The organism is Oligoflexus sp. (genome assembly GCF_035712445.1).
Taxonomy (GTDB): Bacteria; Bdellovibrionota_B; Oligoflexia; order Oligoflexales; family Oligoflexaceae; genus Oligoflexus.
On record NZ_DASTAT010000049.1, the window covers coordinates 1 to 43,499 of the forward strand.

Annotated in this window: 38 protein-coding genes and 2 pseudogenes; 18 read left to right on the top strand and 22 right to left on the bottom strand. The window is 54.8% G+C overall.

Annotation, left to right across the window (positions count from 1 at the left end; all coding sequences use genetic code 11):
- A pseudogene (locus tag VFO10_RS09745) lies at positions 1-1,017 on the top strand (hypothetical protein); the annotation flags it as partial.
- Here VFO10_RS09745 and VFO10_RS09750 read toward each other — a convergent pair.
- The 4 genes from VFO10_RS09750 to VFO10_RS09765 all read right to left on the bottom strand — a co-directional run bounded on the left by VFO10_RS09750 (position 1,004) and on the right by VFO10_RS09765 (position 5,304).
- On the bottom strand, positions 1,004-1,699 hold the full coding sequence (locus VFO10_RS09750) for a hypothetical protein (protein ID WP_325139486.1): 696 nt from the start codon (positions 1,697-1,699) through the stop codon (positions 1,004-1,006). The pseudogene VFO10_RS09745 and the gene VFO10_RS09750 sit on opposite strands and share 14 nt — an antisense overlap.
- Positions 1,700-1,884: 185 nt before the next feature.
- Complete coding sequence (locus tag VFO10_RS09755) at positions 1,885-3,495, bottom strand: DEAD/DEAH box helicase (RefSeq protein ID WP_325139488.1); 1,611 nt, start codon at positions 3,493-3,495, stop codon at positions 1,885-1,887.
- A 246-nt stretch (positions 3,496-3,741) separates the two neighbouring features.
- Positions 3,742-4,248 carry a DUF1993 domain-containing protein gene (locus VFO10_RS09760; RefSeq protein WP_325139491.1) on the bottom strand — a complete coding sequence of 169 codons (507 nt, stop codon included), beginning with the start codon at positions 4,246-4,248 and terminating at the stop codon, positions 3,742-3,744.
- 42 nt (positions 4,249-4,290) lie between these two features.
- Positions 4,291-5,304: an SGNH/GDSL hydrolase family protein gene (locus VFO10_RS09765; RefSeq protein ID WP_325139493.1), complete on the bottom strand. Its 1,014-nt coding sequence runs from the start codon at positions 5,302-5,304 to the stop codon at positions 4,291-4,293.
- Between the two features lie 116 nt (positions 5,305-5,420).
- On the opposite strand from VFO10_RS09765, the gene VFO10_RS09770 reads away from it, so the two are divergent.
- On the top strand, positions 5,421-6,281 hold the full coding sequence (locus VFO10_RS09770; RefSeq protein WP_325139495.1) for an endonuclease I family protein: 861 nt from the start codon (positions 5,421-5,423) through the stop codon (positions 6,279-6,281).
- On the opposite strand, the gene VFO10_RS09775 is transcribed toward VFO10_RS09770, so the two are convergent.
- The 3 genes from VFO10_RS09775 to VFO10_RS09785 all read right to left on the bottom strand — a co-directional run bounded on the left by VFO10_RS09775 (position 6,273) and on the right by VFO10_RS09785 (position 11,009).
- Positions 6,273-6,863 (bottom strand): hypothetical protein, encoded by a 591-nt coding sequence (locus VFO10_RS09775; protein WP_325139497.1) that lies wholly within the window; start codon positions 6,861-6,863, stop codon positions 6,273-6,275. The genes VFO10_RS09770 and VFO10_RS09775 overlap by 9 nt on opposite strands.
- A 9-nt stretch (positions 6,864-6,872) precedes the next feature.
- Positions 6,873-8,888, bottom strand: a complete 2,016-nt coding sequence (locus VFO10_RS09780; RefSeq protein WP_325139499.1) for a leucine-rich repeat domain-containing protein — start codon at positions 8,886-8,888, stop codon at positions 6,873-6,875.
- Positions 8,889-9,011: 123 nt separating this feature from the next.
- Positions 9,012-11,009 (bottom strand): sensor histidine kinase, encoded by a 1,998-nt coding sequence (locus VFO10_RS09785; protein ID WP_325139503.1) that lies wholly within the window; start codon positions 11,007-11,009, stop codon positions 9,012-9,014.
- Positions 11,010-11,094: 85 nt separating this feature from the next.
- On the opposite strand from VFO10_RS09785, the gene VFO10_RS09790 reads away from it, so the two are divergent.
- Complete coding sequence (locus tag VFO10_RS09790; protein ID WP_325139505.1) at positions 11,095-12,687, top strand: hypothetical protein; 1,593 nt, start codon at positions 11,095-11,097, stop codon at positions 12,685-12,687.
- Positions 12,688-12,717: 30 nt separating this feature from the next.
- Here VFO10_RS09790 and VFO10_RS09795 read toward each other — a convergent pair whose 3' ends face one another.
- From VFO10_RS09795 to VFO10_RS09810, 4 genes are all read right to left on the bottom strand, one after another.
- Positions 12,718-13,053, bottom strand: coding sequence for a hypothetical protein (locus VFO10_RS09795; protein ID WP_325139509.1), 336 nt, complete (start codon positions 13,051-13,053; stop codon positions 12,718-12,720).
- A 79-nt stretch (positions 13,054-13,132) separates the two neighbouring features.
- Entirely contained in the window at positions 13,133-14,590 is a 1,458-nt protein-coding gene (locus VFO10_RS09800) for a hypothetical protein (RefSeq protein WP_325139511.1), read from the bottom strand.
- 12 nt (positions 14,591-14,602) lie between these two features.
- Positions 14,603-15,154 carry a hypothetical protein gene (locus tag VFO10_RS09805; RefSeq protein WP_325139512.1) on the bottom strand — a complete coding sequence of 184 codons (552 nt, stop codon included), beginning with the start codon at positions 15,152-15,154 and terminating at the stop codon, positions 14,603-14,605.
- Entirely contained in the window at positions 15,144-16,520 is a 1,377-nt protein-coding gene (locus tag VFO10_RS09810; protein ID WP_325139514.1) for a hypothetical protein, read from the bottom strand. The genes VFO10_RS09805 and VFO10_RS09810 overlap by 11 nt, the downstream gene beginning before the upstream one ends.
- Positions 16,521-16,737: 217 nt before the next feature.
- Here VFO10_RS09810 and VFO10_RS09815 point away from each other — a divergent pair, with 217 nt between their 5' ends.
- Positions 16,738-18,204 (top strand): chemotaxis protein CheX, encoded by a 1,467-nt coding sequence (locus VFO10_RS09815; protein ID WP_325139517.1) that lies wholly within the window; start codon positions 16,738-16,740, stop codon positions 18,202-18,204.
- 3 nt (positions 18,205-18,207) lie between these two features.
- On the opposite strand, the gene VFO10_RS09820 is transcribed toward VFO10_RS09815, so the two are convergent.
- Entirely contained in the window at positions 18,208-19,350 is a 1,143-nt protein-coding gene (locus VFO10_RS09820; protein ID WP_325139519.1) for a tetratricopeptide repeat protein, read from the bottom strand.
- A gap of 235 nt (positions 19,351-19,585) precedes the next feature.
- On the opposite strand from VFO10_RS09820, the gene VFO10_RS09825 reads away from it, so the two are divergent.
- From VFO10_RS09825 to VFO10_RS09835, 3 genes are read left to right on the top strand one after another with little or no spacing between them, the layout of a single operon-like run.
- The gene (locus VFO10_RS09825) at positions 19,586-21,526 is read left to right on the top strand and encodes a methyl-accepting chemotaxis protein (RefSeq protein ID WP_325139521.1); all 1,941 of its coding nucleotides are present in this window, start codon (positions 19,586-19,588) and stop codon (positions 21,524-21,526) included.
- A 2-nt stretch (positions 21,527-21,528) separates the two neighbouring features.
- Positions 21,529-22,458 carry a flagellin gene (locus tag VFO10_RS09830; protein ID WP_325139523.1) on the top strand — a complete coding sequence of 310 codons (930 nt, stop codon included), beginning with the start codon at positions 21,529-21,531 and terminating at the stop codon, positions 22,456-22,458.
- Between the two features lie 39 nt (positions 22,459-22,497).
- Positions 22,498-23,595 (top strand): phosphatase domain-containing protein, encoded by a 1,098-nt coding sequence (locus VFO10_RS09835; protein ID WP_325139525.1) that lies wholly within the window; start codon positions 22,498-22,500, stop codon positions 23,593-23,595.
- Positions 23,596-23,633: 38 nt separating this feature from the next.
- On the opposite strand, the gene VFO10_RS09840 is transcribed toward VFO10_RS09835, so the two are convergent.
- Positions 23,634-23,951: an FKBP-type peptidyl-prolyl cis-trans isomerase gene (locus tag VFO10_RS09840; protein ID WP_349259356.1), complete on the bottom strand. Its 318-nt coding sequence runs from the start codon at positions 23,949-23,951 to the stop codon at positions 23,634-23,636.
- 240 nt (positions 23,952-24,191) lie between these two features.
- Complete coding sequence (gene nadB / locus VFO10_RS09845) at positions 24,192-25,793, bottom strand: L-aspartate oxidase (protein ID WP_325139529.1); 1,602 nt, start codon at positions 25,791-25,793, stop codon at positions 24,192-24,194.
- Between the two features lie 166 nt (positions 25,794-25,959).
- Here nadB and pgsA point away from each other — a divergent pair, with 166 nt between their 5' ends.
- The 4 genes from pgsA (at position 25,960) to VFO10_RS09865 (ending at position 29,216) form a co-directional block, all read left to right on the top strand.
- Positions 25,960-26,529, top strand: a complete 570-nt coding sequence (pgsA, locus tag VFO10_RS09850) for a CDP-diacylglycerol--glycerol-3-phosphate 3-phosphatidyltransferase (RefSeq protein ID WP_325139531.1) — start codon at positions 25,960-25,962, stop codon at positions 26,527-26,529.
- Between the two features lie 125 nt (positions 26,530-26,654).
- Entirely contained in the window at positions 26,655-27,527 is an 873-nt protein-coding gene (locus VFO10_RS09855) for a hypothetical protein (protein ID WP_325139533.1), read from the top strand.
- A 95-nt stretch (positions 27,528-27,622) separates the two neighbouring features.
- A complete protein-coding gene (locus VFO10_RS09860) occupies positions 27,623-28,174 on the top strand; it encodes a hypothetical protein (RefSeq protein ID WP_325139535.1) in 552 nt (183 codons plus the stop codon).
- A 67-nt stretch (positions 28,175-28,241) separates the two neighbouring features.
- Entirely contained in the window at positions 28,242-29,216 is a 975-nt protein-coding gene (locus tag VFO10_RS09865) for an adenosine kinase (protein WP_325139537.1), read from the top strand.
- Positions 29,217-29,222: 6 nt separating this feature from the next.
- Here the strand turns inward: VFO10_RS09865 and VFO10_RS09870 are convergent, their stop codons facing one another.
- A complete protein-coding gene (locus VFO10_RS09870; protein ID WP_325139539.1) occupies positions 29,223-29,510 on the bottom strand; it encodes a hypothetical protein in 288 nt (95 codons plus the stop codon).
- A gap of 193 nt (positions 29,511-29,703) precedes the next feature.
- On the opposite strand from VFO10_RS09870, the gene lepB reads away from it, so the two are divergent.
- Together lepB and VFO10_RS09880 are read left to right on the top strand one after the other, a co-directional pair.
- Positions 29,704-30,450 (top strand): signal peptidase I, encoded by a 747-nt coding sequence (lepB, locus tag VFO10_RS09875; RefSeq protein ID WP_325139540.1) that lies wholly within the window; start codon positions 29,704-29,706, stop codon positions 30,448-30,450.
- Between the two features lie 113 nt (positions 30,451-30,563).
- A complete protein-coding gene (locus VFO10_RS09880; protein WP_325139542.1) occupies positions 30,564-30,872 on the top strand; it encodes a hypothetical protein in 309 nt (102 codons plus the stop codon).
- 98 nt (positions 30,873-30,970) lie between these two features.
- On the opposite strand, the gene VFO10_RS09885 is transcribed toward VFO10_RS09880, so the two are convergent.
- On the bottom strand, positions 30,971-31,195 hold the full coding sequence (locus tag VFO10_RS09885) for a hypothetical protein (protein ID WP_325139544.1): 225 nt from the start codon (positions 31,193-31,195) through the stop codon (positions 30,971-30,973).
- 110 nt (positions 31,196-31,305) lie between these two features.
- Between VFO10_RS09885 and VFO10_RS09890 the strand changes: the two genes are divergently transcribed.
- Positions 31,306-31,980, top strand: a complete 675-nt coding sequence (locus VFO10_RS09890; protein WP_325139546.1) for a hypothetical protein — start codon at positions 31,306-31,308, stop codon at positions 31,978-31,980.
- A 46-nt stretch (positions 31,981-32,026) separates the two neighbouring features.
- Here VFO10_RS09890 and VFO10_RS09895 read toward each other — a convergent pair whose 3' ends face one another.
- The gene (locus tag VFO10_RS09895) at positions 32,027-33,145 is read right to left on the bottom strand and encodes a hypothetical protein (protein ID WP_325139548.1); all 1,119 of its coding nucleotides are present in this window, start codon (positions 33,143-33,145) and stop codon (positions 32,027-32,029) included.
- A gap of 184 nt (positions 33,146-33,329) precedes the next feature.
- Here VFO10_RS09895 and VFO10_RS09900 point away from each other — a divergent pair, with 184 nt between their 5' ends.
- Positions 33,330-35,192, top strand: a complete 1,863-nt coding sequence (locus VFO10_RS09900) for an LTA synthase family protein (RefSeq protein ID WP_325139550.1) — start codon at positions 33,330-33,332, stop codon at positions 35,190-35,192.
- Positions 35,193-35,224: 32 nt separating this feature from the next.
- Entirely contained in the window at positions 35,225-36,295 is a 1,071-nt protein-coding gene (locus VFO10_RS09905; protein WP_325139551.1) for an alpha/beta hydrolase, read from the top strand.
- On the opposite strand, the gene VFO10_RS09910 is transcribed toward VFO10_RS09905, so the two are convergent.
- On the bottom strand, positions 36,255-36,779 hold the full coding sequence (locus VFO10_RS09910; protein ID WP_325139553.1) for a TlpA disulfide reductase family protein: 525 nt from the start codon (positions 36,777-36,779) through the stop codon (positions 36,255-36,257). The two genes, VFO10_RS09905 and VFO10_RS09910, sit on opposite strands and share 41 nt — an antisense overlap.
- Before the next feature lie 6 nt (positions 36,780-36,785).
- A complete protein-coding gene (locus VFO10_RS09915; RefSeq protein ID WP_325139556.1) occupies positions 36,786-37,760 on the bottom strand; it encodes a serine/threonine-protein kinase in 975 nt (324 codons plus the stop codon).
- 213 nt (positions 37,761-37,973) lie between these two features.
- On the opposite strand from VFO10_RS09915, the gene VFO10_RS09920 reads away from it, so the two are divergent.
- Positions 37,974-38,552, top strand: coding sequence for a hypothetical protein (locus tag VFO10_RS09920; protein WP_325139558.1), 579 nt, complete (start codon positions 37,974-37,976; stop codon positions 38,550-38,552).
- Here the strand turns inward: VFO10_RS09920 and VFO10_RS09925 are convergent.
- From VFO10_RS09925 to VFO10_RS09935, 3 genes are read right to left on the bottom strand one after another with little or no spacing between them, the layout of a single operon-like run.
- A complete protein-coding gene (locus VFO10_RS09925) occupies positions 38,549-39,832 on the bottom strand; it encodes a glycosyltransferase family 4 protein (protein WP_325139560.1) in 1,284 nt (427 codons plus the stop codon). The genes VFO10_RS09920 and VFO10_RS09925 overlap by 4 nt on opposite strands.
- A 2-nt stretch (positions 39,833-39,834) precedes the next feature.
- A complete protein-coding gene (locus VFO10_RS09930) occupies positions 39,835-41,022 on the bottom strand; it encodes a glycosyltransferase (RefSeq protein WP_325139562.1) in 1,188 nt (395 codons plus the stop codon).
- Between the two features lie 17 nt (positions 41,023-41,039).
- On the bottom strand, positions 41,040-41,537 hold the full coding sequence (locus VFO10_RS09935; RefSeq protein ID WP_325139564.1) for a hypothetical protein: 498 nt from the start codon (positions 41,535-41,537) through the stop codon (positions 41,040-41,042).
- A 315-nt stretch (positions 41,538-41,852) separates the two neighbouring features.
- On the opposite strand from VFO10_RS09935, the pseudogene VFO10_RS09940 reads away from it, so the two are divergent.
- Positions 41,853-43,499 (top strand): annotated as a pseudogene (locus tag VFO10_RS09940) (hypothetical protein); the annotation flags it as partial.

The following is a 43,499-nucleotide window of genomic DNA, read 5'->3' on the forward strand; positions in this document are numbered from 1 at the left end:
TTCAATCGCCTGCGCATCCTGTGGTCCCATAGTCAAAGGCTGGGGCTCAGCATTATTTCGACCTCGCTGGGCAACGGCGCGCATTTTAAAGGTGCGGACGGTTTCTTTGATCGCGTTCTTGTGGATGTTCCCTGCAGCTGCGAAGGCACGGTGCGGAAAAACCCGCGGATCATGTACCATCAGCAGGAGGCGGGGACTCTACTTTATAACGGCCTGCAGCTCGCCATTCTGCAAAAAGCCGTGAACGCCTGCCGCCCGGGTGGACGCATCGTCTATAGCACCTGCACCTTCCGCCCGGAAGAAAATGAGGCCATCATTGACCTTATTTTAAAGGCCAATCCCGATCTTGATGTAACGCCGGCCGTCGTTCCCGGCCTCGTGTCATCTCCTGGACTCACGACCTTCGAAGACCAAAGCGTCGATCCCCGCGTTGCCGGAGCCCTTCGCATCTGGCCGCATCAGAACGATAGCGGCGGCTTTTTCATCTGCGTTCTGCAAAAAGCCGGCGATGAGCGACACACTCCGGCTTTGACGACAAGAGATGAACCCGTCACGGAAGCGAAACTCCCTTACCTGCAGGAACGCTTTGATTTTCCCAAGTCTGTGTGGGATGAGCACGTGATCTTTCACCGCACACCGAAGAAGCTCAGCTATCATCCACGCCGCTATGAAATTCCTTCCAGCCTGCGCCTGGAAGAACTCGGACAGAACTTTATGAAGATCAACTTCAAGTTCCCTAAACTCGCCACCGCCGCCGCCCGCGTCTGGGGTCCCCATGCCCGGAAAAATATCGTGCGGCTGCCGCGGGAACGCTTTCGCGCCTATATGCAGGGCACTGATATTTTTCTTACGCAGGATGAAGCCCAGGACGTCGCGAGCGATGGTTATGTCATGGTTTTCTATGCGGGCGCTGTGATGGGACTGGGACTGGCGCAGAAACTGGAAGGCGTGGTTCGCCTTCGCAGTCTTTTCCCCCAGGATTGGGGTCAGGAAGCCGAAACGATCAAGGACGAATGACATCCAAGGTGCGATCGAAGCCGCGCTGCCCGGGCTGAAGACTCAGGCGATAATCGGTCGGCTTGTTCTCCCAAACGCGCGTGGCCTGTGCAGCGCCAGGGCCGGCAAACTGCGCGTAAGCCTTGAAATTGTAGGTCTCGGCCGCGACGTCAGGCTTCTGGCAAAGTCCCACATCCAAAAAGCTGTGCACGATCGCAGGTTCATTGTTACTCAGAAAAAACGCATCCTTTTGGACGAGCAGCTGCGTTTTTTCAATGTAACTCAAAGAACCGTCAGCAAAGAATCCCAGGCCTTCGAAGTTTTTGTTTTCCCACACCGCACGCCGAATGATGCTGCGCAGTTCGATGAGTGAGCAGCTTGTTGTTTCAGGGAACGAACGATCTTCGGTCGCTTCCAAAACCAAAGGCTTCAAAAGCACAACCGTCTCGTAACCTGCCGAACGGCTGAGTTCGCGGCGCAAAGCTTCGGTGCAATCGAAGTGCTGATCATCCATGACTGCGCATTCCTGCGGCTGAATGCGGAGTTCACCAAGGGCGAGGGCTTCCCGACTGTTGAAACGCAGACGCGGTCCGACGGAGGCATAGAGGGTCTGGACGTCGCGACCTTCCTTGTCGACCACCTGCACTTCCTGAGCGAACGAAACGGCTGGCAGAAGAAGGGCAAGAAGACTGAGCAGAAACATAGTACATCTCCCAAGAGTTTACAGTCGTCAGCGACGATAGCAGGCTTCTCGGGGCAGTCAAGTCAGGGGAATCATGACAGAGGGCGCGTGAAGGCCACGCTCGGGTAGATTAAACCAAAGCGTAGGATTCAGCGCTCATTTGTAACTGGAAAATACTAGAGGGGACGTGGGATCCACGTCCTTCCTTACGGGTTGGCCCAGGCAGTTTTTTTACCAGGCTTTTTCGCTTTACCGGCGAACTTGCTGCCAGCAGCCGCTGCGGGGAATTTTTTGAAAGGCTTGCCTTTGCGACCTTTGTCATCGCCCGGCTCGTCATGACGCGAAGCACGCGCGCTGACTTTGTCCCAGGCGCGTGAGCCTTCGGAACGGGACACGGGTGCTACCACAGGACGCACACGGCTGTCGCCGCGAGCTGGTCTGGGCGCAGCATGGGAGCGTTCGCCCGTCGATGGGAAACCCGAGGCCGGGAAACCATTGCCGCTGCTGCGCTCAGGATCACGTTCGGCAAAGATCTCGGGGAAGGTCAGAGCCAGGAAACGGCCTGCAACTTCTTCCGGAGTCATGGTCGCGAGCAGTTCCTTCCAGCCATCACCCAGAGCTTCCACCGCGCGTGCATAGCCCGCGGGCTCCTGGAATTTCTGCAGATAATAGGCCACTTTCTTCACGCCCAATTCCTTACGGGTTGGGATGGTGCCTTCCTGGAGTTTACTTTTCGTCAAACGCTCGATCTGAGCAATCAGAAGACGCTGACGCGGAGAAATCAAACTGAGTGCAAAACCGGACTTGCCGCAGCGCGCGGTCCGACCGATACGGTGCACATAACTATCCAGTTCCTTCGGAATCGAATAGTTGATCACATGAGTCACATCCTTCACGTCGAGGCCGCGGGCAGCGACATCGGTACAGATCAGGAGTTTCACTTTGCGATCGCGGAAGGCCTTCATGGTGGTTTCACGAGCAGCCTGGCTCTTGTCACCGTGCAAGGAGTCCACGCGGTAACCACGATCCAAAAGGTACATGGTCAGATCACTGACCAGAGCTTTGGTCTGGCAGAAGACGAGGCCGTAGAAATCATCGACCGAGTCGATCAGCTTGCGCAGAACTTCAGGCTTGTTCGCTTCATGCGTCACATAGTAACGCTGCTCAATCGCGGTCGGAACCATTTCGGTCCGGTTGACCTGAACCTGCTGGGGGTTCTTCAGATAGGTATCGGCCACGCGACGAACATCAGGACTCATCGTCGCCGAGAACAGCCAGGTGTTGGCCTGACCTTCGGGCAGACAGTCCAGGATTGCGGTCAGATCATCTTTGAAGCCCATCGAAATCATTTCGTCGGCTTCATCCAGGATCATGACCTGCAGGCTTTCAAGGTTCAAAGTACCGCGACGGATGTGATCGCAGATCCGGCCGGGAGTTCCCACAACCACCGGCAGACCCTGATGCAGGCCGCGGTGCTGTTCGGTGTAGCTCGCGCCGCCGTAAATCGGCAGAGCGTTGACACCCAAATATTTGCCAAGAATGTTGACCTGCTCGGTCACCTGCATGGCGAGTTCACGTGTTGGGCAAAGGATCAAGGCCTGAACTTCGCGCATCACAGGGTCGATGCGTTCAAGCATAGGAATGGCAAAAGCCGCTGTCTTGCCGGTACCGGTAGCGGCCAAACCCAAAAAGTCAGTGGTTTGTTCCAGAAGAATCGGCAGAGCCTGAGCCTGAATGGGGCTGGGCTTCTCATAGCCGAGTTCCTGAATAGCGCGCAAGACTTCGGAACTTAAGTTCAAATCAGAGAATAATGACAAGTGGATCTCGTTTCTTTAGGGCGACCCCAAGGAACGGTGTCGCACGTAAATGAGTGGATTGGGCCAAGCCCAAGTTACACAGTGGGGCCTCTGTTATCACAATTTTTCAGGGTAGGATAGGTCATTTCTTACAAAATGTCCGCAAGCGTAGGCCCAGCCTGCGTTTACCGTGTGATACCCGTCCGTTAACAATATGGCATGCTGTCATCGCATACCTTCATCGTTAACCAGGCGTGCGACGGCGAGTCATAGGTCTACCACAGGTAATTCACCAAGGAAATCTTTTTTACCCAAATCCACTCCGCCTTGCCGCAAAAGCGCATAAGCCGTGGCCACATGAAAATAGAAATTGGGAATCGCCCGCTGAACAAGGAATTCCGCGGCACGCATGCCCTTGCCCGGGGTATTGGGCAGCTTGATTTTACGACTTTCCGCCCCCGCAAAATCCGGGGCCTTGAAGCCTTCCAGATAAGCGCGCGTCGTGCGTATGCGCTCGCTCAGCTGGCTCAGGGACGTTTCATTGTCTTCATATTTCGGGGCTTCCTTGCCCGCCAGACCCGCAGCCGCGGCCTTCGCCGTATCGGTCGCAATCTGAATCTGCCGTATCAGCGGAAACATATCCGGAGTCAGCCGCATGCCCAGAAAGTTGTTCGCATCAAAGCTCCGGCGTTCGGCGTGATGGTTGGCCTTCTGAAGGATGGCTTCGAGGTTGCCAAGCACTTTATGAAACTGCTGGATCATCTCAAAATACATGGAGCGACTCCTCGTCCGAATTTTTTCAATAGTAGAAGATTCTTAGAGCTGCTGGCAATGGTCGACCGCCTGGCCCATATTATAGCCGCCCACATGATCAGCATGAGCCGTATCGGCTAAAAATTGTGCCGCGTGGAAGCAGTGGAGTTTACTCCCCGGATGCTGCGCGTCCCAATAAGGGCTACTGCCCGGCTGCCGGCAGAAACGTCGTTCCCCCTGGGTCTGCCCCAAGGCATTGCCGTTGAAACAGGCTTCCTTTTTCTGCGCGATGCCTGCCGACTCGGCTTTTTCCTGGGCGACCTTCGGCACGTCATGGGCGTTGAAAAGATAGGCCCTGAGATCCAAACGGTCTTTTTTCAGATCCTCGATCAGCTGATTCAAAGCGCTATTATGCGTAAGGGAAATCTGAGACGGCAAGGGTTTGGGCAGAAGGGAAAGGTCAGGCAGCGTGCCCACCGCGATATGATGAAACCCAAAGCTATCAAGCGTGATCAGGCCTTCGCGAAGCTCTTTGATAAGATCCTCGATGGCATCGGCATCATGATCTTTCTGATAGGCATCAGGGCCAAGCCAGATACTGATGAGTATACCTTCGCGGCTTAACTTCTTGCTGTCCCGCGCCCACTCCTGAATCTGTTTTTTCAGAGAGGTCCCCGGAATCTCCAGCAAGGCCTCGCCGTCGGCGGCATCGGCAAAGGCATAGTTGCGAACTGTCCAGCCCGTTGCCCCCTGCACGTAGTCCACCCAGATCGGGCCGTTGCTGAAGCGTGAACGCCAATAGACCTGGGGCGGGGCCAGGGTTTGTGTCTTCTGAAACAGATTGCCCGTATCGGAATAGCTGTCGCCGAAGACCACGAGCGTATGAATACCGGTCTGATCAGGATCCAGAACCAGCCCCTTCAGCCATTGATTTTGATGGGGCCGCACTCCCTCATCCACGCGCGGCCCCTTGCCGGACAGTGGCGGTGCCGTGAGCAAAGCTTTCGCAGGCAGACCTGGGCTCTGACAGGCCATGATTCCAAGAGTTGCAGTCAGGAGAGTGAGAATTCGCAGCATCGGATGTCCTCATGTTCCCAAGGTGGACCATTAAATGTCATTATGACACAAAAAGCAGCGCTGGCTTTCCCGAAACTTTATCCTTAAAAAGAAGCTCTTGCTGTGAAAGGATTTCCATGTTCAAAAAGTTGCTGCGTATTCTGGCTCTTGGCATCGTCTTCATCGGCATCTTTCAATATCTTAAAAAACCTGGACAGGAGCGCGAGACCGAGCGCCCACCTGTGCGGGACAAGGCCGAGACGCGGCCCACAGCGAAACCGCTGCCTCCCGAGAAAACAGCTCAAACTCCTGGATTCAGTTCCCGGCACCCGCGGGATTTTGATGAGGCCAAATCCATCCTGAAAAAAGTCTATGCCCGCGGAAAAGAGATTTACTGCGACTGCCCCTATGATTTGGGGCAGAAAGACCGCATTGATGAGGCTGCTTGCGGGTATAAGGGCCATGGCAATCGCAGCAAACGCATCGAATGGGAGCATGTGGTGCCGGCCAGCGTTTTTGGTCAACGCTTCCGAGAGTGGAAAGAAGGCCATCCCGATTGTGAAAGGCGTGGACGCAAGGAAAAAGGCCGGGAATGTGCGCGCGCCACGTCCGAGGTCTTTGCCCGCATGGAGGCCGATCTCTATAACCTGCTCCCCTCGCTCGGCGAGCTGAATGCCGCGCGTTCCAATTATCCTTTTGGAGAGGTCGGCGGGGAACCGCGGGAATTCGGACGCTGTGATTTTGAAGTCGAACACAAGGTGGCCGAACCCCGTCGCGAGATTCGCGGCGACCTGGCCCGTATTTACTTTTATATGGATGCCCGCTATCCCGGCTTTGATATTGTGAACAAGAAGAACGAGGGGCTTTTGAGCGCCTGGGATCGCGAGGATCCCATGGACGAGGCCGAACGTAAGAGAGTGCATCAGATTAAAGAGATTCAGGGCAACAGCTTTTTCATCGGCCGGCTGAGCCGGCTTGCGACCGCCGCCTCAGAGTGAACCGGGACGATCGGTTTGAATCGTCTGCTCCCTCACGATTGGGGCTTCGAAGTCTTCCAGCTCGACCGCCGGCTTCAGGACGTTGATGACCTTGTCCTGCTTGACCGCCACGGTCTCCCCCGAATCGAGGCGCCAGCTGGCTATGACATCCAGGTTCTTGACCTTCGCCTGCAGCGCTTCGAGATTCGCAGCGCTGACGTTATAAAGAACGTGATAGATGGATGAGGCTGCCTGATCGATAACCTTCACGCCCTCGGTGATGTTGCTCGACCAAACGAGGCGCTGCCCGCTCGCGGCCAGATCCAATTTCTTTTTGGTAAGCTGATCGGTCAGCTGGCATCCGTACTGGGCATCCAGATCATCCGCCTTCGCTTCCTTACGCAAAGCACAGGTCAAATAAGATCCGGCGATATTCGCGGGAATATCGACCTTTTCTTCATTCGCATCCTGGGTCTTATCACCCTCGCTTTTCTTCGGATCCTTGGTATTGTTCAGGGACTGACCTGGTTTGCACGAAATGGTCAAGCCACTGCCAAGAAGCAGTGTGATGAAGGTCAGCCGTGCAAAGAAAAGATTCAGCATCCCAAGCCCCTATTGCAGACAGAAGGTGCGGACAGCCACGTTTACATTCGGACCCGCGGGACAGTTGGTATCGGCCTTGACCACCGTCGTCCCCAGGGGATTGGTCAGAAGACGGAAGTTTCGGAGCTTCGGCAGATTGGCAAGGGCCGTGATGTCCGAAATCTGGTTATTCGTCAGATTCAGAAGCTCGAGTTTGGTCAGACCCTTCAAAAGGCTGATATCCGTGATCACGTTGGCTGCCGCGGTCAGACTGTAAAGATTGTTCATGTCCTTCAAAGGCAGAAGGTCGGCGACGCGGTTGGCCTGGAAATTCAGCACCAGGAGATTCTTAAGATCCTTCACGCAGGCGATGCTGGTCAGCGCGTTGCGTGCAAGGCTGAGTTCCGAAAGCCCGCTGAGGCCGGAAACAAAGCCGCAATCCGTCAGGGCCAGATCCGTTACATCCAGATAATTCAATTGCTTCAGATTGGCGATTCCTGCGGTGTCCATTCCGGGATTGGCACCGATGATCAGCCTCTGCAGTTTCACAAGGCCGGCCAGGGGCGCTGTGCTGCGAACCTGATTGCGGCCGATATCGAGAACGGTCAGATTGTTCAGACCCATCAAGGGTGCAAGATCCACAATCTGATTCGAGGCGATATCGAGTTCACGCATTTTGCTCATGCCTCGGAGCGCTGTGATATCCAACACGGCGTTGGCGAAGAGGATCAGCTCTTCCATCTGAACCAGGGCCGTAAGCGGCGTCAGGTCCACGATGCCCGTGGTATTCAAATCGAGGGATCTGATTTTGGTCAGACCACCAAGGGCCGTGAAATCGGTGATGGCGTTGCCGCCGAGTTCCACGATTTCAAGGCTCTTCAAATTTGTCAAAAAAGCGGTCGTGGTCAGATTGCAGCTGGCGCAGGAAAACTGCACGAGATTGGTCAGCTGCGAGACCGGGGTCATATCCACGGGCGTATTAAAATTCAAATTCAGGGCTTTGAGTTGCGTCATACCCGTAAGAAAGGAAAGATCCGTAATTCCCTGGCGAATAAGGACCAGCTTTTCCAGGGTTTTGATGCCGCTGAAAACGCGTGGATCCGCGATCGCCCGCGGCGCGGCACCCGCGACCCCAGCCCCGGCATCTATATCAACGCTCAAGAGTCCGGGCAGGCTCATGAGGGGTGCCAGGTTCTGGACCATGCTGGAATTAATTTTGATGCCTTTCAGTTCCTTCAGTCCGCTCACGAAGGTGATATCGGTAACCGCTGTTCCCTGAAGATCGAGCGATTGAAGGCGACTCATCTTGCCGAGCAGGCTGAGATCCTTGATGGCAGGATTATTCTGCAAATCCAGAAACGTGAGCTTGGTCATGTTAGCCAAAGGACTGATGTCGCTGATGGAGTTGGTATGGATGCTGAGCACTCCGATATCGACAAGGTCCTTGATCGGCGTGATGTCGACGATCAGGTTGCGCGAGATCTGCAGTACCTTGAGGCTCTTCAGCCCTGATAAAGGACTGATATCGACGAGCTGGTTTTCAGACAGTCCGAGTTCGATCAGATTGTTAAGATTTTTGAGCCCGCTGATATCCTCCAAGCCATTGCGGGCAAGTTCGAGATACTTCAGCTCCAGGTTGTCCTTGATCGGGGTCAGATCCGTCACGCGGTTATCGTTCAAATTCAAACGCTGCAGCTGACCCAGATACTGAAAGGGTTTGATATCTGTCAGAGCAGCCCCTGAAAAATCCAGCTCGGTGGCCTTGGCGAAATAAGCCACCGACTGGTCACAGTTGGCAAATTGATAATGAGACATCATCTGCAGATAGGCGCGGTGACCTGGATTCGTGGATTCGGAAGCCGTGGGCGCACAGTATTCCGTGAGTTTGCTGATATTGGGCAAGGCGGAGGCTGCCGCATTCTTCGCGGCATCACCGCTGGAATCATAGGATCCCGCGCGGTCGGACTGCTTCTTATACCGCAGATCCTTGGCTATTGGACTGCAGGAACAGAGCAGCATGATGGAAATCATGGCTACGATGCGCATGGCAAACCCGCCAGGTGTAGTAAGACGCTGGAACCACAACATCGTCCTTATCGGCTATTGGCTTGAGAAAGTTGAGAGAACTGGATATTTATACAGTGATATTGGGTATTTATCTTAATTCTTTCAGGCTGCAATGACCGCCGGAACCCCCTTCCGCAGGGTCAGGGTAAAGCGGGTTCCATGCTGATCCGGGCTTTCCTCGATGGGCGTGCTCACGATTTGCAAGGAGCCTTGGTAACGTTCCACGTAGCTTTTGACTATCGGCAAACCGAAGCCGGTACCCTTCTCCCCCTTGAGTCCGGGGCGGGTCGTGGGGCTGGAAATATCGAAGATCTTCGACTGCAATTCCGCATCCATTCCTATCCCTTGATCGACGATATCGAGCAGAACCTCGTCTCCGCGTTCTTCCAAAATCAGTTCGATCGTTTCACCATCGGGACTGAATTTGATCGCATTGCTCAGAAGATTGGCCAGAACATTATAGACAAGGCTCCGCTGCTCGGCGATCACATGCAAAGAAGGGGTGAGGCCGCTGATGATAAGGCGGATACTCTTCTCCTCCAGGCGCTTTTGCATAAGGTCCTGGACCTGGACGAGCGCATCAGCGACTCGAACGGGAACGAGCTTCATCTGAATCTTGCCGGAATTGATCGCCTCGAATTCGCGGACGTGTTCGATGATTTCCTGCTGGTGGACGGCCGCGCTATGCATCTTCCTCAGATAGCGCTGAGCCTCTTCCCAGGGCATCTCGCCTTGTTCATAGATGCTGGAATAATTCAGCATGATGTTCAGCGGATTGGCCAGATCATGACAGATCACGCGCACGAGATTGCGATTCGCGGCGGCCTCACGCTCATGTATGATTTTTTCGCGACGCCGCGCCTCGGCCATCAGCTCGGCCTCCCGAGCGGCCAGTTCTTCATTCCGTATCCGCCGCAGATAGGTGATCTCCTGCTTTTTGATCTGATTGAACTTGTCGCCCAGGCAAACCGACAGAAATACGGCTTCCCAGATGGAACCAAAAGCCAGTTCCACACCCTGAGGCCAGGAGCTGACGACATAGCCAAGCCGCACAAGCGAGAAAAGAGCTGCGCTCAGGATCAAAGGAACCCAGGCCATCAGAAAGAGGGTCGCCGAACGATCCTTTTTTACGGCTCCGACGAGGGCCACGATGAGGATCAGCAGCGGCGCCAGAATCAAAACATAATAAAGGGAGCGCATCACAAAAAGATAGCCCCCGCCAAAGGCCCCAAAGAATCCGATCAGAATTTGAATGACGGCCAGGATCTGCATGCTCCACCAGAGCAGTTGATTTTTGCTGCGGACTCCTAAAAATGAAGCCGTGAAAATCAGAGCCAAGGATGGCGCGAGGCTGGGCAGCAGGATGGACATCACGCTGTTAAGATAAGGCGACTCCGGCCACAGAAGGCCATAGGCCGAGCCAAAGCTGACGGAAATGGCTCCCGCGGTGACGCCTTGAAAGAGGCAGTAGCTTAAGTAGATGCGTTCGCGGCTGCTGACAAAGAGCAGAAAGTTAAAGAGTATGATCGAAGCCATGGCCCCGAAATAAAGCGTTCCCGCATGACCAGCCTTGGCCGCTTCCGCCTCCAGGGTCCACTTGGGATAGATCTGCAGATCAATTTCCACGGGGGCCGTCGATTGAAAGCGCAGATAGATCTGCCGGCTTTCACCAGGAGCGAGCGTCACAGGAAAGGCGAAACCACGATAGAAAAATCCGCGGGATGCAAAGGGCGTATGATCGCCGGTATGCCGCTCAACGTCGACGCGATCACCATCGAGTCCATAAAAGTCGATCACATCCGTACGCGGATCTTCACTGACCAGATAGATCGTCCGGCTATGGAGCGCCGAGTTGATGAGCGTGGCGCGGACCCAGAAGGCCTTCTCTGTGATTCCGAACTTGAAGGTCTTGAGCCCGGATGCAACGCCTCGCCAGCCTGTCAGCTGCGGGACGGCCTCGATGCGCATTCCGGCCCGCGGTTCCTCGATCACCTCGAATTGCTTGGAGACGGCGATTTTTTTTTCAAACTGACCAATGTCGATCGCTCCGGCCAGAGCATCCACCGTGAAAGTCAGTAAAATGAACAGAAACCACCGCATAAAAGGGAGAAACCTCCAGCTCCATTATCGGAAGAGCCGCACTCAGCTATAATGATAGGAAACGCTGCCGCGAGGAGGTCCTTTTATGATACGCACAAAACTCCGGCCTTTTATCTTTGGTTTAAGCAGTTTTCTGCTGCTTCCTTCCTGTGGCCAGGAACCCAAAAAGAAGGCCCCCAATGCTCCTCCCCTCGGGGAAGTGGCCCAGGTTTTTCATGATGTCGCGAGCCGCTATCGGCTTCCGAAAGACATTCTGATGGCCGTGGCCTACAAGGAATCCGGCTTTGCCGCCGAACCCAGCCGCGGCATCTATGACCAGGATGGATCCATTCGCGGGATGCAGAATGGGGAAACGGCTGTAGGTCTGCCGCGCAGCATTCTGAAGCTGGAGGATACTCCCGAGAATCATTCCTTCCGCGCGCAGATGGAAGCCTATGGCGCCTTCGTTCGGGCAAACCTGGATGCCCAGCATCTGGATCTTTCCCCGGCTTTGAACACCGCCGACGCGGTTTATGATTGGGCCTGGCAGCTGGCGCAGATGCATTCCCGTGACAAGGAAGCCCGCAAGAACGTGCAGATTGTTTTTGCGATGGAAACCATCGAAACCCTGAACCGCGGTTTTCTGTGGCAGGACGATGACACACTGGAAAAAATCGAACTGCCCCCGCGCAATCCACCGTTGACCATCGAAAGCTTCTCGGCTCCGATTCAAGCCAATCTGCAGCTCGATACCAGCATCTCGGAAATCTTCACCGTCGATTACCTGCAGCTGACCTATGGTGAAACGGGCAAGATCGACAATCAACCGAAGCGCGTGATCGTCGTTCACTGTCCCTTGACGCTCTCCAGCTGCCTTGCGTCCCAGGTGCAGCCTGCGTCCCCTGATCATGTGGTCCTGGGGGCCCATTACATTATCCCGGCCGACGACAAACTTCTGAAAAAGCCGGTCAAGATCCTGCCGCATCGCGCACCTGTTCGCCTGACCGATACCAATGGCCAGCAGCAGCTGATCACCGATGCGATTGTGATCATGATCGTAGGACAATCGGGTCATTATCAGGATGGTCAGCGTCTGCAGGTCGATCCCTCGTGGTACAGCAGAAAGCAGCTGCAGCAGATGGGTAAAGTCATCGAAGGCGTTTGCACTTTGATCAATCGTGATGATCCTTCCGTGGATATGCAGCGCTGCCGAACACCCCAGGATGGTCTGGAGTTCCGCGTTCCGAGCGGCAAGGCCTTCCGCATCGGTGATATCCCGGACTTTGAGCCCACGATCTTCTGGTCGTTCGCCCGCAGCCCTGATGATCTGAGCGGCGACATTGACCTTCAGCTGCCCGTGAATCAAAAACTCTTCCCTGCCGGTTCATCGATCAACCTGAACCTCGCCTTCATCCGCAGCACGGCGAAGATTGATGTTCAGATTCTGGAACGCTGCCCCTCGGGCAAGACGGTCTGGTCCACCATCAATAGCATGGCGGTTCGGAATATTGATCGCAAAACCATCCAGGTGGAACGCTTCGACCAGGGCCCGAACCTGAATGGTCAGCAGTTCATCCGGGCTTTGGCCTATGATGCGAATGGTCGTCTGATGGGCTGGGGCATGCAGGATTTCTTTTTGAGTAACTTTGATCGCACCGGCACACCAGGACCGAATGAAGGCCTTTGCGCGGTGCCCTGATTCCAAGCTGATCTTCTGTGGTCATGGCATCTAGGGCCACAGAAGATACCTGTTATTGATCGGCATATCGAGGACATCCACCCCATTCCGCGCCCCCTTCATCGTTTCCAGCTTCACATCGTAGTAATCGACAAAGGTGGACAGTCCATCCTCATTCACAAGGTGCAGGACATTGGGCTGACGGGGGCTGATGCCTTTTACGGTCAGGGTTTCTCCGGCCTTGAAATCATCGTTCTTGCCGCGGGTCAGGCGCACCTCGTCCTCGACTTCCATTTCATGAAGCTTCGGGGGAGGCTGACGCCGAATACTATGCTTCACCCCATCTTTCATGTAGGTGACGGTGTAAGGAGTTCTGGGAAAACGCACGCCCAAAAAAAAGATCCTCGCACTCCGGAAGGGAGCCGAGGACCTATCGGACCGCGTGATGTCCGGGATATCTTACTTTTCAGGCAGGTCGAATGATTCCGCTGGCATTGGGTCCACCAGTCGCCGGCACTCCCAAAGCCTGCAGCATCACATGATGGACATCCCCCTCGCTCAGCTGCCGACCGGGTTCGGGTTCGCCCGTCGCCAGATCACAGCCGAAGGTGTAGCCTGTTTTCTGATCCACACCACCGTAGACCCTGTTGCCTTTGACCAGCGGCGACACCATCACAGCGGCATTATTCAGATCATGACCGCTGCCGCCAGAACGCGAACGATCGCGACCGAATTCCGTCGCGACATACATGAGGCTGCGGGACCACATCTTCCCGTTTTCCGGCACACCCAGATGATCTTCATTCTTCAACAGCGTGATCAGACGGTCCATGACCGAAAGAAGGCGGCGCCACATCGAGTTCTGCGCGCCTTGATGCGAATTGTGCGACCAATCAAAGCCAAGCGGCAGATTGCTCATGATGCGTCCCGATCCCAGTTCTTCAAAACGAACCAGAGTGTCAAGACCAATGGTCACGCTGCAGCTGACGCCGTAACGTAGAAGCAAGAAGGCCATGGCGCCCTGCGCTTCCAGAGGATCGGTCAGGAACTTCGGAAAGACTTCGCGCACCTTGATCAGGAGTGCATTTTGCTCAGCTCGCAGTTTACCGACATCATTGAAGCGGGCCAGATCCAAAAGGCTCAAGGCTTCCAAAAGCTGGGCGGCCTCGATCGCGGGGATATTCTGCCGGAAGGTGAGAAACTCGCGCAGGGGGCTGAGGTTCTGCATGGTCTTCGCATGCGGCTGCAGCTGCTCCAATTCCCCGCGGACGACCCGGGCCGCTTCCAACAGTTCATGATTGGTGCGATCGGCGATCACCTGCTCGCGATGAAGAGCCAGGGGAAAAAGCAGAGCATCGGCAATCTGCTCGGCTTTCGCATATGTGGGCAGCGCGGCATCCGTTCCATCGAGCGCATAACCGCTGAAGGACATGTTGATGTTCGGCAGCAGGCGATCGGCTCCATACTGAGCTGCAGCGGCTTCCATAAGGGTCCGCCCGCGGTTGACACCGTTGCCATTCATCGAACGCTGCGCTGCGATCAGATGATTCACGCTGCTGCCGGTAAAGGGGAGCACAGCCAGATCAGAACCATGGCGTTTGATGAAGTCCAACATTTCATAGTCATTGCCGACCGGCACACCCAGTGAGTAATTGACCTTCTTCACGGCGCGAAAAGCGGAGCCTTCCACACTCTCGATCTGCTCCGGCTTATAGGATCTGATTCCTGCGTTGTCACTGCTGGCGATCACCGGCAGGAAGGAATCCACGATACTCGCTCCGCCCGAGGCCGCGACCACGATCAGAAGCTTCGCGTTGTCAGCAGCCCGCTTCTGCGTGCGAGGACGGGCCAGCAATGAAGGACAGGATAAAGCGGCTGCGCCGGTGGCTGCACCCTGAATGAATTGACGTCGATTCCCTTGCATGTCCCTTCTCCTTTAGAAGAACAGATTGGCCCATTGAGAACCCACTGCCAGACAGAGTGCCTGGCTCCACTGATCCATGGGAACAGCCCCAAAGCGCGTGCGATCCGCCAGCTTCAAAGCGGTGCTGACCTCCGCGCTGCTCGCGGCCCTTTGGAAAAATCTTCGATAGAGATCCTGAACCTGCTGCGTGATCAGCTCATCATTGGTTTCATTCAGAGTCTTGTCCAAAGGATAGAAGCGGAACACCGTAGGTTCGCTCCCATCTTTCTTAATCCTTTGAATGCAGCTGTGGAGGACCGTGCGCTCAAACGCGGTGGCGGTCAGCTGCGATGGTTTTTCCATCGATGTATACTGGGCGCGGGCAAAGGGATCGCGCCCCCCGAGAGCGAAGTTATGAACAAGGTCCGTACAGGAATAGGTCCCGAGTTCGAAGCAGAGCTTGTCCGGGGGCAAGGACAGGGCCTGAGCCAGATCATTGCGCAGGACCGTGGCCCTTTTCCACATGACATCGGCCTGCAGCGGCGCTGCTAAAAAAAACATGACGGCCAGAATTTTATTCCGCATCGCTGACCCTCCCGGCGAAGCTCAAGGTTTCGACTAGGCGCTGAATGAGACGATCGGCCGAATATCCATCATCGTCCAGATTCTGCCAGACCTTCGCAAAATCGGCCCGCTGCTGGCTGGTCCGGGGCGCATGCCCGATGGAGAATTGATAGAACATCATCGTCAGGCTTTGTTTGAAGGCATCCGAAGCGGCCGCTTTCTGGGCCCAGTCGCCAAGGTTGGCCACGGGTTCACCGAAGAGGTAGCCAAGGCCTTCATACTGCGTGCGCTCGGGGACATAGGTTCCCACCTGATGGCCGCGAACCGAAAGTCCGGCATAAGGTGTGAAAGCATAGGAGAGGGGATCCAGAGTGCTGTGGCAGAAGGCGCAGGCCGGCTGCTGCACACCTTTATTATCATAGTCCTTGGGTTCGTGATCAATGGGGAAGAGGCCCTCACTCTTCGCGATATCATATCCGAGATAGGACCGATAGGCCTGGGCCGCTGTGTTGCGCGGGATATCCGCAAACATGGTGTTCAGGGCGATGAACCACTGCGTGGTCAGCATTCCATAACGGCGATCGATCTGCAGGGGCTGACCGTTTCCAATAACGGACTTGCCTGGGATGGGATAGCTGGCGATCGGACCTTCGACCTTCTGGCCCTTATCATTAATATGATACTGGGCAAGGAGCAGGTCCCGCGCATCGTGCCCTTCGCTCAACGCAAAGGCAAAGAGCCTGTAATCATATTTATAGTCGCCGATGACGAAGGGATCCCCTTCGGCACCGATGGCAAGGTTGGGCCTGATCTTGTCATCGGCCAGCCTCTGCAGGGCCTCGTTTTTCCAGTAATCGCTGCGCAGACACTGGGCGAGATAATCCTGCCGCCATTGTCTTTTCAGTATGGGATCGACATTGTCCCGCTGCTTTTGCAGTTCGTCCGGCGCCGGGCTGCTGCCGCAGAAGAGGAGACTGATGCGCCTGAGGGCCAACTCGGGATCAAAAACCAAAAGCGCATCCTGCCCAGGTTTTTGATTGGGATCGCCGGGCGCTGTCCCCGCATCGATTTCAAGGCCGTTGGCAACCCCATCGGCATCGCTGTCGCGACCTTCGACCGTGACCATCACCGGCTTCAGATACTTCTGAAACGCGGCCGGTTTGCGATCGTAATCGGGAAAGCGACTCAGCTCCGTTTTGAGATCAAGACCGTAAGGATTGAGGTTCGGCGCCTGGCTGTGGCAGGTGGTGCAGACCGTGGCCTGGTTCACGCACAGGGGCGAACCGGGATAGCCCTCACAAAAAAGCCGCGTGTTCTGGGGGATGGCCAAAGCAGTCAGAGGCCCCAGCTGCAGAAAGCCGGCGATCGCAAAAACAAGACGCTTCATGGAAAGCTCCTTGTGCTCAGTAGACGAACTAAGATCTGAGAACATGCTAGTTTTTTTTGCCAGATTCGCCAATAGGAATTTATGTCAAAAAAAATTGAATCCGAACTTCGCTTGAATGGGCTTTGGTGTTTTCTTAAACATCTGTATCCCTGGCGGCGGGGCAGAGACTTCGTGAATATATGCTATCCTCTTCCATACAGACATCGAGGACTCCAGCATGCATTACTTGCTTTTGCTTCGCCCATCCAGCGTCCTGCAGAAAACCATCGACGAGGCCATCCGGAAGTTTTCGGGTATCCACGAGGTCAAGGTCGAAGTCGATGTCGCGAAAACCGCCATCGAATTCGCCAAGTGCGTGGATCAGGGTCGGCGTTATGGGGCTGTGGTCATCGAACATGAGCTTGAAGAGGTCGAGGTCAACTACATCCTGAACCTCTACCATGACCTGAAGCGGAAACCTCCCCTTCTTTTATCCAAAACGAACTACGAGAAGCTGGTCAAGCGACTCATGGCGACTCAGATTACGCCCGTGTTCAAGGATTTCAATAAGGACTTCATCTACGATTACCTGAAAGAAACCCTGATCATCGCCGAGAAAAAAATCGACATCCGCATTATCAAGGAGGTGCTGCTGTCGGTGACCGGCATTATCCATGAAAATACGCAGGTGAAACTGGAGGCTCTTGGCCTGAGTGAAATCAAAGCCAAGGATTCCAAGCAGGAAATGAGTTCCATCATCGCCTTCATCGGGGATGGGGTGATGGGAACGCTGAGCATTGCCACGACCAATAATCTGATCGGCCTTTTCTGTCAGAAGATGCTTTATTGCGAACCTTCCGACGTCACGCCCACGATGCGGGCCGATGTTTTGAACGAACTCTCGAACCAGATCCTCGGAGCCTTTCGCAATAAACTGGCCCAGGATGGTTATGAACTTTCCACCAGCATGCAGATCGTGGTGTCGGGGGACAAGGACCATCTCTTCCAGACCAAAACCAATGGCCACTACTATTACCTGAAGTTCAAACATGCGAATGATGACTTCCTCATCACCTTCGCCTATGGCTCCTATAAAAAGCAGAAGGGCGAGCCCAACTTCAGCCGGGCATCGCTCGGCAATCGGACCCTCGACGTTCGGGTCCTGAACCTTGTGATCAAAGCTCTGGGGGATGTCATCAACCTCGGCGGGGAACGCCCGCATAAGGTGGGGCTGGCCGAACAGAAGGGCCAGGACTATCAGGGTGACTCGCTGCATATCCTTCACTGCCGAGGTCATCAGGGCAGCTTCATCGCCGCCATCGATATGCCCCGCAGCACAGTCGGCCTGATTACCCAGGAAACCATGGGTATCGCGACAGCAGACCTGACCCCTGACATGATCAACGATGTCTGCGGTGAGCTGATCAATCAAATTTCCGGCTCCATCAAAAAATATCTGGGGCCCATGGGCTTTGAATACCTGAACGTCTTTCACGGCAGCTTCTGCGCCGAGGATCAGATCAGCTATCTTTTGAAAAACCAGGGCCTATACTGCCGCATGAATTTCATGCTGCGCGATCAGCCCTTCATTCTTTGCTACGGGATGGAGTCCGCTCAGGGTTCCAAGGTCTTTGATATCTGGAGCTATGTGAAAAGCCTGGGGCAGGTTGGAAAGCCGGGCGGCAAAGGCAAGAGCGCGAGCTAAGCTTCAGGAGGCGCGCAGAAGATCAAGCTGCTCCTTGGCCTTCGTATAATCCTGCGGCGCGGATTCCTGCGCGGCCTTGAAATACTGCTCGGCGCGTGCAAGCTCCCCTTCCCGCTTGGCCTGCAGCCCAAGATTCATCCAGACCTTATAAATATCCTTTTGCCCCGGAATCAGCTTGACCATGGATTCCAGGAGCTTCTGCGCATCCGCGTGACGGCCGGCCTTGGCCATCTGCAGCACGCGGAGCTGGGCATAGCGAGTGATGGTCTTGACCTGCGTCGCAGCCTTCAGCCGTTCGCGAGCGTCCTTGACCTTGCCTAAAAGAACCTCTGTCACAATCAGGCCTGAGCGGGCTTCGTCCTGGAACTCATCCAGCTGCAGGCTGGCTTCAAACTTCTGCAGCGCCTCTTCATACTGCCCGCCGTCCAGCGACATATTCCCCATCAGGGTCAGAAACCGGGGATGCTTGGGCGCCAGGGCCACGCTCTTGTTCAGGACCTCATAGGATTTTTCAACCATCCCGGCTTCCTGATAGACCAGGGCCAGGGTTATGCGGGCTTCGAGGGAATTCCGATTCTCATGAACAGCGGCCAGAGCCTCTTCCGAAGCCAATTTGAATTGCCTCAGAGCCATGTGGGCCTTGGCCTTTAAAAGATGCCCACGGAACACGTCCTTGCCCTCTTCCGCATACTGCGCGATGACGGGAAGGGCGGCGGCATGATTATTCTGTTTGAAGAGCATCGAGATCTGGTCACGCAGCGCCAGGGCCTTCTGCCGTTTACGCGAAAAGAAGATGACCTTCTTGAGACTCGGCACAAGGTCGGCGCTTTGAATGGGAAAGCTGCAGGGCAGCACGTATTCCAGATCGTAGCATATTGTTTTCAGGTAGGCGTCCAGATCATGCAGCATCACCAGCATCGGCATCGAGCCGTGGACCGAACCTTCACGCACCATACGGGCCAGATTCAGGATCTTGCGGTTCCCGCTGTCGTCCTGCAGCACCAACCCCTGGGCGGCCTCAATGGACGTCAGCTCATCCAGGCTTGCCAGACGGCGCACGCTGCAGTCCAGCTCCTCAAAGACGAGGAACTCCTGAATCGCCTCCGCGATTTCATCCTGACTGCAATGAACCAGCAATTCACCCATATGATTTTTTCCCTATGGTCGCCTTTTGCTATCGGAGATTTCCCATATAACTTCAAAAAATTGTCCCTCAAAGGCTCGTCGGGCATTTGGGTTTTTTTCAAATCCTTCCGAAAAAATCTTTCGTCCAGGCCGCTTTTGAGGCTGCGGGAAAATTCGCTTCTACGAAATACTTAACAAGAAAAAAATAATGCCGATCGCCTTTCCGAAGCGTCCCGTTTCGTTAAGGGAGTCGGCAATGAGCACGCACAATCGTTTCCTCGCATTCATCCTATGGCTGGGCAGCCTGCTCACATGCCTTTGGGCCGCCAATCTCGCAATGTTCCATGTGGGTCCTTACAACCGCGGTGATGAGCTGCAGAAGATCCAGGATAGCTGGGAGGAATTCGCCCTCACCTTTCCCAGGGACAGCAATGAAGCCCGCGTGATTGCCGCCAACGTGCAGAACCTGAAAGTCACTCGTGAAGGCGGCCTTCTATTGGATCGCAATGCAGTGGCAACGCTGGGGCTGCTCGCCCTCGTCGTCTTGGGAATGGCTTCGCTCAGCCTGCTCGTGCGTCCGGCGCAAACCCGCAGCGCAAGGCGCCGCAGCACGGACAAGGCTCCTGACGCGGATAGCGAATCCATGAGCTACTATTTGCAGAACCTGGAGCAGACCGTCGAGGACCTGAAGCTGGTCTGTCATGATCTGAATGAAATCGACAACGAAAAAGAAAAGCATGGCAGCCGCCGCAACGCCCTGATTGATAGTCAGTTCGATCAGCTGGTCCGCGTGGAAGCCCAGCTGCAGCGCGTTCGTAATGATGTGCTGACCACGATCAGTTCATCCAAAGACATCACCGATAAACTGCAGCGCCTCTCCACCCAGTGCGAAGACTCGTCCCATTTCGCAGCGGCCACCCGCCTCGAATGGAATGCGATGGGCAGCAAGCTGCGGCAGATCAAGGAAAGCCATGACAAGATCAAAAGCACGGCGGACAAGATCTCGAAGCAGCACACCGTGACCAATGAGCTTTTGATCAAGACCATGGATTTTGGTTCGACACATGGCAAGCATACGGAAACTTCGCGCGAGCAGGTGTCTCGCCTGACCGAAATCTCGAAGCAGACGCTCAGCACCATGGACATCCTCGCCTCCTCGATGGCTGAATCCAATCAGGACGTGACGCATGCCAGTAAACTCGTCCGCGGGCTCTCTGAACGCGCGGAGGAGATCGTGAATATCATCGACGTCATCGACGATATCGCCGAGCAGACCAACCAGCTCGCTCTGAACGCCTCGATCGAAGCCGCCCGTGCCGGTGAGCAGGGCCAGGGTTTTGCGGTGGTTGCCGGCGAAGTCAGAAGTCTGGCGGCCCGTTCATCGACCGCGACCAAGTCCATCACCGATCTTCTGGGAACGATTCAGCAGGAAGCCGACCATGCCTCGCATTGTCTGGAAAAAAGCGCCAAATCCGTGGAAGTCGCCCACTCCCGCATGCTGGAAGTGGACCGCGCCTATCGCGAGGCCGTGACTTTGTCGCGTCAGGCTCTGAGCGAGCTGAATCAGCTCGTCCTGGATGTCGTCAACCACATGCATGACCTGAAGCAGATTGAAAAGCAGTCCGCTGAGCTTCGCAAATTCTGTGCCGGCCTGAATAACCTTTTGGAAGAGAACGGCCGCCTGACGTCTGTCACCTATACCGAAAGCAGTCAGTTGACCATTCATTCCGATCGTCTCTCGCGGCTTTTGAATCGGCAGTTCTTCGAGATGTCGCACTGCGATCGCCTGGTGGAAGGGCTCTTCTATTCCCTGGAAAGCATCAAAGGCCGTATCGAGGAAGGCATTGCCAATTCAGAGAGCCTTTTGAATGGATTCAATCAGGTCTATCAGCAAAGCCTGCAGCAGGAGGTCGGCAACGGCCGACGCAGCGCCCGCCTCGGTCGCATGATCGAGCTGGTGAAATCCTGCGGCAAAAGCCTGGATATCATCCGCAATCCTTCCGAGCAGGCCCGTACGGAATTGGCGGAACTCTATAAGGATGCCGAGGCGGAACGAACGCTGCAGCCCAGCCCGGTGTTGAGCAAGCAGGCGAGTCCCAAAGACGAACGCAGCAGTGCCGCCATGGAAATGCTGCCCGCTGATGATGTTCTGATCGGGGAACCGGATCAACCGGATCCGACGCAAAAGGTGAGTTGAGCATGACCTTTATTCTGAACGACAAGGCAACCGGTCTTAAAATAACCAATGCCTTGGAACATGCCCGCAAAGAGAACCAGAGCAGTCTGGAAAAACTCAGCTCGGGCCAAATCTTCACCACGCAGGAGCCGAAACCGGCTGATCGTGCGCTGGCGGATCGTTTGGAGCATAAGCTGCGCGGGCTCGCTACCTCCAAACGCAATATCAATGATGCGGTTTCCATGCTGCAGACGGCGGAAGGCGGCTTCTCGGAAGTCACCAATATGCTGCTCCGCATGAAGGAAATCAACACCGCGGCCGCAACGACGACCTTGAGCGACACCGAGCGCAAATACCTCTTCATCGAGTACGAGGCCCTGCATAAAGAGATCGATCGCATCGCCGCCACCACTGAATTCAACAGCATTCCCCTGCTCAACGGCCAGAATGAGAAAGTTCCCGAGCGCTTGATCTTTCGGGTTGATGATGCCGCGCGTGATGATGATGCACCGGGGGACAGCGGCGATTGGAATGAGCTGCGCTTTGAAGGCCTGAAGGATGTGGTGGTGACGACTTTGGGGCTAGGCCTTAAATCCGTCAGTGAATTCCTGGGTGGTGAAGAAGGCGTGGATTTGGACACCGCGCGGGAGTTGATGGAACCGGGAGACTCCCGTTTTTCCAGTGTCTATGATGAGGCCCTTGATAGAATCAGTGGATTCCGCGCGACCTATGGTGCGCTGCAGACGCGTCTCAGCAAGGCCATGGATTATAACGATGTCGTCACGGAAAACGTTGCCGCCGCGAAGTCCCGCATCGCCGACGTTGATTACGCCAGCGAAGTGGCGAAGATGACTCAAAACAATATCCTTCTGCAGACGGGCACAGCCCTGCTTACGCAAAACAACATCGCTGCCGGCACGGCCCTGCACCTCATTCAATCCCTCCTTTCCTAGGACTTCCAATCAGCTATAATAGGGTCGGAGGAAAGAATCATGAATAGATTCTGGCGCGGATCCCGTTCCGAAAGCAATCGCAGCTACAATGTCAATTCCCTGATTGACACCGAAAGCCTTCTGACCGAACCGGCTGCGGATATTCAGATTATCTGCGATATTGATAAGACCTACATTGAAACACGCTTCGAGAGCGCCGTGGGCATGATCAAGATCGCCTTCGAGGACGCGGATGCCAAGATCGCTGTGAATGGGGCTCCGCTTGCCCTGCTGGCCGGACGATGGGGCGCGGCTTTTGAAGGCGACGACATTCCTGGGCCCAGGCCGCTGCATTTTCTTTCAGCCTCGCCGCCTCAGCTGCGTCGGGTGATTCGAGACAAGCTGGCCAAGGACGGAATGGACTGGACCAGTGATACGTTCAAGAATCAGGCTTACAATATCAAGATGGGCCGCCTGAAACTTCTCAAGCAGCATGTTGCCTATAAGACGGCCACCATTCTGAATCATATGGCCAAGGCTCCGGCCAAATCCAAATTCATTCTGATCGGTGATAATGCGGAGCTGGATGCCTTCATCTACTGCGGCGTCCAGATGCTGTTGACCGGCGAGCTTTCACCGGCCGCCTACCGGGAATATCTGAGTCTCGGCAAGGTGGAGAACGAGGTGCTGAATACCCTGGAACCTTTGATCGCGCGCAACTTCGAAGGCGTGCAGGTGATGGGGATTCTGATTCGCAAAGCGCCCGGCTATGTCTTCAATGAAGTGCCGCCGCTCACCGACATGGTTCTGACTTTTGATTCCTATTTTGAAGTTATCCTCCACTTTTTAGCCTGGAAGCTTTGTCCCGCGTCCTCGCTGCCGCGCATCACGCGACTCCTGCACAATGATTATGGGTTGGCGCGCGAGGAACTTTTGGCCTGTCTGATGCAAGCGGAAAGTGAATTCCAGGCCCTGGGTCGGAACATCGAGGATCTGAAGCAGGCCGAGGACTTTCTACGTCGCGGACCGCCCCTCGGGACCTTGCCGAATCGCGCATCGCTGCGCCCCGGTGCTCATCGTGATCGTGTGGATCTTGAAGAAAAAGCAATCCTGGGCCTTGCCAAGGATTGGGTCAAGGCCATCGAGGATAGGGAGTGAAGACGCTGCGGTGATCATATCACCGCACAGCGATTCAATTATTTCACATCCAAAAGTTCGACTTCAAAAATAAGGGTCGCATTGGGTGGGATGACACCGCCTGCACCGGCTTCGCCGTAGCCCAATTGCGGAGGAATGGTCAGCTTGCGTTTGCCGCCGACTTTCATGCCCTTCACGCCTTCATCCCAGCCCTTGATCACCTGTCCGGCGCCAAGCGAGAAGGTGAAAGGATCATTGCGGTCGAGGGAACTGTCAAACTTGGTTCCATCGGTCAGGGTTCCGGTATAGTGAACAACCACCTGCTTACCGGCTTCGGCGACTGCGCCTTCACCCACTTTGATGTCCTCGATTTTCAATTCGGTTGCCGCAGCAGCTGGCTCAGCCGAAGGCGCTGGCGTCGCGGTTGTGGTCGTCGCGGCGTCCTTTTTCTCACCGCTGCATTTGCAGCCACCCATCCCGAGCAACACGACGAAGACCGAAGAAACAACATAAGATGTGCGCATAATTTGTCCTCTGCTTAACCAAAACGTTCAAGATCGTCCATTATGTCCAAAGGACCTGTGAATGCAAGCAGCAATCCAGGAGAGTTTCAGACCCTACCAGATCAACGTATCAAGAGGTTCCTGCGTGTTATCCTGTTCCAGATAATCCAAATTGTAGTGAATGCCCCGCGACTCCTTGCGCTTCATCGCACAGCGGATCGTCAGGAACGCGATATCCGCGAGGTTGCGCACTTCGAGCAAAGACGTATCGATCTGATGTTCCCAGTAATACGACTGCAGTTCATTCCGAATGGCGTTGATCTTATCAAAGGCACGCTGCAGACGTTTTTCCGTTCGCACGATGCCGACATAATTCCACATGATGCGGCGAATCTCGTCCCAGGTATGGGTGAGCACAACCAATTCATCCGTGGGAATGGTGCCCGCGGAATTCCAATCCGGCACGCGGGTTTCGGGAATCGGCGGCAGGCCAAAGCTTTGGACGTGATGCGAGACGCGATCGGCGAAGACCAAAGCCTCCAAAAGACTGTTGGACGCAAGGCGATTGGCCCCATGCAGACCAGTACAGGCCACTTCACCTACCGCAAAAAGATTGCTGACCGTGGTGCGGCCCCAGGAATCCGTGGCGAGGCCACCGCAACTGAAATGCGCGGCGGGCACGACCGGGATCATCTCCTTGGTCATATCAATGCCCTGTTCCAGACAGACTTTGTGAATGTTCGGGAAGTGGGCCTGGATCTTTTCCGCCCCGATGGAACGCGCGTCGAGGTAAACAAACGGCAAACCGCTCTTTTTGATTTCGCGGTCGACGGCCCGGGCCACGATATCACGCGGGGCGAGGGATTCGAGCGGCGAGTATTTATGCATGAAGGGCTGGCCTTGAGCATCCTTGAGCACGGCCCCTTCCCCGCGAACAGCTTCCGAGATCAGGAAATTTTTGGCCTTCGGGCTGTAAAGACAGGTGGGATGGAACTGCATGAATTCCAGATTCGCCACCTTGCAGCCTGCGCGCCAGCCCATGGCGAGACCGTCACCCGTCGCAACATCCGGGTTCGATGTATAGAGATAAACCTTGCCGTGACCACCCGTACAAAGAAAGGTGGCCTGGGCCCGGAACTGGATGATCCGATTCTGTTTGCCATCGAAGACATAGGCTCCGAGGCAGCTATTGCTGCCAAATTGTGGCCGGTACTTGTCGGTAGTCAAAAGATCAACCGCAAACATGCCGTCATAAACCTGAATATTCGGGTTTCGCGTCACGACCTCGATCAAAGCCCGCAGGACCTCCTGCCCGGTCAGGTCATGGGCGTGAATAATCCGACGCGCGGAATGTCCGCCCTCGCGGGTCAGGTGATACGGCAGTTCCAGTGAGCCGTCCTTATCGCGGGTGAAATCCACGCCGAGAGCGATGAGTTCGTTGATCAGGGCCGGACCTTTTTCCACCACCAGCCGCACGATATCGCGGTGACATAGACCGGCGCCCGCTTCCAGAGTATCCTCGATATGTTGCTCGAATGAATCTTCCGGTCCCAGGACCGAGGCGATGCCCCCCTGGGCGTAACGGGTATTGTTCTCCAGCAGGCTGCCCTTGGCAATAACGATGACCTTGCTGAATTGACCTAGTTTATGGGCCAGCATGAGACCTGCGATGCCCGAACCGATGATGAGATGTTCCGTTTCAATTGTGAGCGCCATGGCAGCACCTTTCGTGGAAATCCCGCAAATTCCGTGGTCTTCACGCGGCAACTTCAGCTATATTGGGATCCGTATGCCTCAAAGGCAGCAGAAGCTTTGCGCGACCAAGGCCGGACCCCCGGTTTGCGGTTGCTTATCAATATCATGAGCAGTGCGAAGGCGAAAGATGGATAACGACAAGCAAGATCTAAAGATGTGGATGCGTAACCTGCCGAACAAGCTCACGCTGTTCCGCATTGCAGTCATCCCTGTAATCGCCTTTCTCTACATATGGGACATTCGCCCTCTCAACTATTTGGCCGCCGCGCTGTTTGCCGTTGGCGCGATCACGGATTTCCTGGATGGCTATATCGCGCGCATGACGAACAACGTCACGCGCATCGGTGAAGTGCTGGATCCCATCTCGGACAAGCTTCTCGTGATGGCGGCTCTGGTGATCTTAACGGAAGCGCAAATTATCGGCGGATGGATAACGATTCTCGTCCTCTGTCGCGAAATCGGGATCAGCGGTCTGCGCCTTGCGGCCAGCGAACAGGGATTCAGCATCAAAGTATCGAGCTACGGAAAAATCAAAACGGCCTTTCAGGACGTGGCGGTCGTGCTGCTTCTTTTGCGCCTGGATGAATACCACGTCCCTGGAATGGTGCTGCTCTGGGTATCTATTGCCTTTTCTTACTTTTCGGCGTGGGCTTACTGGAACAAATTCTGGGAACACAGCAAACATAATTTCCAATAATATTAAATACTTAATCCCAAGCCCTCCTGAACTTTCAGGGAAATCGGGATTGGAACTTAACTTCCTTTTAAGACCGCCGATATCAGAACAGTTAAGAGGAGTGTCTCAACAAGTCTTGGCGGTATATGTCGGACGAGAAACCAAAAAAGAAGCGCTTTGAGGGGCTGATTCAATTCAAGGAAGCCCTTCGTCAGACCATCGTGTGCCTGCAGGCTTCCATGGAAGACCGCTTCGCGAGTTCCCTGCAATCGGAACTGGTTCGTCGACTGGATGAAAACACCGAACAGATGCATCATCTCCTTTTCGCGACAGCGGGCGCCGTCGGTAAAATAGACGACTCGAAGCAGATGACCGACCAGCATCTTCTGGCCCGCATCTATCAGCAGCAGACCGAAGATCTTAAAACAGAACTGAACTGCACGCAGCCAGATCCAGCCCATATCACTGTATGGCTCGATCCAGCCGATCCCTTGATCACGAGTTACCTATTCCGCTTGATTTCCCTTGCCTGTAGCGCCTCGGAATCGTTTGATTTGAAGGATTGTCTGGCCTGGGGCAGCGTGCTGCGCTCGCAGGCGATTTCCGATCAGGCCGCAGCCGAGGCCTTTGTCAAGAACTGCAGTCAGCAGTACGGATTCAGCTGGGACCGCTCCGAGATCATGCTTGGTTTTGTGCAGGCGCTCGGCAGCCTCCTGCAGACCTGCGACAGCATCCATCTTGTTGCCGACGGTTCCTACGTCGGTCTTCTGATTGAAGGCAAGACCAAAGCCAGCCTGCCGGAACACCTGCAAGAGGCGATGGCGAAACTTGCCAGTAGTGACGCACATACCCTGGCCATCAACTGCCCGGCGGATCCTCAGGCCAGCACGCAGTTTGCGATGCTGATGCCGATTCGACTTCAGAGCAAAGCCGTCTGCCCCTCGCCTCTGAAAGGCTTCGTCGTGCTCCAGAGTGTGCGCAGAAAGCCGAACACCCAGAAAAACAAGCTCGCCGGCTAAGCCTGGCGCCGCCTCGCAAGCTTGCTCGTGACAGAGTTCAGAATCCCGATTATAATTCAACCATATCCAAACATTGCTAAATGAATGGGGCAGTCATGGCATTACCTCAGATCGATGCGGCCACCTGCGCAGTCATTGTCACCTTGAGCCTGTGGATGTGGACACGACTGAAGCTCCCTGACGGCTGCCATCATCAGGAAGCCATCCTCCGTCGTCAAAACATTTACGCGTATTGGGCGTTCGGCATGCTCGTCGGTCTTGAGATCCTGGCCGAGGCGCTACCGTCACGCCTTTGGCGTTTGGCTGTGGGACCAGCCGCCGGCTTCATTTTCTATTTCTTCGCGGTGGCCTCATACAAGACCGAAACCGGATTCTGGTCGAAGCGCCGCAATCAGATACTCGGCCTTTCGATCAGTATGGTGCTCAGTCTCACGACCAGTTTCGTGCTGGCCGAAACCGCTTTTGTCCCGGTTTTTGCGGCTCTCGCCATCAGCCACCTCTGTCACAAGAAGTATGTGCAGACGGTCTTCGCCAGTATCAAGGATATCGAAACGCTCCAGGCCAAACTCCTGAAACAGGAGGCCGCCTACGCTAATTTGCGCCACTTTGACTCTCTTTCGGTTCGGCAAACCTCACAGCAGGCCTGATCACCGTTGAACATTCCCCTTCCCTGGTCCATATTAGGCTCTTCCATAAAGTCACAGGAGTACTTTCGTGAAGAGCCTCGACGTCGTTTCCATTTGCAACGCCCTTGTCGATATCCTCGTTCAAGCGGATGATCGCGATATAGAAAATCTCTCGCTCAACAAAGGCATCATGCATCTTGTCGATGACGCGAAGCAGATGAAAGTCATCGAGCATTTCGCTGACAAGCATCAGACCGTGGAACTCGGCGGCTCGTCGATGAACGCCATCCGCACGCTGGCTTCGCTGGGTGCGAAGACTTCGTTCGCCGGCTCCGTCGGTCGCGATGCTTATGGTGAATTGATTGATAAGCGCCTCGGCGAGATCGGCATCAAAGGCAAGCTCCAGCATGTGGAAGCGCATACCGGGATCTGCTTCATCCTCGTAACGCCTGATGGCGAGCGCACGATGAACACCAACCTCGGCGCCAGCTGCCTTTTTGATGAAACCATCGTGCCCGAGCAGGATATCGCCAAAGCGAAAATTTTCCACTTCGCCGGCTATCAGTGGGCGAATCCAAGCCAGATCAAAGCCATCCGCCGCGCCCTTGACATCGCCCAGGCGAATGACACTTTGATTTCCTTCGACCTCGCCGATCCTTTCGTGGTGCGCGCGAACCGTGAAGCCTTCATCGAGGTTATCAGGGACTATGCGGACATCGTCTTCAGCAACCGTGAAGAGACGAAGCTCCTTTTTGATTCCACGCCGGAGACAGCAGCCAATTTCATCACTGAGTCAGGCGCGATCGCCGCGATCAAGCTCGGTGCGGAAGGCGCGCTCGTCGGTCATGGCGATCGCCGCATTTCCGTGAAGCCGGTGCCGACTCAGGTGGTCGATACCACCGCCGCGGGAGACATGTTCGCCGCTGGTTTCCTTTATGGTATGGTGCAGGGCAAGCCCCTTGACGTTTGCGGCCGCATGGCAGCGGAAATGGCCAGCGACGTGATCAGCCGCCTGGGAGCCACGGTTTCGAGCCAGGCTTTGAGCAGCGTGAAAAAGCTCTGATTCCCCTTACCAGGGTGTGGGTTTGGTCTTCGGCGGGATGAAGCGCACGAGTTTCGGATCGTCCGGATAAAAATCCGCACCGCGCACCAGCTTCCAGTAGAAGGACTCGGCTTCCTTCTTCCTGCTAAAAATCACATAAGATTCGCGAAATTCTTTCAGTTCGGGAACGGTGTAATTGACCGTGACCCGATACTGCCCGTTTTGTAAAAACTCAAATGCCACTTTATTTGCTGTATAAGCGTCGGCACTTGCAGTCCAGAATCCCAGGATAAAGCCCCAAGGAAGAATCCGCATCACAGCCCTCCCGACTCACATGAAACTTTTATCGGTCCACGCGCAGCGCTTCTAAAATCCGGAGGTAGGCAGAAACTCTCAGGATTCTTTCATGACAAGTCGGGCATCCTGGGGTAAAAGTGATATCCAGGCTTGCCCCTTAATCAAGCTCGTGATCATCAGAAAAGACCTTTTATGAGGAATCAGGAATTTTATGGCGGAAAATGTAAAGGCTCAGACCAAGCCCGGCTTTTGGAGCCCCGAGAATTTACGGCAATTGCTCATCTTAGTCCTGGCCATTTTTGCTTTCCGTTGGTCTGTCGCTTCGCCCTACCATGTCCCAACGGCATCCATGGAACCCACAATCAAGGTAGGCGACCGCCTCCTGGCCTTCAAACTCTCCTATGACCTGAAAGTCCCCTTCACCGACATCTCGCTCGTCTCCTGGGGCACGCCGCAGCGGGGGGATATCATCGTCTTCAAGTATCCGCAGAACACGGATATCGACTATGTGAAGCGCGTCGTGGGTCTGCCCGGCGATCACATCAAAGTGGAAAACAATATCCTCTACATCAACGGCAAGGCCCAGGAACGCGTGGATGCCAACAACGATCGCAAGATCCTGGAAGACATCACCAACAATCCTGACCAGAAAGACCTTTTCAAGGAAAACCTGAGCGGCCTGGAACACTGGGTCATGCAGGATAAGAGCAGCAGCCCCTACTATGATATAGGCCGCAAATTCCCTGCGGATGGCGAAGACAAAGTCGTCCCCGAAAATGCCCTTTTTGTAATGGGTGACAACCGTGATAACTCCACGGATTCACGCAGCTGGGGTTTCGTGCCCTACACCTACGTGCGCGGCAAGGCCCTGTTTGTCCTGTGGAGTTGGTACAGCGAGGATGCGGGATCCTATTGGCCCACGATTCGGTTCAATCGTTTCGGCCACTGGCTTCACTAAATCATTGATTTGACGGCGCTTTCCGCCAGCCACCAGGAAGGCCTCAACCTTGCGCGTATTTTGCCGAAAATGTGCAGGGAAGGCAGAGATTGGCAGCAATCGGAGGGCAAATCATGCAGCACCATAATGAAGCGAATTTTGACATCATGTTTGCCAAAGAGTACTGGACAGGTGATTCTCGCGACGGACGCCTGGTGAATGGTGATGGTTATCACTACTACCAGCTGACGAAGGACGGGAAAATTTTGGAAGCTTTTGAATACTACGAACGCGAGGACGGTACGAGCGTGGTTTCGCCCCTGCCTGAAATGCGGAATGTGCACTGGATTGAAGACCTGGGCTTCGATGATCTTGAAGTTCTGGACATGATTCCCGAGTCGGAATTTCAGCAGGTCAAGGAATCGACTTTCAAGCACAGCTGAACTCCTGTCATTCAAAAAAATCATTCGCTCAAAAGATCAAGGGCCTGCTTAAAAGCAGGCCCTTCGGCTTTTTGCAGCTCCTCAGAGCCGTTCAAAGTTCAGTCGTCGCCATCTTCTTCAGCGGCGCCGCCAGCTTCCATTTCACGACGCTCCAGCACATGACGATACCAGGACAGTGTCTGGTCAATCAGCCATTGATTGGCGGCATAGCTTTGTGGTGGAACGATTTCATCGCAGTAATCGCGCAGGTCGACCAGCGTCCCCTGGGGATTCACTCGAATCCAATCCTTCACCGACCTCTTGAAATGATTCACGTCAAACATAAAGTCTTGACCTTTCTCCATCCCAGCTGGATGCTGTTACCCTTAGGCTCGCTTCGGCACATAGGCAGTTTTCTTGAGGCAAGATTTTCCCTCTCACACGGGAGCCCATCATGGCGGAATTGATAAATCCCAGACTTCTTTTCGATCTCGATAAAATTTATCGAGGTTCTCAATTCGCTGTCAGCGACGTTTTTCAGCTGCTTGGAAAACCGCTCACCGCAATGGTTGAAGCGATGCTGCGTGATCACGAGGTAAGCGATCGTCCTGTTGTCAAAGGTCGCGTGTCGCCCCAGGCTGTGCTGGAAGGCGCCGTCTATGTCGCCGAGGGCGCGGAAGTGGGACCATTTGCCTATATTCAAGGGCCCACGTTTATCGCGCCCGGCGCGGAAGTCCGGCACGGAGCCTTCATTCGCGGCAGTGCCTATATCGGCCCCAAGGCCGTGGTGGGGCACACCACCGAGGTCAAAGGTTCCATCTTCTTCGACCACGCCAAGGCTGGGCATTTCGCCTATGTCGGGGACTCCATACTGGGCTATGACATCAACCTGGGCGCCGGGACAAAGCTCGCCAATTTAAAACTGAAAGGCGACGAGGTCAAGGTCCAGCACCCCGAGGGTCCCGCCCGGGTGAAATCCGGTCTGCGTAAACTCGGATCCCTGATCGGCGACCGCGCCCAAACGGGCTGCAATGCCGTCCTTTCGCCGGGAACCATCCTGCTTCCGGACACGGCCGTCCTTCCCTGTGTACATTATCACGGCACACTGCTGAAAGGGATTGCGAAATAGGGGAAAAAAAAGCGGGCCCGGATCGCAGGCCCGCAAGGCGAGAGGATCAAAACACCAGCTTCTTCAGTTCATCCAGCCGGGCTTTTTCATCAGGGGGCAGATTGATGCCGGCACTTCCGGTGTAGCCCAGGGTCACCGATTCTTCATAGAGTTCATAGGCGCGCTTGGCGAAGGGCGACTTGGGCGCAAGGCGGATCGACTCTTCCAGGTACATGCCCGATTCACCCGACATCAAAGATTCGCCGATGCTCAGTTCGCAGATGCCCAGCTGATAATAGGTCTCGGCCTTGTCATTGGCGCTGATATTCACCTTCTTCAGGTGATCCTTCAGATATTTCGAAGCGAAGATGTAATTCACAAGGCCGGTGCGATCGCGGTTCACGTCCTTGATCAGGGTGCGGGCGAACTCAAGATCATTCATTTTCTTGGGACGGTTTTTCACCTGCTTCAGGCTCTTCTGCCAGGACTCCAGATCATGCTTCACAGGGCCGGGCAGAGGCCGCTTCAAAAGTTCATTGAAGGTCTTGAGCGGACGATCCGCATTCCCCTGCACCCGGACCGACAGCACCAGGTAATCCACCAAGGGATCGAAGTGGAGGAGTTCTTCCAGACTCAGCTCGCGGCTTTTCAGGATGCGCTCGTATTCATCCAGGGCGCGATCGAATTGCCGGCTGAGCGCCAGGAACTTGGCCTTGCCGAAGGTTCCCATGGCTTCCATATCCAGGTTCTTCGAAAGATCCATCGTGAAGGCGGAATCACCGCTGCTGCTGCGGCTGGTGTGGCAGCTGAGGCAGGTGTCGTAGAGTTCCTCGACAAAGAAATGCGCCTGATCATGGAAGCCGTCTTTGTATTTCAACGCGGCCTGGCGCGCATTGCGTTCCAGCTGCAGGCTCAGGTAGGCGTGACCCTTTTCATCCTTGGCCGCCAGCGTATTGATCTCTTTCGCATGCTGCGCGATCAGATTCAGGTTTTCCTGGATGGCCTTGGTGTTGTCCTTGCTCGTAAAACTTTTGGTGTTCAGAGTCAGCGGAAAAATGGTCAGGAGCGAAGAATAAACCGCGCGCATGTGCGGCTTGAAATCCTCGTAATCTTTTTCACCGGACTTGATGCGGAAACCACTAAGCAAAAGAGCACAGACACTAAGGAGGACCAGACCTGACCGCATAATTGACTCCATGAAACTTATCCTTCGAGCATACCGAAACGTCAGGTCAGCTGCAAGGAACGCTTTCGGGCTTTCACCCTAGCGCGAAATCACGCAGCTTTTGCCAGTCGACTTGAAGAGCGCCAGCGATTGCGCTAGCATTCTTCCCCAGTCGCGGGAACGCGTCGCAGTTTTGGGGGATTCATTGCAAACTTTACGCCGTCTCTTTTTTCAGACTTTGGTGCTGCTCGGTCTTTACCAATCCATCCGTTTTCTGTTCTGGATCGTCAATCACAGTCAGTTTCAAAATACCGAATGGAACACGCTGGCGCTTGCCTTTGCCCAGGGGGCCCGCTTCGATTTGGCCGCGATTGTCCTCACCAACGCCATTCTCTTTTTGCTGTATCTCGTACCGCTGCCCGAAAAATGGCGGCGCTGGCAGGAAAAAACCGTGGCCTGGGGCTTCGGCCTGATCAACGGCTGGTTTTTGGCCGTGAACATCGTCGATGTCGAATACTATCGTTTTGCCGGAAAACGCTTCACGCGCGATTCCTTCGCCATCGGCCAGGATCTGGCGGCGCAGACCGGGCAGATCGCCGTTTATTACTGGTATTATACGCTTCTGATCCTGGCCATCACAGGCGGGCTCGTCTGGTTCTCCTTGAAAAATTTACGCCGCAGCGGCCGTGATTCCAAACTGTCTTTGATACTCGGCACGATCGCGCTTTTGGCCCTTAGCGCTCTTGGAGGCCGCGGGGGATGGCAGCATAAGCCCCTGATACCCGCCCAGGCCTATGCGGGCGAAACGGGGCAGCTCGGGATTCTTATTCTCAACAGCTCCTTCACCCTTCTTAAATCCTCGGATGAAGCGTTTATCAAGCCCATGAACTTCATGCCGGATCCCGAGGCGCGGGCGCTGGTGAGCAGCCGGAATCAAGGGCCGGTCACCGCCCTTCCCCATCCGCCTAAAAATGTGGTGCTCGTCATCCTCGAAAGCTTCGGCAAGGAATATGTATTTCCCCCTGAAGGTCATAAGAGCTATGCCCCTTTCCTGCAGAGTCTGGCAGAAAAAGGCACGTCCTTTCCCAATGCCTATGCCAACGGCCGTCGCTCCATTGATGCCTTACCGGCAATTCTTGCGGGCGTTCCCGCCTGGATGGAATCGGCCTTTATCACCTCCCCCTATCAAACCAACCGCGTCCAGGGTTATCCTGCCATCCTTCGACAGCACGGCTTTCGCACCCGTTTTTTCCATGGCGGGGAAAACGGCACCATGTTCTTCGACGTGATGGCCGATCGCTTTGGCTTTCAGGACTACATCGGCGAAAAGGAATACCCTGATCACAAGGATCACGACGGCAAGTGGGGCATCTTTGATGAACCCTTCCTGCAGTATGCCGCCAAACGCCTGAGTGATGACGATCAACCGTTTTTTGCCGGAATTTTTACTCTGAGTTCCCACCATCCCTATACGATACCGCCTCAGCACAGGGAGCGTTTTCCCAAGGGCAAACTCGAAATTCATGAGAGCATCGGTTACGCCGACTTTGCTTTACAAAAATTTTACGAGGCTGCGCAGAAGGAACCCTGGTTCCCGGATACGCTGTTTATTTTCACGGCAGATCACACGCAGAAAAGCGAGTTTCCCGAGTATGAAACCACCAATGGACGCTATCGCGTGCCGCTGATTTTCATCATGAACGATCGGCCTTTGCCCTTCGCCAACATCGAACGCCCGGTGCAGCACATGGATATCATGCCGACTGTATTGGATGCTCTGAACGTGCAGGCGCCCGCCTTCAGCCGCTTTGGCAGCAGCCTCCTGCAGACCGTGACGCGCCCGGGTGTGGTGCTGCGGGATGCGCCGCGTTTCGTTTTGGTGGGCGAGAATCAGTTCCTCAGCTGGAATCCTGAAACCGATGAAAAAGCCAGCTACGACTGGCCGTCCGATGTTCTTTTAAAAACCAAACAGTCGTTCACTCAAGAAATGGGTCAGGATTTGCTTTATCTGCAGGCCGAGTTGCAGTGTTTTAACAATGGGATGGTGCAAAACTCGCTGGTCTGGTAAAACCGAATCAACATCCACACAAGGGCAGAACCATGTTGAAATTCTTTGAAGGCAATACCCTCATCCAGAATGTTTCCAACTGGAGCTCCGCGGCGCTGGAACAGGCCCGGGCCCTCGATATCGATTGGACGGATTGGAGCAAAATCAGGAGCAGCCTGCAGGATTCGACCTTCGAAGCCAAGGTCAAGGCCGGTGAATCCATGTATCACGCCTGCATCAAAGCCGCACGCCGGGTCATCGGCGCCGAGGTCCGCGAAGTCGAACTCGAAGACGGCGTCGTGCACTACTGGAAGACGAATAAACCCAATCGCGAGACTGTGCTTTTCTTTCACGGTTTCGCCGACAGCAAGGATGGTGTGTACTCCCTCGCCATCCATCTCTTTAATGAATTTAATGTCATGGCGATTGACCTGCCGGGATTCGGCCAGAGCTTCTCGGACCCTCAATTCGCCTATGATACGCACGCCTATGGTCGCTGGCTGGATGAATTCGTCACCAAAAGCGGCATGGGTCCTGTGCATGTGGTCGGCAATTCCCTGGGCGGCGCCATGGCTTTGAAGCTGGCTCTGGTACGTCCCGACGTTGTGAAGTCGGTGACGCTCCTGAATGCCGCCGGCCTTATAGATCCCGAGCATGAATCGCTCTATGATGAGATCATGCGCGGTGAAAATATTTTCCAGGTCAAGACGCTCGAGCAATTCGAGAAGTTCTGGGCCAAGGTTTTCCATCGGCAGCCTTTTCTACCGCCATTCGGCAAGGAATTCCTCTTCCATCGCTTCCGGCAGAACCATGACTGGTATGGCGAGCTGGTGCAAAGAAACTTTGGTGGCTATACCGATAAAAACGATCCCGAGTATTTCGAACTCTTTATGAACAAGAATCTGGATCGCATTGAAAAGCCGGCTCTCATCATCTGGGGTGAACGCGATCAGCTCTTCCCCGTCGCCTATGGCGCCCAGGGTCATAAGCTGATGAAGGGATCCCGTTTCGTGGTGCTGAAGGATGTCGGGCACGCGCCGCAGGTGGAAGCGCCGCGGCTGGTCGCGCGTCATCTGAAAAGCTTTATCCGCGAGCTGCCCAAAGCCGAGTCCAGTAACTCCTGAACCACAGGCCGGGGGTGGTGGTATAGCCACTCCAGGCCTTGACGATGCGCCCCTCGGTATCCAGGATCAAATAGGAAGGATAGGATCCTATGCGGAGCGCCTCTTCCTCGCTCTCACGCCCCATCAAAACCGGCACCTTCAGTCCGGTATCCTTGACGAAGCTTTCCAATTCCGACGGCTGCGCCCAGCTCAAGGCCAAGGCGGCTTTATGAAAGCTGCCTGGCAGTCTATCTATATTGCTGCCGCTCGCCCGGCACACGCCGCACCAGGGGGCGAACACATAAACGACAGTCAATTTCTCGGGATTCCAAAGGCTTTTGGTCCCACCTGTCAGGACGGGAAGGGAGGCGTTGCGCAGGTTATCAGGCAAGGCTCCGCGGGTCATATTCCGTGATTGCCAGTACTCGACGGCTACGAGGATGACCAGGAAAAGTGCGACATTGCTCAAAAGGCTTTTGAACGTCCTGCGATTCATTTTCAGCATGGGGACTCAACTTCCTTTGGCCAGGAGCTGGATATCCTCGATGGAATAAGGCTTATAGCCCTGATAGATATCCTGATCCCGGTGTTTCTGGCTGTCTGTGGTTTGGAACTGCCCGTCTTTTAAAAACTGCCGCACAGCCCCGTAGGGATCCTGAATACCAAATTTTAGAAGAAGATGCTTGAAAGAGCTCGCAACTTTTTCAATGCTGTTCACCCGGCGTACCAGCATGGGCTCCAGCATCGGCTCCAGAATCTGACTCAAACCCTGACGCAAAGCCTCGTGGGTGCATTTCATGGGTCCGAGCCGCAGATTGCGCATGGCCTGGATGATTTCGGGTCTTTTGGTCTTGGCATCCATTACCGGAATTATCTTTCGTCCTTCCACCATTTCAAAAATCAAAAGTCCCATCACATAGATATCGGAAGCGGCCACAACCGATTCGGCGCTCAGATGCTCGGGCGAATAATATCCGGGTGTCCCGATGATCATGTTTTTATAGGAATCCAGGGCGGAATCGAGGACGAGGCTGAAGTCAGCAAGGAACACGCGACCACTGCGTTCGATCATGATGTTCGAGGCGGAAAGGTCCGCATGCACCAGATCATGAAGGTGAAGGCCATCCAGCCCCTGCGCGAACTGCCAGGCGATGCAAAGGCTCACCAGCGGCGGCAGTCGCCCGAAGTGCTTGATGATCTGCCGCAGAGTCCAGCCATCAATCCACTGCGTGACCATATAAAAAACCGGAGGTTCATAGCAGCCGTCCAGATAACGAACGAGATGCGGATGGGACACGCGCTGCTGCATCATCAGCTCGCGGTGAAAGACGCCGGTGAAGAGCGGATCCTGCCGCAGACGATCGTGCAGGACCTTCACGGCCACAAGCTTCTGCTGCCGCGTGTCCAGGGCCTTGTAAACCCGTCCGAGCGAACCTTCGCCCACCGGTTCAATCAGCTGATAAGGCCCTAACATTCCTTGCAACATGACCAAAATCCGCTCCTTCCCATGCTGCACGCCGTATCGGTCATTTACCGTAAGGTCCAAGAAAAATTTTAACTCTTTTATATTTACCAGTAAAATTAGATGGTTAAAGGCTGCCATTCAGCCCGCTTCGCGTCACGACGAAAAGTTATAACAATCTGTTATCAAAAATTTAAACTGAATGGGCCACCGAGTTCAGACGAAGGAGTATGCGGCATGGGACTTTTCAATCGAAAGAATCCTTATGAAAAGGATGCTCTGGATCTGGAAGCAGCAATGCGCACGACACCCGAAAGGCCGGATATGAAAGCCCGCCCCCCTGCTCCCTCGCCCACGTCCATGATGAGTCCGCAGCCGCCCGCGCCTCACGCGCCCGCGCCGCTGGCTCCCACGCCACCACCCGTGGCGGCATCGGCAATCGCGACAAGACCCGCAGCCTATGGCATTGAAGACGCCATTCAGCTGATGCGTGAGCTGCCTGATAACAAAAAAGAAATGGTCATCACCATCGTTCAAAAGACCTTGGTGTCGGCCAAGATCAATGTGTCGACCATACTCGATGATGCGACGCGCAAGATCGAAAGGCTTGAACGTAAAAATGAGAAGCTGGCTCAGGAGATTCGCGAACTGGAAGAAGCGATCCTCCAAAGGAAGCAGGAGATGGATCATAACGCGCGTGATGTAGCGGAAACGCGTGAAGTCAAAATCAGCTTTGAAACGGCTCTGCGGCCCAGCGGCATCGGGGAAATCTCCCTCGATCCACTGCCCTATATTCCCGATCAAAAAGCCGGTTAACGCGACGGCTGCAGCCGGGGTTTTTCACCCCGGCCGAGCACCCAATACAAAATCTCACCCGTAAGTCGCGCCTTGCCATCCCAGGTCAGGGAGTCACGCGCATAGTTCTGTCCGTTGCGACTCAATTCCAAAAGCCGCGCGCGATCATGCTCCAGTTCATCCAGGGTTTTTTGGATATAGGCGACAGCAGCGGTTTCATTGCTCAATGGAATTTTAAAACCGATGCCCTGATGAACGATATCACCGGGCCCACCGTAGTCGGACACCATGGGCACAGCCCCGGTGGCAAGGGCCTCGAAGACTACGCCCCCACCGAATTCACGGACCGATGGGAACACCATCACATCGGCCTTCATGAAATATTGCAGCGCCGTTTCATGATTCACCATACCCGTAAAGGTCACACGCGCCTTGATTCCCAGGGTCTGAACCAGCTCTTCCAGAGCCTGCCGCTCCGCGCCGTCACCCACGATGGTGAAATGCGCGCGCCCCGTCCGCAGGAGTTCCGCAGCGCCTTTGATGGCAAGGTCGCAGGCCTTATAGGGCACAAGCCGACCGGCAAAGAGGAGCTGCAGGGGCTTGCTCGTCACGGCCATGATCCGCCGCATCTGCAGCATCTCGGGCGTGATTCCATTTTCCGGCAGGAAGAAAACCTTATCCTGATAGGCTGCGAATTCTGAGCAGGTCTGCGAAGATCCGGCGATGATGGCCCGGGCCTCGGCATAGGTGGACCTTGCATAAGGCATCAGCTGATACACTTTTCTCAGGCTTGAAATCCATTCCTTTTGCTTCTGCGCCTGCTGATAGCCAGCCGGAAAAGGCAGACCACCATTGATGGGACCGATGACAAAAGGCAGTCCGAATTTTTTCGTCCAGCGGGCCCACGGGCTCGGCAGGACAGGTGCCACCGGCGTTAATCTTAAAACACAGTCATAGGTCCTGCTCTCCACCAGACCACGCAGCTGACGCCAGGCGAGCCATTCGAAAACAATATAAAAAGGCAGACGCACAGCAGTCAGAGCCTGGCTGCCGAAATCCCCTTTGAATATTTTCTCAAACATCCAGTTATAAAAAGTGTCGAGCCAACCCAGATCTATATACGTGATATCCGTGAAGGGCCCCCGTTTTTTTTCATGAGCCGGCTTATTGCGAATGTGCGTGACGAGATGCACACGATGCTGCCGCGCCAGAGCCTCGGCATGACGGTAGCCGACCAGCGGCACGCTTATCCAGTCCGGATTATTCTGCTCACTCAAAACCAGGATACGGAGGGGTTCCATGTTCAACCTTTGGCGAGGATCGCCTTATGAAGTTCAGTCGCAAAATGTTCTGCGGAGAATTGCGTGACGGCCGTCTGCCTTGCGGCCTTGGCCAACACCACGCGCAAATCACAGTCGGCACCGAGGCGCAGCATGGCCAGGGCGAGACCCGGCACATCCCTCTGCGCGACAAGGATACCGTTCACATCAGGCTCGATCATCTCGGGAGTGCCGCCGATGATGGAGGCAATGACCGGCAGCTGACAGGCCATCGCTTCCATGACTGACACCGGGGCAGCCTCACCAAAGCCGACGCTCGGCAGGATAAAACAGTCGGCTTCATGCAAAAGCTCCAGGACTTCATGCTCACCTGCGGTCCCGACCATGCGCACATGCCCTTCGAGCTTCAGCGCGACTATTTCCTTTTCCAGAATCGGTCGCTCTTCACCATCCCCGACTATGGTATAGGTCGCATTCAAACCCTGATCCAAAACCTGCCTGAGCGCGCGAATCGCATAGATGTGCCCCTTGCATTCGGCAAGCCGCGCGACCGTGATCATGCGCAGGATATTAGGCTGACCAGCCCGGACGGGGCCGGGCCGAAAGGCATCGACATCCACGCCCATGCGAATGACAGGCAGGCGTTTTTTATCCATGCCACAGGCCTCCCAGACCTGGGTTTGCAGAGCAAAGGTTACGCACGCGATAAAACGCGCCCGAGCGAATTTGAACTTATGATCGCCGCCATAAACCGGCAGATCCCCATGCAGGGTCAAACTATAAGGCAGATCCCCAGCCTGATCAGCCATCGCCAGAAGATGAGCGACGTTCGCACAGCTGTGCCCGTGGATGTGGCCCAGATTTTCCTGCTTCGCGAGGATCAGAAGATCCGCGGCGCAGATCATAAGCCCGATCAGTCGTAGGCGACTGATCCAGCCTGCATCCTGAAGACGCGCGATATAAAGGAGCATGCGAAGGGTCAGCCCCGGCCTTCGCATCAGGTAAAGAAGCGCCATCAGAAAATTCGGGGGAAAAATATAATGGGTTTCCGTCTGCGCCTCGGGTCCAAAAGCGTGCCGGCTGGCCATCTGAGGCCGACGGGTCGAGAGCAGGAAGACATCCGCCCCCAACTTGCGCAGAACGCAAATCTCGCGCCAGAAAAAAATATGCGTCTGGCCAGGAAATTCCGGAACGAGATAACCGATGCGCATGGCGGCTCCGCAAAGGATCAGATATCAAAACCAATGCCGGCCTGGACCTGATCGTTTTCGTTCTTATCGACATTGTAAGCCGCGTAACCATAGAAATTCGGCTTTCCGAGCATAAGGCCGATTCCCGCAAAGGGCCCGCCCAGATCCGCGTTGGCATCGCTCTGGTCACCAACTGCCGCGCTGGTCCAGGCCCCAATGCCGACCTGCACGTAAGGGGCGAAAACACCCGTCATGAATCTGTATTTCACGTTAAGGTCACCGGCCAGGGCCAGTCCCACCCCATCGTCATCCTTTTCCGTTTTCTTGTCATTGGCGTCATCGGTGGCCTTGGCGTCCGCATCCACCCAGCCGATGCCGACTTCGAAATTCCACTGACTTCCCCAATAAAGGAAATTCACGCCCAGATCGGCGTTCATGGGATTATGATAACCAAGGTTCAAGGTCCAGTTCGCGTAGCCAGGACTGGCAAGGCAAAGTCCTGCCGTAGCCAACGCAAAAAGCAGCCGTTTCATCATTGTATTGATCCTTTCCCTTTTCCATTAGGTTAAAGCATCCCATGCCCTGCGTCATCAATCTTTCCTTCCCGGCAGAATCACACCCGCAAACCACCAGAAGGACTTGAAAACTGCCAGCCTTGAATTTTTTTCTCAAGTTGGGCCCCCAAATGCCGATACAGTCCGCTGGAAACCTTTTCACCCGTAATAGGCCGTCATGAATATGCTGAAGCAATATATTAGCCTGCAATTTTATAGAGTTGAATCTTTATAGCAGGCGTAGCTTGAGCACGGGTTCGTACGAATTCACGGGCGGGATAACTGGGGAGTCTGCACATGAAGAGTTTGGGAGCCAAGGTCTTACATAAAAGTTTGCTTTTGGGCTTGGGTGCGATGGTCATGCACACCGCCTGCAGCAATTCAAATTTCCGCAGTACGACCGTGGAAGCCACCGCAGAAAACGCCAGCAGTGATGATGCGGCGCCTGTGGAAGACAGTGGCATCACCACGGCTCCGATCAGTTCGAGTGATTTGGATGTGCCGGCTGCTTTGAAGCCTGCGCCCGATTCGCTTTTTTCGCAGTTTCCCACCACTGTGCTCAAGAATGCTGAGACGCAGTTCACGCTCGATTTGAAAGACGTGACAGCCAAAGTTAATTTGGTCGATAAGACGTCGCCCAAGACCGAAAGCTTTCCACAGAACACCCGGACAGCAACAACCGACCCTTTCAAGCAAGGTAACCCTGGTCAGGAAGTGACAGATCAGTTTACTCAAGCTGGAAAGAAGGGCGACGTTGATATTCTGGTCGTTATCGACAATTCCGGATCCATGGATAAAGAGCAGGAGAATCTTTCAACGAAAATGGATGCGCTCCTGGCTTCGATCAAGGATGCGAACTGGCAGATTAGCGTTATCAATACCAACACTGTGATCAATGGCAATACTCTTAACGACGGACACAATGATCCTGCAACTGAAGGTCAGGAAACCTGTATTTCCACTTTAATCAAGAAGGGCGACGTCAACGCCGCCGATGAATTCTCAAAGGCAATAAAGGCCGGCACATCCGGTTCTGGCTTCGAACAAGGAATTCGCCAGGCTGTTGTGGGCCTGCGTTGTCCAGGCAAGAACGTAGTGCGTGCGGGATCCACTCTTGCGGTTTTGATTGTGAGCGATGAAGATAACTGCAGCCAGGATGGTGGTGACTGCGGCAACACCAAATGGGCCAAGGAAACTTATCTCATAGATTATGTGGAAAAGACGCTGGGCCGTACGGTCGGAAAGAACGCCGGGTTCTATGGTATTATCGCTCCCAGCAAAGACCTGTGTAGGACCGCTTTGAATGCGGGAACCCAGTATATCCGTCTCTTCAACTACAAATCCACGCCTGGCCTCAATTATGGTAACATCTGCGATGCTAACTATGCTGGTACCCTGAATCGCATTTCCGACAGCATCGCCTTACAGCTGGATAATACGTTTTCCCTATCGGCCAAGCCTGAGCCTGGCAGCCTCGTTGTCACTGTGACCTCGCCTGCACCAGCGAGTGTGACGACGACCGTTAATCCAAATGACTACACGGTCACCGAAAAGAGCCTGAAATTCGCCGTTGGTAAAGAGCCTGCCAATGGTAGCACAATCAAGGCTATCTATCGAATTAACGCTGTACCTATGTTCAACTCGGTTACCCTGGCCAATGACCCCGCCGCAGGTACGATCTCGGTAACTGTGAATGGTGCCATGCTAAATGCCGGCGCTTACACCGTCAGTGGCCGGATTATCGCATTCGCAACGCGGCCAGCAGCCAATGCTGACATCAAAGTCAATTACCGTATGAACATGCCTCTGGCGGATACTTTCCAACTTGCTGGAAGGCCGGTGGCAGGCGTTACAGTCAAGGTCAAGAACGTCGCCACCAACAACTTCTCGTACGATGCAGCGACACGAAAAGTGAAACTGAACTTCTTCCCGCTGGATGCGGAA

Excerpts from the sequence above, each read along its gene's own strand:
- VFO10_RS09815 (WP_325139517.1), top strand. The coding sequence starts at position 16,738 with ATGCATTACTTGCTTTTGCTTCGCCCATCCAGCGTCCTGCAGAAAACC.
- VFO10_RS09760 (WP_325139491.1), bottom strand. The coding sequence starts at position 4,248 with ATGTATTTTGAGATGATCCAGCAGTTTCATAAAGTGCTTGGCAACCTC.
- VFO10_RS09925 (WP_325139560.1), bottom strand. The coding sequence starts at position 39,832 with ATGGAACCCCTCCGTATCCTGGTTTTGAGTGAGCAGAATAATCCGGAC.
- VFO10_RS09830 (WP_325139523.1), top strand. The coding sequence starts at position 21,529 with ATGACCTTTATTCTGAACGACAAGGCAACCGGTCTTAAAATAACCAAT.
- VFO10_RS09920 (WP_325139558.1), top strand. The coding sequence starts at position 37,974 with ATGGGACTTTTCAATCGAAAGAATCCTTATGAAAAGGATGCTCTGGAT.
- VFO10_RS09890 (WP_325139546.1), top strand. The coding sequence starts at position 31,306 with ATGGCGGAATTGATAAATCCCAGACTTCTTTTCGATCTCGATAAAATT.
- VFO10_RS09910 (WP_325139553.1), bottom strand. The coding sequence starts at position 36,779 with ATGCTGAAAATGAATCGCAGGACGTTCAAAAGCCTTTTGAGCAATGTC.
- VFO10_RS09835 (WP_325139525.1), top strand. The coding sequence starts at position 22,498 with ATGAATAGATTCTGGCGCGGATCCCGTTCCGAAAGCAATCGCAGCTAC.
- VFO10_RS09885 (WP_325139544.1), bottom strand. The coding sequence starts at position 31,195 with ATGTTTGACGTGAATCATTTCAAGAGGTCGGTGAAGGATTGGATTCGA.
- VFO10_RS09810 (WP_325139514.1), bottom strand. The coding sequence starts at position 16,520 with ATGAAGCGTCTTGTTTTTGCGATCGCCGGCTTTCTGCAGCTGGGGCCT.
- VFO10_RS09785 (WP_325139503.1), bottom strand. The coding sequence starts at position 11,009 with ATGCGGTGGTTTCTGTTCATTTTACTGACTTTCACGGTGGATGCTCTG.
- VFO10_RS09820 (WP_325139519.1), bottom strand. The coding sequence starts at position 19,350 with ATGGGTGAATTGCTGGTTCATTGCAGTCAGGATGAAATCGCGGAGGCG.
- VFO10_RS09780 (WP_325139499.1), bottom strand. The coding sequence starts at position 8,888 with ATGCGCATCGTAGCCATGATTTCCATCATGCTGCTCTGTTCCTGCAGT.
- VFO10_RS09860 (WP_325139535.1), top strand. The coding sequence starts at position 27,623 with ATGGCATTACCTCAGATCGATGCGGCCACCTGCGCAGTCATTGTCACC.
- VFO10_RS09805 (WP_325139512.1), bottom strand. The coding sequence starts at position 15,154 with ATGCGGAATAAAATTCTGGCCGTCATGTTTTTTTTAGCAGCGCCGCTG.
- VFO10_RS09905 (WP_325139551.1), top strand. The coding sequence starts at position 35,225 with ATGTTGAAATTCTTTGAAGGCAATACCCTCATCCAGAATGTTTCCAAC.
- VFO10_RS09855 (WP_325139533.1), top strand. The coding sequence starts at position 26,655 with ATGTCGGACGAGAAACCAAAAAAGAAGCGCTTTGAGGGGCTGATTCAA.
- VFO10_RS09775 (WP_325139497.1), bottom strand. The coding sequence starts at position 6,863 with ATGCTGAATCTTTTCTTTGCACGGCTGACCTTCATCACACTGCTTCTT.
- VFO10_RS09770 (WP_325139495.1), top strand. The coding sequence starts at position 5,421 with ATGTTCAAAAAGTTGCTGCGTATTCTGGCTCTTGGCATCGTCTTCATC.
- VFO10_RS09750 (WP_325139486.1), bottom strand. The coding sequence starts at position 1,699 with ATGTTTCTGCTCAGTCTTCTTGCCCTTCTTCTGCCAGCCGTTTCGTTC.
- VFO10_RS09895 (WP_325139548.1), bottom strand. The coding sequence starts at position 33,145 with ATGCGGTCAGGTCTGGTCCTCCTTAGTGTCTGTGCTCTTTTGCTTAGT.
- VFO10_RS09935 (WP_325139564.1), bottom strand. The coding sequence starts at position 41,537 with ATGATGAAACGGCTGCTTTTTGCGTTGGCTACGGCAGGACTTTGCCTT.
- nadB (WP_325139529.1), bottom strand. The coding sequence starts at position 25,793 with ATGGCGCTCACAATTGAAACGGAACATCTCATCATCGGTTCGGGCATC.
- VFO10_RS09825 (WP_325139521.1), top strand. The coding sequence starts at position 19,586 with ATGAGCACGCACAATCGTTTCCTCGCATTCATCCTATGGCTGGGCAGC.
- VFO10_RS09870 (WP_325139539.1), bottom strand. The coding sequence starts at position 29,510 with ATGCGGATTCTTCCTTGGGGCTTTATCCTGGGATTCTGGACTGCAAGT.
- VFO10_RS09915 (WP_325139556.1), bottom strand. The coding sequence starts at position 37,760 with ATGTTGCAAGGAATGTTAGGGCCTTATCAGCTGATTGAACCGGTGGGC.
- VFO10_RS09930 (WP_325139562.1), bottom strand. The coding sequence starts at position 41,022 with ATGCGCATCGGTTATCTCGTTCCGGAATTTCCTGGCCAGACGCATATT.
- VFO10_RS09790 (WP_325139505.1), top strand. The coding sequence starts at position 11,095 with ATGATACGCACAAAACTCCGGCCTTTTATCTTTGGTTTAAGCAGTTTT.
- VFO10_RS09800 (WP_325139511.1), bottom strand. The coding sequence starts at position 14,590 with ATGCAAGGGAATCGACGTCAATTCATTCAGGGTGCAGCCACCGGCGCA.
- VFO10_RS09880 (WP_325139542.1), top strand. The coding sequence starts at position 30,564 with ATGCAGCACCATAATGAAGCGAATTTTGACATCATGTTTGCCAAAGAG.
- lepB (WP_325139540.1), top strand. The coding sequence starts at position 29,704 with ATGGCGGAAAATGTAAAGGCTCAGACCAAGCCCGGCTTTTGGAGCCCC.
- pgsA (WP_325139531.1), top strand. The coding sequence starts at position 25,960 with ATGGATAACGACAAGCAAGATCTAAAGATGTGGATGCGTAACCTGCCG.
- VFO10_RS09765 (WP_325139493.1), bottom strand. The coding sequence starts at position 5,304 with ATGCTGCGAATTCTCACTCTCCTGACTGCAACTCTTGGAATCATGGCC.